The organism is Streptomyces sp. WMMC500 (assembly GCF_027497195.1).
Classification (GTDB): domain Bacteria; phylum Actinomycetota; class Actinomycetes; order Streptomycetales; family Streptomycetaceae; genus Streptomyces.
The window spans coordinates 2852052-2909598 of sequence record NZ_CP114905.1; the positions used below are offsets into that span (position 1 = coordinate 2852052).

At 73.9% G+C, this 57547-nt stretch carries 48 protein-coding genes; 24 read left to right on the forward strand and 24 right to left on the reverse strand.

The genetic code is table 11. The features are described from left to right. Nucleotides 1-6: 6 nt before the first annotated feature. Nucleotides 7-900, reverse strand: a complete 894-nt coding sequence (locus tag O7599_RS11695) for a zinc-binding dehydrogenase (protein ID WP_281622082.1) — start codon at nucleotides 898-900, stop codon at nucleotides 7-9. 121 nt (nucleotides 901-1021) lie between these two features. On the opposite strand from O7599_RS11695, the gene O7599_RS11700 reads away from it, so the two are divergent. Next, on the forward strand, nucleotides 1022-1441 hold the full coding sequence (locus O7599_RS11700) for a helix-turn-helix domain-containing protein (RefSeq protein ID WP_281622083.1): 420 nt from the start codon (nucleotides 1022-1024) through the stop codon (nucleotides 1439-1441). A 4-nt stretch (nucleotides 1442-1445) separates the two neighbouring features. Here O7599_RS11700 and O7599_RS11705 read toward each other — a convergent pair whose 3' ends face one another. Then, nucleotides 1446-2381 (reverse strand): LysR substrate-binding domain-containing protein, encoded by a 936-nt coding sequence (locus O7599_RS11705; RefSeq protein WP_281622084.1) that lies wholly within the window; start codon nucleotides 2379-2381, stop codon nucleotides 1446-1448. 127 nt (nucleotides 2382-2508) lie between these two features. Here O7599_RS11705 and O7599_RS11710 point away from each other — a divergent pair, with 127 nt between their 5' ends. The 10 genes from O7599_RS11710 to O7599_RS11755 all read left to right on the forward strand — a co-directional run bounded on the left by O7599_RS11710 (nucleotide 2509) and on the right by O7599_RS11755 (nucleotide 11757). Then, nucleotides 2509-3486 carry an SDR family NAD(P)-dependent oxidoreductase gene (locus O7599_RS11710; RefSeq protein ID WP_281622085.1) on the forward strand — a complete coding sequence of 326 codons (978 nt, stop codon included), beginning with the start codon at nucleotides 2509-2511 and terminating at the stop codon, nucleotides 3484-3486. A gap of 83 nt (nucleotides 3487-3569) precedes the next feature. After that, nucleotides 3570-3944, forward strand: a complete 375-nt coding sequence (locus O7599_RS11715) for a DUF6191 domain-containing protein (protein ID WP_281622086.1) — start codon at nucleotides 3570-3572, stop codon at nucleotides 3942-3944. A gap of 19 nt (nucleotides 3945-3963) precedes the next feature. Further along, nucleotides 3964-4668, forward strand: a complete 705-nt coding sequence (locus O7599_RS11720; RefSeq protein WP_281622087.1) for a type 1 glutamine amidotransferase — start codon at nucleotides 3964-3966, stop codon at nucleotides 4666-4668. 103 nt (nucleotides 4669-4771) lie between these two features. Next, on the forward strand, nucleotides 4772-6472 hold the full coding sequence (locus O7599_RS11725; protein ID WP_281622088.1) for an FtsW/RodA/SpoVE family cell cycle protein: 1701 nt from the start codon (nucleotides 4772-4774) through the stop codon (nucleotides 6470-6472). Further along, nucleotides 6469-7923: a penicillin-binding transpeptidase domain-containing protein gene (locus O7599_RS11730; RefSeq protein ID WP_281622089.1), complete on the forward strand. Its 1455-nt coding sequence runs from the start codon at nucleotides 6469-6471 to the stop codon at nucleotides 7921-7923. The genes O7599_RS11725 and O7599_RS11730 overlap by 4 nt, the downstream gene beginning before the upstream one ends. Nucleotides 7924-8015: 92 nt before the next feature. Next, nucleotides 8016-8180: a hypothetical protein gene (locus O7599_RS11735; protein ID WP_281623678.1), complete on the forward strand. Its 165-nt coding sequence runs from the start codon at nucleotides 8016-8018 to the stop codon at nucleotides 8178-8180. 141 nt (nucleotides 8181-8321) lie between these two features. Then, nucleotides 8322-9251 carry a diiron oxygenase gene (locus tag O7599_RS11740; RefSeq protein WP_281622090.1) on the forward strand — a complete coding sequence of 310 codons (930 nt, stop codon included), beginning with the start codon at nucleotides 8322-8324 and terminating at the stop codon, nucleotides 9249-9251. Between the two features lie 91 nt (nucleotides 9252-9342). Further along, entirely contained in the window at nucleotides 9343-10107 is a 765-nt protein-coding gene (locus tag O7599_RS11745; protein WP_281622091.1) for a TetR/AcrR family transcriptional regulator, read from the forward strand. A 5-nt stretch (nucleotides 10108-10112) separates the two neighbouring features. Beyond that, nucleotides 10113-10394, forward strand: coding sequence for a hypothetical protein (locus O7599_RS11750; RefSeq protein ID WP_281622092.1), 282 nt, complete (start codon nucleotides 10113-10115; stop codon nucleotides 10392-10394). 64 nt (nucleotides 10395-10458) lie between these two features. Next, a complete protein-coding gene (locus O7599_RS11755) occupies nucleotides 10459-11757 on the forward strand; it encodes a C40 family peptidase (RefSeq protein WP_281622093.1) in 1299 nt (432 codons plus the stop codon). A 24-nt stretch (nucleotides 11758-11781) separates the two neighbouring features. Here the strand turns inward: O7599_RS11755 and O7599_RS11760 are convergent, their stop codons facing one another. Further along, nucleotides 11782-12201, reverse strand: a complete 420-nt coding sequence (locus O7599_RS11760; RefSeq protein ID WP_281622094.1) for a roadblock/LC7 domain-containing protein — start codon at nucleotides 12199-12201, stop codon at nucleotides 11782-11784. After that, nucleotides 12198-14279: an ATP-binding protein gene (locus O7599_RS11765; protein WP_281622095.1), complete on the reverse strand. Its 2082-nt coding sequence runs from the start codon at nucleotides 14277-14279 to the stop codon at nucleotides 12198-12200. Before O7599_RS11765 ends, O7599_RS11760 begins: the two co-directional genes overlap by 4 nt. A 232-nt stretch (nucleotides 14280-14511) precedes the next feature. Between O7599_RS11765 and O7599_RS11770 the strand changes: the two genes are divergently transcribed. After that, complete coding sequence (locus O7599_RS11770) at nucleotides 14512-15279, forward strand: protein phosphatase 2C domain-containing protein (protein ID WP_281622096.1); 768 nt, start codon at nucleotides 14512-14514, stop codon at nucleotides 15277-15279. A gap of 116 nt (nucleotides 15280-15395) precedes the next feature. Here the strand turns inward: O7599_RS11770 and O7599_RS11775 are convergent, their stop codons facing one another. Continuing rightward, entirely contained in the window at nucleotides 15396-15848 is a 453-nt protein-coding gene (locus O7599_RS11775; RefSeq protein WP_281623352.1) for a MarR family transcriptional regulator, read from the reverse strand. Between the two features lie 455 nt (nucleotides 15849-16303). On the opposite strand from O7599_RS11775, the gene O7599_RS11780 reads away from it, so the two are divergent. Continuing rightward, on the forward strand, nucleotides 16304-17185 hold the full coding sequence (locus O7599_RS11780) for a lysozyme (RefSeq protein ID WP_281622097.1): 882 nt from the start codon (nucleotides 16304-16306) through the stop codon (nucleotides 17183-17185). 151 nt (nucleotides 17186-17336) lie between these two features. Here O7599_RS11780 and O7599_RS11785 read toward each other — a convergent pair whose 3' ends face one another. From O7599_RS11785 to lon, 3 genes are all read right to left on the reverse strand, one after another. Beyond that, entirely contained in the window at nucleotides 17337-18380 is a 1044-nt protein-coding gene (locus O7599_RS11785; protein ID WP_281622098.1) for a hypothetical protein, read from the reverse strand. Then, nucleotides 18377-19039, reverse strand: coding sequence for a hypothetical protein (locus O7599_RS11790; RefSeq protein WP_281622099.1), 663 nt, complete (start codon nucleotides 19037-19039; stop codon nucleotides 18377-18379). The genes O7599_RS11785 and O7599_RS11790 overlap by 4 nt, the downstream gene beginning before the upstream one ends. Before the next feature lie 189 nt (nucleotides 19040-19228). Further along, the gene (lon, locus tag O7599_RS11795; RefSeq protein WP_281622100.1) at nucleotides 19229-21661 is read right to left on the reverse strand and encodes an endopeptidase La; all 2433 of its coding nucleotides are present in this window, start codon (nucleotides 21659-21661) and stop codon (nucleotides 19229-19231) included. Nucleotides 21662-21768: 107 nt separating this feature from the next. On the opposite strand from lon, the gene O7599_RS11800 reads away from it, so the two are divergent. From O7599_RS11800 to O7599_RS11815, 4 genes are all read left to right on the forward strand, one after another. Beyond that, entirely contained in the window at nucleotides 21769-22620 is an 852-nt protein-coding gene (locus tag O7599_RS11800; RefSeq protein ID WP_281622101.1) for a spermidine synthase, read from the forward strand. Nucleotides 22621-22699: 79 nt separating this feature from the next. Then, the gene (locus tag O7599_RS11805; protein WP_281622102.1) at nucleotides 22700-23449 is read left to right on the forward strand and encodes a response regulator transcription factor; all 750 of its coding nucleotides are present in this window, start codon (nucleotides 22700-22702) and stop codon (nucleotides 23447-23449) included. Then, a complete protein-coding gene (locus O7599_RS11810) occupies nucleotides 23446-24576 on the forward strand; it encodes a HAMP domain-containing sensor histidine kinase (protein WP_281622103.1) in 1131 nt (376 codons plus the stop codon). The genes O7599_RS11805 and O7599_RS11810 overlap by 4 nt, the downstream gene beginning before the upstream one ends. A gap of 304 nt (nucleotides 24577-24880) precedes the next feature. After that, a complete protein-coding gene (locus tag O7599_RS11815; protein WP_281622104.1) occupies nucleotides 24881-28726 on the forward strand; it encodes a multifunctional oxoglutarate decarboxylase/oxoglutarate dehydrogenase thiamine pyrophosphate-binding subunit/dihydrolipoyllysine-residue succinyltransferase subunit in 3846 nt (1281 codons plus the stop codon). Nucleotides 28727-28847: 121 nt separating this feature from the next. On the opposite strand, the gene fxsT is transcribed toward O7599_RS11815, so the two are convergent. From fxsT to O7599_RS11850, 7 genes are all read right to left on the reverse strand, one after another. Further along, complete coding sequence (gene fxsT / locus O7599_RS11820; protein WP_281622105.1) at nucleotides 28848-31814, reverse strand: FxSxx-COOH system tetratricopeptide repeat protein; 2967 nt, start codon at nucleotides 31812-31814, stop codon at nucleotides 28848-28850. 67 nt (nucleotides 31815-31881) lie between these two features. Beyond that, nucleotides 31882-33123 carry an FxsB family cyclophane-forming radical SAM/SPASM peptide maturase gene (locus O7599_RS11825; protein ID WP_281622106.1) on the reverse strand — a complete coding sequence of 414 codons (1242 nt, stop codon included), beginning with the start codon at nucleotides 33121-33123 and terminating at the stop codon, nucleotides 31882-31884. A gap of 204 nt (nucleotides 33124-33327) precedes the next feature. Further along, complete coding sequence (locus O7599_RS11830) at nucleotides 33328-33549, reverse strand: hypothetical protein (protein ID WP_281622107.1); 222 nt, start codon at nucleotides 33547-33549, stop codon at nucleotides 33328-33330. A 66-nt stretch (nucleotides 33550-33615) separates the two neighbouring features. Beyond that, entirely contained in the window at nucleotides 33616-36912 is a 3297-nt protein-coding gene (locus tag O7599_RS11835; protein WP_281622108.1) for an SAV_2336 N-terminal domain-related protein, read from the reverse strand. A gap of 5 nt (nucleotides 36913-36917) precedes the next feature. Then, nucleotides 36918-37958, reverse strand: a complete 1041-nt coding sequence (locus tag O7599_RS11840) for a MoxR family ATPase (protein WP_281622109.1) — start codon at nucleotides 37956-37958, stop codon at nucleotides 36918-36920. Between the two features lie 264 nt (nucleotides 37959-38222). Further along, a complete protein-coding gene (locus O7599_RS11845) occupies nucleotides 38223-40469 on the reverse strand; it encodes a trypsin-like peptidase domain-containing protein (protein ID WP_281622110.1) in 2247 nt (748 codons plus the stop codon). Further along, the gene (locus O7599_RS11850; RefSeq protein WP_281622111.1) at nucleotides 40466-40987 is read right to left on the reverse strand and encodes a CU044_2847 family protein; all 522 of its coding nucleotides are present in this window, start codon (nucleotides 40985-40987) and stop codon (nucleotides 40466-40468) included. The genes O7599_RS11845 and O7599_RS11850 overlap by 4 nt, the downstream gene beginning before the upstream one ends. A 148-nt stretch (nucleotides 40988-41135) precedes the next feature. Between O7599_RS11850 and O7599_RS11855 the strand changes: the two genes are divergently transcribed. From O7599_RS11855 to O7599_RS11870, 4 genes are all read left to right on the forward strand, one after another. Continuing rightward, on the forward strand, nucleotides 41136-41321 hold the full coding sequence (locus tag O7599_RS11855) for a DUF6104 family protein (protein WP_281622112.1): 186 nt from the start codon (nucleotides 41136-41138) through the stop codon (nucleotides 41319-41321). 164 nt (nucleotides 41322-41485) lie between these two features. Beyond that, nucleotides 41486-42421 carry a DUF4097 family beta strand repeat-containing protein gene (locus O7599_RS11860; RefSeq protein ID WP_281622113.1) on the forward strand — a complete coding sequence of 312 codons (936 nt, stop codon included), beginning with the start codon at nucleotides 41486-41488 and terminating at the stop codon, nucleotides 42419-42421. Between the two features lies 1 nt (nucleotide 42422). Beyond that, nucleotides 42423-43670, forward strand: a complete 1248-nt coding sequence (locus O7599_RS11865) for a PadR family transcriptional regulator (protein ID WP_281622114.1) — start codon at nucleotides 42423-42425, stop codon at nucleotides 43668-43670. Nucleotides 43671-43759: 89 nt separating this feature from the next. Further along, complete coding sequence (locus O7599_RS11870; protein ID WP_281622115.1) at nucleotides 43760-44752, forward strand: fibronectin type III domain-containing protein; 993 nt, start codon at nucleotides 43760-43762, stop codon at nucleotides 44750-44752. A gap of 407 nt (nucleotides 44753-45159) precedes the next feature. On the opposite strand, the gene O7599_RS11875 is transcribed toward O7599_RS11870, so the two are convergent. Next, nucleotides 45160-45804 carry a response regulator transcription factor gene (locus tag O7599_RS11875; RefSeq protein WP_281622116.1) on the reverse strand — a complete coding sequence of 215 codons (645 nt, stop codon included), beginning with the start codon at nucleotides 45802-45804 and terminating at the stop codon, nucleotides 45160-45162. Then, on the reverse strand, nucleotides 45801-46988 hold the full coding sequence (locus O7599_RS11880; protein ID WP_281622117.1) for a histidine kinase: 1188 nt from the start codon (nucleotides 46986-46988) through the stop codon (nucleotides 45801-45803). The genes O7599_RS11875 and O7599_RS11880 overlap by 4 nt, the downstream gene beginning before the upstream one ends. 169 nt (nucleotides 46989-47157) lie before the next feature. Between O7599_RS11880 and O7599_RS11885 the strand changes: the two genes are divergently transcribed. Continuing rightward, nucleotides 47158-48156 (forward strand): SDR family oxidoreductase, encoded by a 999-nt coding sequence (locus tag O7599_RS11885; RefSeq protein ID WP_281622118.1) that lies wholly within the window; start codon nucleotides 47158-47160, stop codon nucleotides 48154-48156. 128 nt (nucleotides 48157-48284) lie between these two features. Here the strand turns inward: O7599_RS11885 and O7599_RS11890 are convergent, their stop codons facing one another. Then, nucleotides 48285-48839: a Clp protease N-terminal domain-containing protein gene (locus tag O7599_RS11890; protein ID WP_281622119.1), complete on the reverse strand. Its 555-nt coding sequence runs from the start codon at nucleotides 48837-48839 to the stop codon at nucleotides 48285-48287. Further along, nucleotides 48839-49048: a hypothetical protein gene (locus tag O7599_RS11895; protein ID WP_037751376.1), complete on the reverse strand. Its 210-nt coding sequence runs from the start codon at nucleotides 49046-49048 to the stop codon at nucleotides 48839-48841. Before O7599_RS11895 ends, O7599_RS11890 begins: the two co-directional genes overlap by 1 nt. 182 nt (nucleotides 49049-49230) lie before the next feature. Here O7599_RS11895 and O7599_RS11900 point away from each other — a divergent pair, with 182 nt between their 5' ends. Further along, nucleotides 49231-50739, forward strand: coding sequence for a DUF4246 domain-containing protein (locus O7599_RS11900; RefSeq protein ID WP_281622120.1), 1509 nt, complete (start codon nucleotides 49231-49233; stop codon nucleotides 50737-50739). A gap of 147 nt (nucleotides 50740-50886) precedes the next feature. On the opposite strand, the gene O7599_RS11905 is transcribed toward O7599_RS11900, so the two are convergent. From O7599_RS11905 to O7599_RS11920, 4 genes are all read right to left on the reverse strand, one after another. After that, a complete protein-coding gene (locus O7599_RS11905) occupies nucleotides 50887-51855 on the reverse strand; it encodes a zinc-binding dehydrogenase (RefSeq protein WP_281622121.1) in 969 nt (322 codons plus the stop codon). Nucleotides 51856-51948: 93 nt separating this feature from the next. Then, a complete protein-coding gene (locus O7599_RS11910; RefSeq protein WP_281623353.1) occupies nucleotides 51949-52701 on the reverse strand; it encodes an amino acid ABC transporter ATP-binding protein in 753 nt (250 codons plus the stop codon). Nucleotides 52702-52718: 17 nt separating this feature from the next. Beyond that, the gene (locus tag O7599_RS11915; RefSeq protein ID WP_281622122.1) at nucleotides 52719-53687 is read right to left on the reverse strand and encodes an amino acid ABC transporter permease; all 969 of its coding nucleotides are present in this window, start codon (nucleotides 53685-53687) and stop codon (nucleotides 52719-52721) included. Between the two features lie 36 nt (nucleotides 53688-53723). Beyond that, nucleotides 53724-54641 (reverse strand): ABC transporter substrate-binding protein, encoded by a 918-nt coding sequence (locus tag O7599_RS11920; protein WP_281622123.1) that lies wholly within the window; start codon nucleotides 54639-54641, stop codon nucleotides 53724-53726. Between the two features lie 492 nt (nucleotides 54642-55133). On the opposite strand from O7599_RS11920, the gene O7599_RS11925 reads away from it, so the two are divergent. Beyond that, nucleotides 55134-56348: an NADP-dependent malic enzyme gene (locus O7599_RS11925; RefSeq protein ID WP_281622124.1), complete on the forward strand. Its 1215-nt coding sequence runs from the start codon at nucleotides 55134-55136 to the stop codon at nucleotides 56346-56348. A 59-nt stretch (nucleotides 56349-56407) separates the two neighbouring features. On the opposite strand, the gene O7599_RS11930 is transcribed toward O7599_RS11925, so the two are convergent. Further along, nucleotides 56408-57436, reverse strand: coding sequence for an aldo/keto reductase (locus O7599_RS11930; RefSeq protein ID WP_281622125.1), 1029 nt, complete (start codon nucleotides 57434-57436; stop codon nucleotides 56408-56410). Nucleotides 57437-57547: the final 111 nt, after the last annotated feature.

Genomic DNA, 57547 nt, shown 5'->3' on the forward strand with positions numbered 1-57547 from the left:
CCCGCCCTACGGCACCAGTACCAGCCGCCCCCGTATCCCGCCCTCCGCCAGGCGGGCGTGGGCCTTCGGCGCGTCGGTCAGGGCGTACGTCTCGGCGACCCGGAGCGTCAGGGTGCCGGCGTCGACGAGCCGGGTCAGCTCCGCCAGCCGGGGGCCGTCGGCGCGTACGTCGAGGGCGGCCGTGCGGATGGCGCGGACCGGGGCCGGGGCCGTGTGCGGGATGACCGCGGCCAGTGCGCCGCCGTCGCGGGTCCAGCGCAGGGTCTGCGCGCCGCCGAGCACCGCCGCGTCGAGCACGGCGTCGTGGCCGGCCGGGGCCGGGGCGGTCGTGAACGCCGCGCCGAGGGAGCGGACCAGCTCCTCGTCGGACTCCCGGGCCAGCCCCGTCACCGAGACGCCGCGGTCGACGGCGAGCTGGACCGCGTACGCCCCCAGCGCCCCCGCGGCGCCCGTGACCAGCAGCGAGGAACCCGGCGCCGGGTCCAGCAGGCCCAGTGCCTGGTCGGCGGCGAGGGCGTTGAGCGGCAGCGTGGCGGCGTGCACGGCGTCCACCGTCGTCGGCGCCGGGGCCACCGCGGCGGCGTCCACCACCACGTACTCGGCGTGCGAGCCCAGCGGCTTCGCCACCCCGTGCACCAGCGCCACGACCGCGTCGCCCGCGGCGAAGCCCGCGCCCGCGCCCGCCGCGTCCACCGTCCCCGCGGCGTCCCAGCCGAGCCCCGTGTACGGGCCGCCCGCCGCGGCGCCGAAGACGCCGGCGCGCGTCCCGCCGTCCACGGGGTTGAGGGCCGCCGCGTCGACCTTGATCCGCACCTGCCCCGCGCCCGGCTCGGGCACCTCCGCGTCGGCGATCGTCACGGCCTCGGGGCCGCCGAACTCCGTCACCACTGCAGCACGCATGGTCAGTTCTCCCTGATCGGTCTCGGTACGGGTATCCGTTCCGCTGCTGCGACCCTAGGAAGAGTTGATATCTTCTGGTAAGTAGTTACCTGAGAGTGCCTAGGCCACCCGGAGGAGAGCCATGGCGACCACGACGGCGGCCCAGCGGCGCGAGCAGGCGCGCTTCGCGTACGACGCGTATCTGCGGGACTGCCCCACCAACCAGCTCCTCGGCCGCCTCAGCGACAAGTGGGTCAGCCTCGTCGTCGCCGCCCTGTCCGGCGGCCCGCGGCGCTACAGCGACCTGCGCCGGAAGATCGCCGGCGTGAGCCCGAAGATGCTCACCCAGACCCTGCGCACGCTGGAGCGGGACGGCATCCTCACCCGTGCCGTCACCCCCTCCGTCCCCGTCCGCGTCGACTACGAGCTGACGGACCTCGGCCGCAGCCTCGCCGGGCTCCTCACCGCCGTGAAGGACTGGGCGGAGGAGCACATCGAGGAGGTGCACGCCGCCCGCGAACGCTACGAGGCCCAGGCGGCGGAGGGGGCCCGCGCGGGCTGAGCGCTCACGCGTACGCCTCCGGATCGCGCACGCACTCCCGTACCGCCGCCAGGAAGTCCGCCACCGGCGGGCTCGTCCGCTCCCGCGGCCACGCCACCGCGATCCGCAGCGGCTCGATGTCGCGCACCGGCCGCCAGACCAGCTCCGGGTGCGTGTAGTACGTGGCCATCGACTCCGCGGCGAGACACACCGCCCCGCCCGCCGCCACGTGCTCCAGCATCTCCTCGACGTTGTCGTTCTCCGGCCCCCACAGCGGCTCCGAGCCGTCCGGACGGGGGTTGACCGCCCACCAGTCGACCCACTCCCTGGGCGCCCTGCGGGTCCACATCAGGCGTTCGCCGCCCAGATCCGCGATGCCCACGTCCGGCCGGTCCGCCAGCGGGTGTCTGCGCGGGAGCGCGACCCAGCGCCGTTCGGTCGCGACCGTACGCGCGTGCAGCCCCGTCAGGTCGGCGGGCAGCCACAGGAACGCCACGTCGGCCAGGCCCCGGCGCAGTCCCTCGGCCTCCCCGCCCCAGTCGAACCGGGTCAGCTCCAGCACCGCTTCGGGCCGCCGCGCGGCGAAGGCCGCCCGCACCCGCAGGCCCAGCGGACCCGCGCCGGTGGCCACGAAGCCGAGCCGGAGCACGTTGCGCTCCGCCGCCGCGGTCGTACGGACCTCGCGTACCGCCCGCGCCCAGTCGGCGGTGAGCCGCCGCGCCGCCGGCACCAGCGCCTCGCCGGCCGCTGTCAACCGCACCTCGCGCCCGGTGCGTGCGAACAGGTCGGCGCCCAGGTCCGCCTCCAGCCGGCGGATCTGCCGGCTCAGCGAGGGCTGGGTGACGTACAGCTCGCGCGCGGCGGCCGTGAAGCTCAACTGCTCGGCCACGGCGAGGAAGTAGCGCAGCACGCGGGTGTCCACGTCCGCCGCCGCGCCCTCGCTCACCGGCTGCCCGTCCATGCCCGAAGCGTATGGGTGCAGGCATTGGACCGCCCCGGAACTCCGGTGTTTCGGTGGTCCCGACCGGAACACGCGCCGGCACGGCCGGGCCACGCGGCCCCGCCCGCGCCGCGGAGAGGAGCCGACCATGACCGCACCCGAGACCGAAGCCGTCCGGCCCGCCGAGGACCGCCCCACGTCCGGCCGGCCCACGTCCGATCGGCCCGCCGACCGGCCCGCGTCCAGACGCGCCCTGCTCCGGACCGGCACCGCCGGCCTGGCCGCGGGGCTCGCCGCCGGGGCCGTCACGACCGGGACCGCGCGGGCCGCGTCCCCGGCCGCCGACGGCGGAAGGGCCGCCGCGGACGACGAGTTCGACGGCAAGGTGGTGCTCGTCACCGGCGCCACCTCCGGCATGGGCGCCGCCGCCGCCCGCGCGCTGGCCGGCCGCGGCGCCAGGGTCTTCTTCTGCGGGCGCCGGGCCCGCCTCGGCCGCGAGGTCGAGGCGGAGATCCGCGGCGCGGGCGGGGAGGCGACGTACATGCGCGCCGACGTGCGCCACGAGGACCAGGTGCGGGCCTTCGTGCGCGGTTGCGTGCGGCGGTACGGGCGTATCGACGTCGCGTACAACAACGCGGGCGTCGAGAGCCCGCGCGCCGCGCGCCTGCACGAGCAGACGCTCGCGGACGTGGAGGACGTGTGGCGCACCAACGCCGCCGGGACCTTCCTCTGCATGAAGTACGAGATCCCGCAGATGCTCGCGCAGGGCGGCGGGGTCGTCGTGAACACCGCGTCGATCTCCGCCGAGGTCGGCTTCGCGACCATCGCCCCGTACAACGCCAGCAAGCACGCGGTGGCGTCGCTGACCAAGGTGGCGGCGCTGGAGTACGCGGCGGAGGGCGTGCGCGTGACGGCGTTCGCACCGGGGGCGGTGGACACCCCGATGCTGCGGCGGGCGGCGGAGGCGTTCGGCGTCACGTACGAGGAGATCGCGCGCGACTACCCGATCCGGCGCATCGTACGGGCCGAGGAGATGGCCGCGGTGATGATGTGGCTGGGCTCGTCCGCCGCGGCACCGGTCGTGGGTACGGACGTGGACGCGTCGGGCGGCTGGCTGACGGGCTGATGCGCGCGGGCGGAGCCGGGGGGCGGGAACGGTTCTGCGGGGCCCGGCGTTAGGTAGGGAGCCGAGTCGCGGGAGGCGCGGGGATGAACATCGTTGCGGAGCTGTTCGCGCCCAGCCATGCCCACGCCCGGCGGGCGCGGGAGCGGATGGAGCTGGTGGTGGACGACGTCGGCACGGGTGATCCGCACCGCGGGCCGATAGACCTCACGTCGGGCAAGGTCGTCATCGCCCTCGGGGAGCCGGCGAAGCCGGCCGGGGAGCCGGAGGACGCGGTGCCGTCCGATGCCGTACGCAACGACGCGCCACCCGCCGACGCCGTACCCGAGGACGCCGTACCCGAGGACGCCGAGCCCGCGGACGCCGTACCCGCCGACGCCGAGCCCGCCGACGCGATCCCGCCCGGCCACGCCGTCCCGGCGCAGGCCACCCCCACCCCCGGCGTCACCCCGCGCCCGTAGCTGACCGAGAATCGCCCGCATGACGAAGGTTCTCGTGGTGCAGAACGGCCGCGGCGGCGGCCCCCGCCGCTTCGGCGCGTGGCTGGAGCAGAAGGGCGTCGCCCTCGACGTCGTCCACGCCTACGCCGGCGCGCCCCTCCCCCGCCGCCTCGACCACGCCGCGATCCTGCCGCTCGGCGGCGGGCCCATGCCCGACGACGACGCGGCGATGCCGTGGCTGGCGGCCGTGCGCGAGCTGGTCGCCGAGGCGCTGGCGCGGGACGTCCCGGTCTTCGGGATCTGCCAGGGCGGGCAGCTCCTCGCCCACGTCGCCGGCGGCCGGGTCACCGCCTCGCACGGCGCACCGGAGCTGGGCAGCACGCCGCTGACGCTGCGCCCGGAGGCGGCGGACGACCCGCTCTTCACCGGGCTGCCGCGGCGCGTGACCGCCGTCCAGCGGCACGTCGACGCCATCACCGCGCTGCCGCCGGGCGCGGTGTGGCTGGCGGAGAGCGAGCGCTGCCCGCACCAGGCGTTCCGCTGCGGCGACCGGGCGTGGGGCGTGCAGTTCCACCCGGAGGCCGGCGCCGACCGCGTACGCGCGTGGAGCGACGAGTCCATCCGCGCCCGCGGCTTCGACCCGGCCCGGGTGCGCGCCGAGGCGGACCGCGACGAGCAGGAGTCGGCGGTGGTCTGGGGCCAGGTGGCCCACCGCTTCGCGCGGGCCGTACGCGCCGAAGGCTGACCGCCGCCGGCCCGGCCCACCCCACCCGCGGGCCGGGCGGACCGCGACCCACCCCTTCCCGCGCATACCCGGCAAAACGGCCATCCCTTGCTACGTTGCCCGCATGACCACCGCCACCGACCCGGCCGAGGCACTCCGCCCGCCGGGCCGTGCCCGGCGGCTGGCCACGCCGCCGCCCCCCGTGCCCCGCCCCCGCCGCCGCGGCGCCGAACTCGCCCTCCTGGCCTGCGCCGTCGCCGTCATCGCCTACGGCTACGCCGCCGTCGGCTACGCCACCTCCGGCGCGCCGCCCGCCGGCCTGACCACCCACCTCGGCGGCCTCGCCGGGCTCGCCCTGCTGGCCCACCTCGTCGTCCGCTTCCGCGCCCCCTGCGCCGACCCCGTGCTGCTGCCCGTGGCGCTGCTGCTCAACGGCCTCGGCCTGGTCCTCATCCACCGCCTTGACCAGGACACCCCCGGCGACCGCGCCGCACCCACCCAACTCCTCTGGTCCACCGTCGGCGTGGCCCTCTTCGCCGCCGTCCTCGTCTTCCTGCGCGACCACCGCGACCTGCGCCCCCGCGCCGCGAAGTACGCGTTCACCGCCCTGTGCCTGATGGCCGCGCCGATCCTCTTCCCCGCCGTCAACGGCGCCCGGATCTGGATCCGGATCGGCGGTCTCTCCCTCCAGCCAAGCGAGTTCGCGAAGGTGCTGCTCGCCGTCTTCTTCGCCTCCTACCTGGCCGCCAACCGCCACGCGCTGACCTTCACCAGCGGCCCGCGCATCCGCCGTCTGCTGCTGCCGCCGTGGCGCGTGCTCGGGCCGATCGTCGCGGTCTGGGGCATCAGCCTGGTGCTGCTGATCCTGGAGCGGGACATCGGCGCCTCGCTGCTGTTCTTCAGCCTGTTCGTGGCCATGCTCTACGTGGCCACGGGGCGGGCCGGCTGGCTGGCCGTCGGGCTGCTGCTGGCCGCGGCGGGGGCGGCGGCGGTCGGGGCGCTGGAGCCGCACGTGCACACGCGGGTGGAGGACTGGCTGTCGCCGTTCCGCGCCATCGAGGAGGGGCACGGGCCGGGGCAGTTGGCGCAGTCGCTGTTCGCGTTCGCGGCCGGCGGGGTGCTGGGCGCGGGGCTCGGGCAGGGGCACTCGCTGCTCATCGGCTTCGCCGGCAAGTCGGACTTCATCCTGGCCACCGCGGGCGAGGAGCTGGGGATCGCGGGCCTGACCGCGCTGTTCCTGCTCTACGCCCTCCTCGTGGCCCGCGGCTACCGCACCGCGATCGCCATCGGCGAGCCGTTCGGCGCGCTGCTCGCCGCGGGCCTGGCGGCGATCATCACGCTGCAGGTGGTGGTGATCGCGGGCGGGGTGCTGGGGCTGATCCCGCTGACCGGGATGGTGACGCCGTTCCTGGCGCAGGGCGGTTCCTCCGTGGTGACGAACTGGGTGATCGTCGCGCTGCTCGTACGGCTCAGCGACGAGGCCCGTACGCCGCGGGAGGAGCCCCGCGCCGCCCCGGATGCCGCGGCGGCGAGGCCCGGGCCCCGCCCCGGGCCCGCGCCCGGCCCCGAACCCGCCGCCGCGCTGCTCGTGCGGCTCAGGGACGAGGCCCGTACGCCACGCGAGGAGCCCCGCCCCGAACCCGCCGCCGCGCTGCTCGCGCGGCTCAGCGACGAGGCCCGTACGCCACGCGAGGAGCCCCGCCCGGCCCCGGATCCCGCGGCGGCGCGGCCCGGACCCCGCCCCGCACCCGGCCCCGAACCCGCCGGCGCACCCGCCGTCTTCCCCACCGCCGACGAGACGCACCCCGCGGGCGGCACCCCGTGATCCGCAACACCCGCATCGCCGCCGCCGCCAGCCTCCTGCTCTTCCTCGGCCTCCTCCTCGGCGCCGCCCGCGTCCAGGTGCTCAGCGCCCCCGAGTACAACGCCAACCCCGCCAACCGCCGCGACGCCCTGGAGCGCTACGCCCAGCCCCGCGGCGACATCTACGCCGCCGGCCGCCGCCTCACCGGCTCCGCCGACACCCGCCAGGGCCTGCGCTACGAGCGCTCGTACCGAAACGGCCGCCTCTACGCCCCCGTCACCGGATTCGCCTCCCAGCTCTACGGCGCCACCCTCCTCGAAGACGCCGAGGACGGCGTCCTCGCCGGCACCGACGGCCGGCTCGCCCCGCTGCCGCTCTGGGGCGACCTCACCCGCAGCCGCCAGCCCGGCGGCCAGGTGCACACCACCGTCGTACCGGCCGTGCAGAAGGCCGCGTTCCGCGGGCTGCGCGGCCGCAGGGGCGCCGTCGTCGCCCTCGAACCCGCCACGGGCCGCGTCCTCGCCCTCGTCAGCAGCCCCGGCTACGACCCCGCGCTCCTCTCCGGCAACTCCGCCGCCACCACGCTCGCCTGGGACCGCCTCACCGCCGACCCCGCCCAGCCGCTCCTCAACCGGGCGATCCGGCAGACGTACCCGCCCGGCTCCACGTTCAAGGTGATCACGGCGGTGGCGGCGCTGGAATCCGGCATCGTCACCGACATCGACGCGCCGACCCGCACCCCGAGCCCGTACCGCCTCATCGGCAGCACCACCCTGCTGCGCAACGAGGCGAGAGGCTGCGCCGACGCGCCCCTGCGGGAGGCGTTCGCGGAGTCCTGCAACACGGTGTTCGCGAAGCTGGGCGCGACGGTCGGCACCGAGCGGATCGTGGAGACCGCGGAGGCGTTCGGCTTCAACGACGGCGGCCCCGCGATCCCCTCCCCCGTGCTGCCGAGCCACGTCACCACGCGGATGGACGCGGCGCAGGTCGCGCTGTCGGCCATCGGGCAGTACGACACCCGGGCGACGCCGCTGCAGATGGCGCGGGTCGCGGCGACGATCGCCAACGGCGGCCGGTCGATGCGCCCGTACCTGGTGGACCGGCTCGCGGACGCCAGAGGCGAGACGGTGGCGCGGACGCGGCCGGTGTACGAGGCGACGGCGATGAACCCGGGGACGGCGGCGCTGCTGCGCCAGATGATGATCGACGCGGTCAGCGACGGCACCGGAGGGCTCGCGGCGGTCGACGGGCTGACGGTCGGCGGCAAGACGGGCACGGCGCAGCACGGGGTGGACAACTCCGAGAAGCCGTACGCCTGGTTCATCTCCTGGGCGCAGAAGCCGGGGACCGCCCTGCCGGGCGTGGCGGTGGCGGTGGTCGTGGAGGACGCGGAGGCGGACCGCGCGGACATCAGCGGCGGCGGCAGCGCGGCCCCGGTCGCGCGCCGGGTGATGCGGGCGGCGCTGCGCTGAAGTGGGCGCGCGGCGTGGCGTCTTCCGCCCGCGGGCAGGCCGGTGGCCGAAGGCCGGGACCGCTCCCCGGACGCGCTTCTACGATGGCGCGCGTGAAGGACATCCTGATCGGCATCCTCATCGGCCTGTTCTTCCTGGTCGTCGGCGGAGCCGTCTTCTGGCTCCTGGCCTCCAGCAGCGACGCCGACCGGGAGGAGTGCGAGCGGCAGGCCGAGCGCTCCCACGGCCGGGTCACGTGCATCGTCACCGTCGAGTGACGCCCGCCGCCCTCCAGTTGCCCACCCTTGCCCACGCGGCCACGCGGCCACGCGCCGACCGAACGCGTCCGGGCCATTGACGGGCTTGCTGACAAGTTGTCTCATAAGAGGTGACCGCCGGTAACCCTCCCAGGAGACGCGATGACCACGACGACGGGGCACCTCGCGCTGACGGACGCCCTCGGCCCGCTCAAGGACCGCGAGAAGGTCGCGGAACGGCTCCTGGCGGCGTCCGAGAAACACTCCTTCGACCCGGACAAGGAGCTGGACTGGGACGCCCCCTTCGAAGACGGCAAGTGGTTCTGGCCGCCCGAGCTGGTCTCCCTCTACGACACCCCCCTGTGGCGGCGGATGCCTGAGGAGCAGCGGCACCGGCTGGCCCGGCTGGAGTCGGCGTCGCTGGCCTCGCTGGGCATCTGGTTCGAGATCATCCTCATGCAGTTGCTCGTCCGGCACATCTACGACAAGCCGGTCACGAGCAACCACGTGCGGTACGCCCTCACCGAGATAGCCGACGAGTGCCGGCACTCGATGATGTTCGCCCGGATGATCACCAAGGGCGGGGCGGAGCCGTACCCGGTCTCCCGGTTGCACCACAACCTCGCGCGCGTCCTCAAGACCGTCTCCACCACCCCCGGTTCCTTCACCGCGACCCTCCTCGGCGAGGAGATCCTCGACTGGATGCAGCGGCTGGTCTTCCCCGACGAGCGGGTCCAGACGCTGGTGCGCGGCGTGACCCGGATCCACGTCGTGGAGGAGGCGCGGCACGTCCGGTACGCGCGCGAGGAGCTGCGCCGGCAGATGCTCACCGCGCCGCGCTGGGAGCGGAACTTCACCCGGATCACCTCCGGCGAGGCGGCGCGGGTGTTCTCCGTCTCGTTCGTCAACCCGCAGGTGTACACGGACGCGGGCCTGGACCGGGCGGAGGCGCTGGCGCAGGTGAAGGCCAGCCCGCACCGGCGCGAGGTGATGCAGACGGGCGCGAAGCGGCTGACCGACTTCCTCGACGACATCGGCGTGCTGCGGGGCGTCGGGCGCAGGCTCTGGCGCAGCTCGGGCCTGCTGGCCTGAGCGGGTGCGGCCGCGGAGGTACGCGCAGGTCGTACGGGAGCCGGACGGCCCGGGGCCGCCGGTGTCGGTCCGGGGAGTTACGCTGCCTGACATGAGCAGCGCGTCCGACCGGGGAGCACGCGCCGCCGCGCCCCGGCCGGCGGTCGCGTACCGCAGGCTGAGCGTCTCCCAGCGCCGCAGCCAGTTGCTCGCCGCCGCGCTCGGCCTCTTCGCCCACCGCGCCCCGGAGGACGTCTCGCTGGACGACGTCGCCGCCGCCGCGAAGGTCTCCCGGCCGCTGGTCTACCGCTACTTCCCGGGTGGCAAGCAGCAGCTCTACGAGGCGGCCCTGCGCAGCGCGGCCGACGAGCTGGAGCTGTGCTTCCGCCAGCCCCAGCGGGGCCCGCTCACCCTGCGCCTCACCCGCGCGCTGGACAGCTACCTCGGGTTCGTCGACGAGCACGACGCCGGCTTCAAGGCGCTGCTGCAGGGCGGCAGCGTCGTCCAGACCAGCCGCACCACCGCCATCGTGGACGAGGTCCGCCGCTCCGCCGCCGAGCAGATCCTGCTGCACCTCCAGGTGCCCGCGCCCGGCCACCGGCTGCTGACCATGATCCGCACGTGGATCACGGCCGTCGAGGGCGCCTCGCTGATCTGGCTGGACGAGGGCAAGCGGCCGCCGCTGCCCGAGCTGCGCGGCTGGCTCGTGGACCACTTCATCGCGCTGCTGGTCGCCACGGCCGCGGGCGACGAGGAGTGCGGCCGCGTGCTGCGGCGGGCGCTGCACCTGGAGACGGCGGACGGGCCGGCGGGCGACCTCGTCCGCCGCATCACGCCGTTCCTGCCCGACGCCGCCCACCTGCTCGGCGAGGGCTGACCGCCGTGCGCACGGAGGACACCGCCTTCGTCGGCGGCCCGCTGGACGGCCGCAGGCTCGCCGTGCACGTCGGCGCGACGGGCCGGCCGCCGAAGGTGTACGAGGTGCCGGTCCCCGACCCCGCGGGCGGCCCGCCCACGGTGCACGTCTACCGGCTGGAGCCGGCGGACCTCAGCCCGCGGCTGAAGCTCCCGCGGGGGTGGGTGTACACGTACGACCCGGAAGGGGTGCCGGAGCGGCACAGGTGGCCGTGGTCCCGCAGACGGGGCGTCAATCCTCACGGGTGACGGTGTTACGCGGTTTCGCCCAGTGCCGACGGGAACGCGCGACCGCGGGGGAAGCCTTGCGTACATGCCGCGCACCCCCCGCTCCGCCCTCACCGCCGCGTCCGCCGTCCTCCTCGCCGCGGTGCTGGCCCTGCCCGCCGACGCGGCGCCCGCGCCGGACGTCCCGGACGCGGGCGACTCCGCCGACCCCGCCGAGCCCGCCGGTATGCCGGGCACCGCCGGGTCCGCCGGCACTCCTGACGTGGCCTCAGGCGCCGCGGAACCGGCGGCCGACGGCCCGCTCGGCGGGTTGCTCGCCCGGCTCCAGGCCGTCCACGGACAGGCGGAGCGCGCGACCGAGGCGTACCACGCGACAGCCGAGGACCTGAAGGACGTACGCGCCGAGACCGCCAGGCTCGCCGGCGACCTCGCCGACACCCGCGCCGAACTCGCCGCCGCGCGCCGCCGGGCCGGACTGCTCGCCCGCGCGCAGTACCGGGGTCCCGGGCTCGCCCCGTACCTGCAACTCCTCCTCGCGCGCGACACGGAGACCGCGCTCGACCGGAAGCAGGTCATCAGCCGCGCCATCGGCAACCAGGCCGCCGTCGTGAAGCGGCTGGAGGCGGGCGCCAAGCGGCTCGACGCGCTGACGGGCTCGTCGCGGGAGGCGCTGGCGCGGCAGCGGAAGCTGACGGGTGAGCGGAAGCGGCGCCGGGACCGGGTGGACGACCGGCTCGCCGACGTGGCGGACGCGCTGGCGGAGCTGACACCGGCGAAGCGGGCGGCGCTGGACCGCATGGAGGTGCGGGGGGCGGAGGCGGAGCGGCGGGAGCTGATGGCGCCGGGCGACGGGGACGGCGGCGGCCCGGGCGCGGCGGAGGACGGCAAGCCCGGCGGGAGGCGCCCGGGGTCTGCCGGCGGCTCCTCCGGCGGCTCCCCCGACGGCACGTCCGGCGGTGCGTCCGGCGGTGCGTCCGGCGATACGGAGCGGGCCCGGGAGCCGGGTGCGCGGGGGCCGGCGGAGCGGGAGCCGTCGGGCGCCGGGCGGCGGGCCGTCTCGTACGCGCTGGACCAGGTCGGCAAGCCGTACCGCGCGGGCGCCGGCGGGCCGGGCGCCTTCGACTCCTCCGGGCTCACGCAGCGGGCGTGGCGGCACGCGGGCATCCGCATCCCGCGTACCGCCCGGGGCCAGTGGCGGGAGCTGCGCCGGGTGCCGCGGGACCGGATGCGGCCGGGGGACATCGTGGTGTACCACCGCGACGCCTCGCACGTGGCGCTGTACCTGGGGCACGGCCGGGTGGTGGAGGCGCCCCGCACGGGCCAGCGGGTACGGGTCGTACCCGTCACCATCCGGCCGGCGCGCGGCGCCGTACGCGCCGGCTGAGCCGCCGCGCCCGGCCACCGCGGCTCAGCCGGTCAGCTCGCCGCGCAGGCCCGGGGTGAGGACGTGGCCGACGCGCCCGACGAACAGCTCCATGTGGTACGCGGCGACGCTCAGGTCGCAGTCCGGCTCGGTGAGGACGCCGAGCAGCGAGCCGTCCCCCGCCTGCATGACCACCAGGCAGCCGTCCTCCATCGCCACCATCGTCTGCTTGACCCTGCCGCCGTCCATGACGTCCGCGGCCCCGTTGGTGAGCCCGCCGATGCCCGAGACGACGGTGGCCAGTTGCTCGCCGGCCGACGCGGACTGCGGCGGGGCGGCGAGGAGGGGGAGCCCGTCGACGGAGACGACGACCACGGACCGTACGCCCGGGACTTCCGCGGTGAAGTTGTCGAGCATCCAGCGCAGGCTGCTGAGGGCGTCCCGGTGTTCCTGTGTGCTGTTCACGTGCTGGCTCCCTGCTCTGTCGGTTCCCATGTCGCGGCCTCCGCGGCGGCGGCGCGCCGCCCGTCCCGGGACCCCTGCTGCAATCCGCCGAGCAACCGCCGCACCTCGCGCGCGTCGACCCCCGGCCGGGCCTGCGCGGGCACGGCGGCCACGGAGCCGACGGCCGGCACCCGGGCGGCGGACGGACCGCCGGCGGGCTCGGTGCCGCGCTGGGCGGCGCCGGCGCGGGCGCGGGGCAGGCTGCCGACGGCGGCCAGGCCGCCGGTCGCGGCGGGGGCGAGCGCGGGGTGACCGGCCGCGGGATGGAGGATAGGCGCGCGGCCGGCGGCGGCGTGGTCGGACGCCGGATGGCCCGATACCGGATGACCGTCCAGCACCGGATGGTCCAGCACCGGATGGTCGAAGGCCGGGTGACCGGGTGTCGCGTGCGCGGACGCCGCACCGTGCACCGCCGCACCGTCCCGGGTCCCGCCGCCGGATGGCGCGGGTACGCCCCCCGCCGTACGGGGCCGCGCCGCCCCCGCGCCGCCGGCGACCGTTCCGCCGGGCTCCCGGCGCGGCAGCATCCCCGCCTCGGCGCGCACCCATCCCCCGGGGCGCGGTGCGACCACCGGCCGCGCCGACGCGAACGGCGGTGGCGACGGCCGCGCGCCGCCGTCGTCGGGCGGCGCGGAGCGCTGCGGCCCGACCCGTACGGGCACCGCCGCCCCCACGTGCCGTACGCCCGAGGTGTCCGCGCCCGGGCCCGTTCCGGGACCCGGCTCCGCGCCCCGCTCCCCGGCCCCGCTCCCCCGTTCGCCGCCGTCCGCTCCCCCCGCCCGGGGCGACCGCGCGACGGGACCCGCGCCCCCGCCGGCACCCGCCGCCGCGACCGCACTGCCGGCCCCCGCGACGCCGGCGCCGGCGGCCTCGTTCCCCCCGCCCCCGGGCTCCGCCACCAGCAGCCGCGCCGGCAGCCGGACCTCCGCGTCCAGCCCGCCGTCGCGCTGCCGCAGTTCCACGCCCACCCCGTGCCGCGCGGCCAGCCGCGCGACCACGTACAGCCCCAGCCCCAGCGCCTCCCGCGGCGCGGGCCCCGGGTCGGCGTCGGCGAGCCGGGCGTTGAGGTCGTCGACCCGGCTCGCCGGGCTGATGCCGATGCCCTCGTCGCGTACGACGAGCAGCAGGTCGCCGGTCCCCAGCAGCCGCCCGGTCAGCAGCACTTCGGACTCCGGCGGCGAGCACGCCGTCGCGTTCTCCAGCAGCTCCGCCAGCAGGTGGCTCGCGTCGCCGGAGGCGAAGCCCGTGACGTGCACCTGCGGCACGTCACGCGAGAGCACCACCCGCCGGTACGACTCGATCTCGCCGACCGCCGCGCGCAGCACGTCGATCAGCGGGACGTGGGCGCGCCGCGTCCCGCGGTGGTCGGCGCCGGCGAGCACGAGCAGGTTCTCGCTGTGCCGGCGCATGCAGGCCGCGAGGTGGTCGAGCCGGAACAGGGTCTCCAGCGTGCCGGGTTCCTGCTCGTGTGCCTCCAGTTCGTCGATGAAGGACAGTTGGCGCTCGACGAGCCCCAGCGTGCGGCGCGCCAGCCCGACGAACGTGCCCTGCACGCTCGCCTGGAGCCCGCCGATGCGCTCGGCGAGCGCCGCCCGCTCGCGCAGCAGCGAGTCGCGCTCGACGACATGGCTCTCCTGCGCCTCCGCCAGCTCCGTGCGTACGGCGGCGAGTTCGGCCACCGCGCTCGACGCGCCGCCGTCCGCCGTACCGAAGCCGTCGGCACCCTCGGCGCCGCGCCCGCCGCGCGCCGCGTAGACGACGACTCCCACGGCCAGCACCGCGCACAACACCAGCAGCGCGCCCTGCAGTTGCAGCGCGCTCGCCGCCTGCGCCCGCCCCCCGGGGCCGGCCCCGCGGGCGGCGCGGAGCGCACCGACCAGGCCGGGTGCCCCGGCCGCGAGCACCGCGGCGCCGACGACGAGGTACGCCGCCCTGACGCGCGGCGACATGCGCGGCGCGGGGCGCGCGCCACGGCGGCGCCGGGCGCCCCTGCCGGCGTGTCTGCCCTCCTGCCGATCCGGCTGCACCGGGGTCCGCAATCGCCCTCCTTCGACTCTTTGTCCGGCGGCGCCATGTCCTTGCATTTCGGACTGTTTGTGACTGAGTCCGGTAGCGCCCTGGTCCCGCTGGTTGACCTTGGCAGCAGGCGTCGCAGGCATGCGGGCTTTGCCCCGGCGCTCACCCGAACGAGCGAAGATTGTTTGCCAGAGGGCCGCCGGGCCGTCCGCTCGGCGTCGGGGCCCGCGCGGCCCGTACGGGCAGACTGGGATCATGCGCATCGAACTGGCCAGCGACCCCGCCGCACCACCCGCCCCGAACGAGGACTACGCCGCCGTGGCCCTGCCCGCCTCCGGCACCGGCGGGGCCGTGGTGGTGCTGGACGGCGTGACGCCGCCGCGGGACGGGGACACCGGCTGCGTGCACGGGGTGCCGTGGTTCGTGGCGCGGCTGGGCGGCGCGTTCCTGGAACTGGCCGGCGCCCGCGAAGCCACCCTCGCGGACTGCCTGGCGGACGCCATCCGCCGCACCGCCGCGGCCCACGGCCCGGCCTGCGACCTGACCCACCGGCGGACGCCGCAGGCCACGGTGGCGGCGGCGCGCTGGGACGGCGAGACGGTGGAGCACCTGGTGCTGTGCGACGCGGCACTGCTGCTGGAGGGGCCGGACGGCGCGGTGCGGCCGGTGCTCGACCTGCGGCTGTCGCGGTTGCCGCGGGACCGGCCGGCGGAGGAGTGGCGCAACCGCGAGGGCGGCTTCTTCACCGCCGCCGCCGACCCGGAGGTCGCGGCACGCGCGGTGACGGGCGGCGTGCCGCGTACGGAGGTGGCGGCGCTGGCGGCGCTGACGGACGGCGTGACGCGCTGGACGGAGGTGTTCGGCTTCGGCGACTGGACGGCGCTGCTGCAGCGGGTGCGGAAGGCGGGGCCGCAGGGTGTGGTGGAGGAGGTACGGGCGGCGGAGGCGGCGGACGCGGACCGCAGCCGGTACCGCAGGGGGAAGGTGCACGACGACGCGTCGGCGGTGCTGGTCGAGTTGTAGCGGGCAGGGCGACCCGCTCCTCGCTCACCGGGCCCGGGCCCCGATCCCGCCGGCTACCCGGCTGGGGGCGACCGGCCCGGCGAAGCGCAGGCGCCGCGCGCCGCCGCGCCCGCCGCTCAGCCGCCCTGGCGCCGGCCGCCCCCGCCCGCGTTCAGTTCGTTGAACCGCGCGAGCAGCCGGGCCAGTTCGGCGACCTCGCCCCGGTCCCACCCGGCGAGCTGCTGCACGTACTCCGCGTGCCGCGCTCCCCGTACGCTCAGCACCCGCCGCCGCCCCTCCTCCGTCAGCCGGACGAGCGCCGCCCGGCCGTCGGCGGGGTCGGGCTCGCGGTCGACGAGGCCCAGCTCTTCGAGGGCGTGCAGTTGCCGGCTGACGGTCGCCTTGCCGATGTTGAAGTAGCAGGCGAGCTCGGTGGCGCGCCGCCCGCCGTCCTCCAGCCGGACCAGCAGCGCGTACGCGCCGGGTTCGAGTCCGGGAGCGACCTGGCGGGCCATGTCCGCCGCGATGCCGCGGGCCCGGCGGTAGAAGACCGCGAGCTCCCGCTCCAGATCGAGGAAGACGTGGTCCACACCATTTCCCTCGTTCTCCTGCTCGCCTCCGGGGGTTTCGGCCTTGTGCACGTCAGGGGCCCTTCCGGCTTTCCGCGGGCTGAAAGTTTTCTTCAGAAGCGGCAGAAGCCGCAGCTCCCCCAGTATTTCGCAGGCGTAGACCAAAGGCACCTGCCGGACCCTCTTTCGCTCCCGCGCACACTGCGCTTACCTTCGGCGCTAGAGATCGTGACATGGCCACACCAAGGGCCGGGGCCGAGACCCCCGCAGGCGTACGAGGACGGGCCACCGCCGCCCCGCCGCTCCCGCCGCCCAGCCGCTCCCGCCGCACCCGAGCCGGCCGCACCACACCACCGGCGCCTCCGCACCCTCCGCCTACCGGCACCACCGGAACCACGGACCACCGGACAGCACGGCACCACGGCACCGCCGGCACCACCGGCACCACCGAGGAACCCCCACACCCGGAGGAACGCATGTCATCCCGAGTCCGCACCCGCCCGCGCATCGGGCGCCGCTCCCTCGCCGCCGCCATCGCCACCGCGGCCACCTCGCTCTCCCTCGTCGCCGGCCTGACCAGCCCCGCCGCCGCGGCGGGCCACCGGCTCAACCCCGACCCCCGCACCCTGGAGCGCGGCGAGGCGTACATGGGCGCCGGGATCCGCCTCCACGAAGGCACCGGCGCCCCCGCGGGGTCGGCCGGCGCGGCAGGCGGGGAGGCCGGCCCGCTCGCGACCGTCGAGGGTGTGGACGTCTCCAGCCACCAGGGCAACGTCAACTGGTCCACGCTCTGGAACGCCGGCAACCGCTTCGCGTACGTCAAGGCCACCGAGGGCACGGGCTACAAGAACCCGTACTTCACCCAGCAGTACAACGGCTCGTACAACATCGGGATGATCCGCGGCGCGTACCACTTCGCCCTCCCGAACGGCGCCAGCGGCGCCGCCCAGGCCGACTACTTCGCGAGCAACGGCGGCGGCTGGTCCCGCGACGGCAAGACGCTGCCGGGCGTGCTGGACATCGAGTTCAACCCCTACGGCTCCACGTGCTACGGACTCAGCCAGGCCTCGATGCGGAGCTGGATCAGCTCGTTCCTGACCCGCTACCGGGAGCGGACCGGCCGCTACGCGGTGATCTACACGAACACCAACTGGTGGATCCAGTGCACCGGCAACTACGGCGGCTTCGCGAACAACCACCCGCTGTGGATCGCCCGCTACGCCTCCTCGCCCGGCACGCTGCCGGCGGGCTGGGGCTTCTACACCTTCTGGCAGTACACCTCGACGGGCCCCACGGTCGGCGACCACAACAAGTTCAACGGCGCCTACGACCGCCTCCAGGCCCTCGCCAACGGCTGACCCCGCCGCCGCCCCCAACCCCCGCCGGTCTCCCCGGAGCTGCTCCTCCGGAGAGACCGGCGGTCACCTGACGTCCTCGACGGGCAGGGGAAACCAGAGCAGGGTACCGGTAGGTGATCAAACCGACCTTCGGACTGACTGTAGGCGGCGCCTAGCGCACGACCGTCTGGATCTCCTGCACCGTCACGTCGTAGGTCGTCTCGAAGACGCCGTCCGGCAGGTCGCCGCCCGTGTTGCCCGAGCCCGTCCAGTCGACCTCCCACGTGATCGACGCCTTCAGCCCGTACGCACCGCCCGCGGCCTCGCTGGACCGGTGGTACGTGATCCCGCACGGCGGCACGCTCTCGGCGTCGCCCCTGCGGTACTGCCTGCCGACGCCGCCGTCATCGCCGATCGCACAGGCCCCGCCCTCCGGATGGACCACGGCGTCGTCCGCCCCGGGGTCGAGCCGCAGGCTCACGGGTGTGGCGGTGGTCTCGGCCCACAGCCCGGTGCCGGGCAACTCCGCCCGCACCGCGACCTCGTCGAAGGCGGCGGGCTCCTGCCAGATCCAGGTGGGCAGGTTCACCTTGAGCCGGTCGTCCGCGGGCTGCATCTCGATCTCGGTACGGGGCACCCTGACGGAGTCGTAGGCGTACTCGGCGAGCATCTCGGGGGTGAGGGCGGTGGGGACGTCGGGGGCGGCGTTGTCGTCGGCCCAGAACATCAGTTGCTGGTCGCAGTCGTCCGCCTCGGTGTCGTCCTCCCGGTGGGGGTTGCGCACGGCACGCCACCACATGCCCTCGCCCTGCTGGTCGAGGTTGTAGTTCTCGGGATTCCCGTCGCCGCCGTCGCGGTAGTACTCGTGCATGAGGTCGACGCCCCACTGCAGGCGGCTGTTGACGGGCACGAGGTTGCCGTTCTCGATGGCGTTCACGGCCCGCTCAAGCTCCTGCGGAGTGGCAACGGGCTCGTGCCAGCACGCGGGCGGCGTCCAGTCCGTGTCCACCGCCGAGATCGGCTGCCCGCCTTCCCCGCCTCCCCCTGTCTGCCGCACGACGACCTGGGTGGCGGTGGCACTGAGGGTGCCGCTGTTCGGGTCGGTGTCGCCTTCCAGGCCGATGCCCGACCCGTTCTGGGCCAGCACGACCCCGGCGCACGGTAAGAGCAGCAGTGCCGCGACCACCCCGGGGGTGGCCAGCCTGCGGGGGTTCATGGCGATAGTCCTCCTGCGTCGCACGCGTCCCGGTTGTTGGCGACGTCGGCCGTCTGCCAGGCACCGGCGTCGTTCTTCTGGAGCGTGGTGCTGTACTCGACGTACTCGTACGGATCCGGCTGCGTCAGCACCTCACCGCTCTCGCGGTCCTTCTGGTCCACCTCGCGTTCGTCGGAGCAGAAGCGCAGGGTGGCCGTGAGGCCGTTGTCGCTGAGCCGGACCTCCGGGTCGAAGAAGCGGAAGGTGCCCGCCACCGTGGCCCCGGCGTCCTTGAACTCGCCGATCCACTCCTGCAGGGACGTCCAGGCTCCCGTGCCCTTCATGTTGTAGAGGGCGATGAACTCCGTGTTCGGATTCGGCGGGTTCCGGGTGATGGCCTCGTACGTCGCCCGCTGGCGCTGCGCGCCCGAGTCCAGGACCGCCTGCTCCTCCGGGTCCTCCGACTCCCAGTCCTCGAAGACCAGTTCCACACTCGACGGCAGCTCGATCTCCGGACCCTCCGCGGCCGGTGCCGACGGCGACTCCGCCGGGCTGCTCTTCTTCGCACCCTCGATCTTGTCGTCCGACGACCCGGAGTCGTCGCCCCCGCACCCGGTGGCCAGCAGGGTCGCGGCGGCGAACGCCGCAAGCGCGGGGGCTGAGCGGTAAACACGGACCACGATCGACTCCAGTGACGATTCGGTAGCGTTGAGTGACAGGACGCTACCAACGGCCGACCGGTTCCGGCACCCGTTGCCCGTACAAGCACGGACGCACGCCGAACGGCCCCTCCCGGGTGGGTGGTCGGGAGGGGCCGTGCCCGTGGGGACGGGGGCGGGAGGGCGGCGGGCCGGAGGGCCCGGCGGTGGTCAGGCCGCCACCGGGACCTCCGGGTCCGCGGCCGGCGTCGCCGCCCCGGCCGGGGTCAGGGCCAGGTCGAGGACGTGGCGGACGTCGGAGACCGGGTGGACCTCCAGTTTCTCCAGGACCTCCGCCGGCACGTCGTCCAGGTCCGGCTCGTTCCGCTTCGGGATGATCACCGTGGTGACCCCCGCCCGGTGCGCCGCCAGCAGCTTCTGCTTGACGCCGCCGATCGGCAGCACCCGGCCCGTCAGCGAGACCTCACCGGTCATCGCGACGTCCGTACGCACCTGCCGGCCGCTGAGCAGCGACGCCAGCGCCGTCGTCATCGTGATGCCCGCGCTCGGCCCGTCCTTCGGGACCGCGCCCGCCGGAACGTGCAGGTGGATGCCCCGGTCCTTCAGGTCACCCACCGGCAGCTCCAGCTCCGCGCCGCGCGAGCGGAGGAAGGAGAGCGCGATGTGCGCCGACTCCTTCATCACGTCGCCGAGCTGCCCCGTCAGGGTCAGCCCGGAGGCGCCCGACTCGGGGTCGGCCAGCGACGCCTCGATGTACAGCACGTCGCCGCCGGCGCCCGTCACCGCCAGGCCCGTCGCCACGCCCGGGACCGCCGTGCGGCGCTCCGCGGGGTCGGTGGCCGACTCCGGGGTGTGGTGCGGACGGCCGATCAGCGGGCGGAGCTGGTCGACGCCGACCTCGTACGGCAGCTTCGCGTCGCCCAGTTCGTGCTGCGCCGCGATCTTGCGGAGCAGCCGGGCGAGGGCGCGCTCCAGGTTCCGTACGCCCGCCTCGCGGGTGTACTCGCCCGCCAGCTTGCGCAGCGCGTCGTCCTCGATGGCGACCTCGCCGGCCTCCAGGCCCGCGCGCTCCAACTGCCGGGGCAGCAGGTGGTCACGGGCGATGGTGACCTTCTCGTCCTCGGTGTAGCCGTCGAGGCGGACCAGCTCCATGCGGTCCAGCAGCGCCTCGGGGATGGCTTCGAGGACGTTCGCGGTGGCGAGGAAGACCACGTCGGACAGGTCCAGCTCGACTTCCAGGTAGTGGTCGCGGAACGTGTGGTTCTGCGCCGGGTCCAGGACCTCCAGCAGGGCCGCGGCCGGGTCGCCGCGGAAGTCGGAGCCGACCTTGTCGATCTCGTCCAGCAGGACGACCGGGTTCATCGAACCGGCCTCCTTGATGGCCCGGACGACACGGCCGGGCAGCGCCCCGACGTACGTACGCCGGTGGCCGCGGATCTCCGCCTCGTCCCGGACGCCGCCGAGGGCGACCCGGACGAACTTGCGGCCCATGGCGCGCGCCACGGACTCGCCCAGCGACGTCTTGCCGACGCCGGGCGGGCCGACGAGCGCGAGCACCGCGCCGCCGCGCCGGCCGCCGACGAGGCCCAGGCCCCGGTCCGCGCGGCGCTTGCGCACCGCCAGGTACTCGGTGATGCGCTCCTTGACGTCCTCCAGGCCCGCGTGGTCGGCGTCGAGGATCTCCTTGGCGCCGGTGATGTCGTACGCGTCCTCCGTACGCTCGCTCCACGGCATCTCCAGGACCGTGTCGAGCCACGTCCTGATCCAGCCGCCCTCGGGCGAGGCGTCGGAGGAGCGCTCCAGCTTGTCGACCTCCTTCAGGGCCGCCTCGCGGACCTTCTCGGGCAGGTCGGCGGCCTCGACCCGGGCGCGGTAGTCGTCGGACTCCTCGCCGTCGGGCTCGCCGTTCAGCTCGCGCAGCTCCTTGCGCACGGCCTCCAACTGGCGCCGCAGCAGGAACTCGCGCTGCTGCTTGTCGACGCCCTCCTGGACGTCCTTGGCGATGGACTCGGCGACGTCCTGCTCGGCCAGGTGCTCCTTCAGCCACTGCGTGGCCAGCTTCAGCCGGGCCACCGGGTCGGTGGTCTCCAGCAGCTCGATGCGCTGTTCGGTGCTGAGGAAGGGCGAGTAGCCGGCGTTGTCGGCGAGCTGGCCGACGTCGTCGATCTGCTGGACGCGGTCCACGACCTGCCAGGCGCCGCGCTTGCGCAGCCAGTCGGTCGCGACGGCCTTGTACTCCTTCATCAGCTCCGTGACGGCGCCGGGGACGGGGTCGGGTACCGACTCCTCGGTCTCCGTGCCCTCCACCCACAGTGCGGCCCCCGGGCCCGTCGTGCCGGCGCCGATGCGGATCCGGGCTATGCCGCGGATCAGCGCGCCGGGGTCGCCGTCGGCCAGCCGGCCGACCTGCTCGACACGGCCGAGGACACCGGTGCCCACGTACGTGCCGTCGACCCGCGGGACGAGCAGCACCCTGGGTTTGTGTCCGCTGCCGCGCGCCGCGGCCTGCGCGGCCTCGACCGCGGCCCGCACCTCGCGGTCCGAGAGGTCGAGTGGCACGACCATGCCGGGGAGCACGACCTCGTCATCGAGCGGCAGGACGGGCAGGGCCAGCGGCGCGTTCGAGCTGGACTCAGTAGCCATTGATCTCCCCTTCGGCATGCAAGTTGAGTTACGTGGGCTCAACCCCGGGGGGCGCCATGATGTTCCCGGCCGTCTGTTCGCTGTCAGCGATCGGGCAGGATGGGGCCATGAGCAGCGAGAACGACGCGGCGCCCGCCGTGACGGTGGACCGCAGGTCCGGCCCGTACGGAGAGGTCGTGCTGCGCCGGCGCGGCACGCACCACGAGATCATCGCGAACGGCGTCTTCCTCATGGACACCTCCGACGGCCGCTCCGAGCGGCTGCTGATCCGGGCCGCGGCGCAGGCAGTCCGCAGCGGCTCCCCGTCCCCCGCGCTGCTGATCGGCGGGCTCGGCGTGGGCTTCTCGCTCGCCGAGGCGGCGGCGGACCCGCGCTGGGGGCGGATCACGGTGGTCGAGCGCGAGCCTGCGGTCCTCGCGTGGCACACCGGACCGGCACCGGGAACACCCCGCGCGGCGGCGGTCACCACCGGCGCGGCGGCGGGCACGACCGGCACGACCTGTGCCGCGGCCGGCACCGCCGGCCGCCCCGCGACGGGAGACCCACCTCTCGCCCACCTCAGCGGCGACGCCCTCGCCGACCCCCGCGTCGCACTCGTCGAGGCCGACCTTCTCGACCACCTCGCCACCGCCCCCCAGCGCTGCCGACACGCCTACGACGCCGTCTGCCTCGACATCGACAACGGCCCCGACTGGACCGTCACCGAGGGCAACACCGGCCTCTACGCCCCGGCCGGACTCGCCGCATGCCGCGACCGCCTCACCCCCGGCGGCGTCCTCGCCGTCTGGTCCGCCCGCCCCTCCCCCGCGTTCGAGGCCGCCCTCCGCGCCGCCGGCTTCACGGACGTACGCACCGAGGAGATCCCCGTGCGCCGCGGCGCACCCGACGCCGTCCACCTCGCCGTCCGGCCCGCGGACACCGCGCGCGGAACGCGGCCGGGGGCTGTCCGTTCCCCGTAGCCGAGGCGTGTCACCTCCCCATACGCTGCTAGCAGAACCGGAGGGCCTACGGGGAAGAGACGGCGAGGGCCACGAACACATGGCAGACAGACAAGCCCTGAACGGCCGCGCTGACCACGCGGCCGCAGTGACACCCGGCGCCCAGCGAAGAGTGCTGGTCGTCGAGGACGACCCGACCATCGGCCAGGCGATATCGGCGCGGCTGCGCGCCGAGGGCTTCCAGGTACGCACGGCAGGCGACGGCCCGGCCGCGGTGGCGACCGCGGCGGAGTGGGGGCCCGACCTGCTCGTGCTCGACGTGATGCTGCCCGGCTTCGACGGGCTGGAGGTGTGCCGCCGGGTGCAGGCCCAGCGGCTCGTGCCGGTGCTGATGCTGACCGCGCGGGACGACGAGACGGACATGCTCGTCGGCCTCGGCGTCGGCGCCGACGACTACATGACCAAACCCTTCTCCATGCGCGAGCTGGCCGCGCGGGTGCACGTGCTGCTGCGCCGCGTGGAGCGCGCCACGCAGGCGGCGGGCGCCGTCCGGGACGACACGCTGCGCCTGGGCGAGCTGGAGATCGACCACACCGAGCGGCGGGTACGGGTCGGCGGGGACGACGTCCATCTGACGCCGACGGAGTTCGAGCTGCTGGCGTGTCTGGCCAACCAGCCGCGGGCGGTGCTCTCCCGCGAGCAGCTCCTGGTGGAGGTCTGGGAGTGGGAGGACGCCTCGGGGACGCGCACCGTGGACAGCCACATCAAGGCGCTGCGCCGCAAGATCGGCGCGGAGCGGATCCGTACGGTCCACGGCGTGGGGTACGCGCTGGAGACCCCCGTCACATGACCGTGCCGGACAGCGGAACGGAGCCCGGCTTCTGGCGCCGGGTGTGGGACGCGCTGCGCCCGCTGGACCCGGTGCGGTCGGTGAACGCCGCGCTGGGCGCCCTGGTCATCGGCTCGGTGGTGATCGCGACCGGCCTGGTCTGGGTGGCGATCCGCTCCTCCACCGAGGTCCGGCTCATCACGGTCTTCTCGCTCATCGCCTCGCTGCTGATCACCCAGTTCGTTGGCCAGCGGCTGACGTCGCCGCTCGTGCAGATGACCGCGGTCACCCGCGCCATGGCGCACGGCGACTACACCGCCCGGCTGGCCACCCGCCGCCGGGACGAGTTCGGCGAGCTGGCGCAGACGTTCAACCGCATGGCGGCCGACCTGCAGTCCGTCGACCGGCACCGCAAGGAGCTGGTCGCCAACGTCTCGCACGAGCTGCGCACCCCGATCGCCGCCCTGCGCGCCGTGCTGGAGAACGTGGTCGACGGCGTCTCCGACGCCGACCCCGACACGATGCGTACCGCGCTGCGCCAGACCGAGCGGCTGGGCCGGCTGGTGGAGCAGTTGCTCGACCTGTCGCGGATCGACAGCGGGGTGGTGCCGCTGCGGCTGCGGCACGTCTCGGTGGAGCCGTACCTCGCGGGCGTGCTGAAGGAGGCGCACTTCGGCAGCGGCGCCCACGACGCGGCCGGCGCCCTGGGCGTCGACGCCGGCGTCCCCGGCCCCCGCGGGCGCGGCGACGTGCGGCTGCACCTGGACGTCTGGCCGCCCGAGCTGGTCGTACGGGCCGATCCCGAGCGGCTGCACCAGGTGATGGCGAACCTGATCGACAACGCCGTGAAGCACAGCCCGCCCGGCGGCCGGGTCACCGTGCGCGCCCGCGCCGGCGCGCAGCCCGACGGGCTGGAGGTGGAGGTGCTCGACGAGGGCCCCGGCATCCCCGCCGCCGAGCGGCACCGGGTCTTCGAGCGCTTCAACCGGGGCCGGGAGACCGGGGTGCTCGCCGACCACGGGGCGGACGGCGGCGGCACCGGGCTGGGGCTGGCCATCGCGCGCTGGGCGGTGGATCTGCACGGCGGGCGCATCGGGGTGGCCGAATCACCCCGTGGCTGCCGGATCAAGCTCACCCTTCCGGGTTAACGCTCGTTCGAGCGCTTGACCTACACTTGACCTCGGCCGGGCGTGGGAACGGACCTGCAACGGCGGCAGAGCGGCCGGTGAACGGCCCGGTACGAGGACGGGACGCGGCGCCACCACTCCGATGCCCCCATGCCGCACGCGGGCAAACCTTGTTGATTTCCCGCCAGATCGGGGACCCAAACCACGTTCGCATTGTGACTTACGCGACCTCAGGCGGGTGCGGCCTGCACGTTCCAGCTCCGGGGGCGTAGCCTTGTTTTCCGCTGTCCATCACCTTGTGAAGCGGAAGAGGGCGGTTGCCGCCGTGTCGTCACAGTCCCCTAAGAGCAGCTCGTCGAGCGTCCGTACCGAAGAGCCCAGCCAGGGCCGGGACCCTGCTGCCGCCTTCGGTCCCAACGAGTGGCTCGTCGACGAGATCTACCAGCAGTACCTCCAGGACCCCAACTCGGTGGACCGGGCCTGGTGGGACTTCTTCGCCGACTACAAGCCGGGCACCGCCGGCGAGAAGCGGGGACCGGCGACGCAGGAGGCGCAGCCGGCTCCCGCCGCGCCGCCGCCCCCCGCGGCCCAGGCCCCGGCCGCGCCGCCGCAGCAGGCACCCGCGCCCGCCGCGCCGCCCGCCGTCGACGGCCGGCCCGTGGCCCAGCCGCCGGCCCGGCCGGCGGCGCAGCCCGCGGCCACGCCGGCCGCCAAGCCCGCCGCCGCCGCGCCCGCCAAGCCCGCCGCGAAGCCCGCCGCCGGCAAGCCGGCCGCCGCGGAGCCCGCCGCCGCGCCCGAGGGCCCCGAGCTGGTCACCCTCCGGGGACCCGCCGCCGCCGTCGCCAAGAACATGAACGCCTCGCTGGAGCTGCCGACGGCCACCTCCGTCCGCGCCGTCCCGGTGAAGCTCCTCTTCGACAACCGCATCGTCATCAACAACCACCTGAAGCGCGCCCGCGGCGGGAAGGTCTCCTTCACGCACCTCATCGGGTACGCGATGGTCCAGGCGATGAAGCTGATGCCGTCGATGAACCACTCCTTCGCCCAGAAGGACGGCAAGCCCACCCTGGTCAAGCCCGAGCACGTCAACCTGGGCCTGGCCATCGACCTGGTCAAGCCCAACGGCGACCGCCAGCTCGTCGTCGCGGCCATCAGGAAGGCCGAGACGCTCAACTTCTTCGAGTTCTGGCAGGCGTACGAGGACATCGTCCGCCGCGCCCGGGCCAACAAGCTCACCATGGACGACTTCACCGGGGTGACGTGCTCGCTCACCAACCCCGGCGGCATCGGCACCGTCCACTCCGTGCCGCGGCTGATGCCCGGCCAGTCGATGATCCTCGGGGTCGGCGCGATGGACTACCCCGCCGAGTTCCAGGGCACCTCCCAGGACACCCTGAACAAGCTGGGCGTCTCGAAGGTCATGACGCTCACGTCGACGTACGACCACCGCGTCATCCAGGGCGCCGCCTCCGGCGAGTTCCTGCGGATCATGCACCAGTTGCTGCTCGGCGAGAACGACTTCTTCGACGAGGTCTTCAAGTCCCTGCGCATCCCGTACGAGCCGGTCCGCTGGCTCCGCGACATCGATGCCAGCCACGACGACGACGTCACCAAGGCCGCCCGGGTCTTCGACCTGATCCACTCCTACCGGGTCCGCGGCCACGTGATGGCCGACACCGACCCGCTGGAGTACAAGCAGCGCAAGCACCCCGACCTCGACGTCACCGAGCACGGCCTGACGCTCTGGGACCTGGAGCGGGAGTTCGCCGTCGGCGGGTTCGCCGGCAAGGCGATGATGAAGCTGCGCGACATCCTCGGCGTGCTGCGCGACTCGTACTGCCGCACCACCGGCATCGAGTACATGCACATCCAGGATCCGAAGGAGCGCAAGTGGATCCAGGAGCGGGTGGAGCGCCCGCATGACACGCCGGAGCGCGAGGAGCAACTGCGCATCCTGCGCCGGCTGAACGCCGCGGAGGCGTTCGAGACGTTCCTGCAGACGAAGTACGTCGGCCAGAAGCGCTTCTCGCTGGAGGGCGGCGAGTCCGTCATCCCGCTGCTGGACGCGGTCATCGACGCCGCCGCCGAGTCCCGCCTCGACGAGGTCGTCATCGGCATGGCGCACCGCGGCCGGCTCAACGTGCTGGCGAACATCGTCGGCAAGTCGTACGCGCAGATCTTCCGCGAGTTCGAGGGCAACCTCGACCCGAAGTCGATGCACGGCTCCGGCGACGTGAAGTACCACCTGGGCACGGAGGGCACCTTCACCGGCCTGGACGGCGAGCAGATCAAGGTCTCGCTCACCGCCAACCCCTCCCACCTGGAGGCCGTCGACCCGGTGCTGGAGGGCGTGGTCCGCGCCAAGCAGGACATCATCGGCAAGGGCGGCACGGACTTCACCGTGCTGCCGCTGGCGCTGCACGGCGACGCCGCCTTCGCCGGCCAGGGCGTGGTGGCCGAGACGCTCAACATGTCGCAGTTGCGCGGCTACCGCTGCGGCGGCACCGTGCACGTCGTCATCAACAACCAGGTCGGCTTCACCGCCCCGCCGGAGTCCGCGCGTTCCTCGATGTACGCCACGGACGTGGCCCGCATGATCGAGGCGCCGATCTTCCACGTCAACGGCGACGACCCCGAGGCCGTCGTGCGCGTCGCGCGGCTGGCCTTCGAGTACCGCCAGGCGTTCAACAAGGACGTGGTCATCGACCTCATCTGCTACCGCCGCCGCGGGCACAACGAGGGCGACAACCCGCAGTTCACCAACCCGCAGATGGTCGAGCTGATCGACAAGAAGCGCTCGGTACGCAAGCTCTACACCGAGTCGCTGATCGGCCGCGGCGACATCACCATGGAAGAGGCCGAACAGGCGCTCCAGGACTTCCAGGGCCAGTTGGAGAAGGTCTTCACCGAGGTACGGGACGCCACCGAGACGCCCGCGCCGGCCGAGGTGCCGCCGCACGCGCTGCCCGGCTTCCCGGTGGCCGTGGAGACGGCCGTCTCCGAGGAGGTTGTCAAGCGGATCGCCGACTCCCAGGTCAGCCTGCCCGACCAGGTCTCGGTGCACCCGCGGCTGCTGCCGCAGTTGCAGCGCCGGGTGTCGATGGTCGAGGACGACGCCATCGACTGGGGCATGGGCGAGACGCTGGCGTTCGGCTCGCTGCTCATGGAGGGCACCCCGGTCCGGCTCGCCGGCCAGGACTCCCGCCGCGGCACGTTCGGCCAGCGGCACGCGGTGCTCGTCGACCAGAAGACCGGCGAGGACTACACCCCGCTGAACTACCTGGCCCCGGACCAGGCCCGCTACAACGTCTACGACTCGCTCCTCAGCGAGTACGCGGCGATGGGCTTCGAGTACGGCTACTCGCTGGCCCGCCCGGACTCGCTGGTGCTGTGGGAGGCGCAGTTCGGCGACTTCGTCAACGGCGCGCAGACCGTCGTCGACGAGTTCATCTCCTCCGCCGAGCAGAAGTGGGGCCAGTCCTCCGGCGTCGTGCTGCTGCTGCCGCACGGCTACGAGGGCCAGGGCCCCGACCACTCCTCGGCCCGGATCGAGCGGTTCCTGCAGCTCTCCGCGCAGAACAACATGACCGTCGCGATGCCCTCCCTGCCGTCGAGCTACTTCCACCTGCTGCGCTGGCAGGTCCACAACCCGCACCACAAGCCGCTCGTGGTCTTCACCCCGAAGTCCATGCTGCGGATGAAGGCGGCGGCGTCGCGGACGGACGAGTTCACCTCGGGCGGCTTCCGGCCGGTCATCGGCGACGACTCCGTCGACCCGGCGGCGGTCCGCAAGGTCGTCTTCTGCTCCGGCAAGGTCTACTACGACCTCGACGCCGAGCGGCAGAAGCGCGGCGCGCAGGACACGGCGATCATCCGGCTGGAGCGGCTCTACCCGCTGCCCGGCGCGGAGATCCAGGCGGAGCTGGAGCGCTACAGCGGCGCCGCGACGTTCGTCTGGGCCCAGGAGGAGCCGGCCAACCAGGGCGCGTGGCCGTTCATCGCGCTCAACCTGGTCGACCACCTGGACCTGATCATCGGCTCCGGGCCGGTGCCGAACGCCGACCGGCTGCGCCGGGTCTCGCGCCCGTCGTCGTCCTCCCCGGCGGTCGGCTCCGCCAAGCGCCACCAGGCGGAGCACGCCCAGTTGATGGCCGAGGTCTTCGACCTCTGAGTCCCCGCGGGGGTACGGACCGGGCCGCCCGGTCCGTACCCCCGCGCAGAAGGGCCCCGCGCGATGCGCGGGGCCCTTCTCGTCTGCGCGGCCCGGCTGTGCCTCCCGGCTGCCCGGAGCCCTAGACGGGCTGCGGCTCGAAGTCCCAGTACGGGCGCTCCCGGCGCCGCGAGGCCAGGGTGTGCGGGTGGTCGGCGCCCAGCGTCTCGCTGAGGTTCTGCATCGCCTCCCGCTCGACCTTCTTCGCCTCCTGCGAACGGCGCAGCGACCGCAGGTCGTCCGCGAGCGCCATCATCGCCGACAGCGTCATGGGGTGCCGGGGGCCGAGGACCTCCTTGACGGTGTCGGCCGTCTGCCGGCTCAGCTCCTCGGCGTGGTCCGGGGAGTCCAGCCGGTTGCGGGCGGCGGCCGCGTTCAGCGCGCAGCCCAGCGTCCAGGGGTGCGTGGGACCGACGGCCGCGGTCATCCGGGTGAGCGCCAGCTCGGCGATCTCGGACGCCTCCTGCCATTCGCCGGTGGGCCAGAGGGCGAGCGCGACGTTGCCGAGGGTGCCGGCGGTGTACGGGTGCTGCTCGCCGAGCATGGCCTCGTACCGCCGGTGGACCGACTTGGCCAGCTCCCGGGCGCGGTGCAGGTCGCGGTGCTCGCGCAGGAAGGTGGAGTAGTCGGCCTCGACCATCAGGGTCTCGGGGTGCCTGGGGCCCTGCACCTGGGTGAACCGCTCCACCACGGACTCCATGGCGCGGTCCGCCTCGGCGAGCTTGCCCAGCCGGCGCATGCACAGCGCGAGGTTGTGCTCGGCCCGCAGCGTCTGCGGGTTGTGCTCGCCCATGATCTGCCGGTGCAGCGCGACGCTCCGCAGTTGCCGGGAGTGGGCCTCCTCGTAGCGGCCGAGGAGGCGGAGGATCCAGGCGTAGCGCGTACCGGTGGCCATGGTCTGGTGGTGTCGTGTGCGCAGTCGCCGCTCCCGCTCGACGAGCACGGCGCGGTGGATCTCCAGCGCGTCCTCGTACCGGCCGAGCAGTGCGAGGGCGGAGGCGACGTTGCTGCGCAGCGACATGGTGCGGGGATGCTCGGCGCCGAGGAGGTCGGCGTACTTCTGCCGGACGTCGTCGAAGATCTCACGCGCCGTCTGGTACTCACCCAGGCCCAGCAGTGCACCACCGAGACCGTTCCTGGCGGACAGCAGGTCGGGGTCCTCCTCGTCGCGCACCGGGCTCAGCACGTCCACCAGCCGCCTGCCGACGGCCTCGGACTCGCGGTAGCGCCCGAGGTTGCGCAGCGCCTCGGCGTGCGAGTGCACGAGCGTGATCATCGAGCGGTGCGTGGGTTCGAGCCGGATGGTCCACGGAGCGAGCGTCAGCTCGCACATCTTCAGGGCGGCGCGGTACTCGCCGCGCTGGAGCAGATAGTTGATGCAGTTCAGGACGAGTTCCTGCACTGCGGGGTCGGCGCTCTCCAGCGCGCCGGCCGGCTCCAGATGCGGCAGCAGCTCGGCGTACCTCGCCCACTCCCGCGTGTCCGTGGGACGGCGGGGGTCGGCTGCCGCGAGGATCCGGCAGGCGGTCGCCGACATCGCCTCCCGCTCGTCCTCAGGGAGATCACCCCGCAGGAAGCGGTGATACAGACGGTGCATTTGAACCTTTTCGACCTCGGTCTCCGGCGAAGGGTCGGTGAGGTAGTCGATCGTCACCGCGGTGGATTCCGACAGACGGCGCAGGGCGGAGTGCCAACTGATGGGATCGCCGGCCAGCTCCGCCAGATGCCTCGGCAACTGGTCGCTGCGCTCGACGATGCGGGAGACCGGAATACTGTCCGGGGAGAAGAGCGCGAACAGGTTGAGCATCGAGGCAGCCGCCGGGGTCTTCTCCCGCATCCCGTTCAGCGTTATCGACCAGCTCGTCAGGAAGCCCATCGGATAGTCGGAGCCGATGCTGATGCCGACCTTGCCGGGCTCCTTCTCGCGCAGCAGCTCGATGTAGTCCGCCGGCGCCATCGTGCTGGAGTCGAGCCACGCAGCGGTCTGGCTGAGCACCAGCGGCAGGTCCTGCACCGCCTCGGCGAGCCCGTCCGCCTCGGTCTCGGTCAGCCGGGGCGCGCGGCGGAGCGCGAAGGCGGTGGACTCCGCGCGGGTGAAGTGCGGGACCTCGATCTCGTCGGCGCCGCCGCTGACGGCCCAGTCGCGGGTGCGGGTGGTGATGAGCACGTGCCCGTCGCCCTCGGGGACGATGTCGTCGAGCAGCTCCATCTCGTCGGCGCTGTCGAAGACCAGCAGCCAGCGGCGGTACGGGCGGCCGGTGCGCAGCGCCTCGCGGACCCGGCGGACCCGGTCGCCGATGTTGTTGCCGACGGGGAGGTTGAGCCGTAGGGAAAGGTCGGCGAGCTGCTCGCGGGCCGTCATGCGGTAGGTGGCGTTGACGAACCAGACGACGTCGTAGTCGCTGCCGAACCGGTGGGTGTACTCGATGGCGATCTGGCTCTTGCCGACGCCGGAGATCCCCGAGAGCGCGATCCGGGCGCCCTGGCCGTCACCGGCGGACCCGCTGGCCAGAGCGCCGTGCAGGCGCTCCAGGATGGCGTCGCGGCCGGTGAAGCGGTAGTTGCGGCGGGGGGCGTTGAAGACGACCGACGGGTCGTTGGGGAAGCGCGGGGCGCGCTCGGGCTCGCGGTCCGGGCGGACCGGGGTGTCCGGGTTGATGCCCAGCCGGGTGAGGATACGGCGTCTGGCCTCGCCGGTGCCCAGGTCACGCAGGTCGACGGGCGCCAGGGCCGCCGCCGCGGTCGGCATTGCGGTGGCCACCGTGGCGGCGGCGAACCGGTGCGCGTGCTGCGGGATGACCGTGCGCAGCGCGTCGTTCCACTCGTCCTCGCTGCGGGGGCCCAGACCGAAGTACCAGTCGTCGAGGACGAGCAGGATGCGGTCGGGCGCCTCCAATAACCCCGTCAGCTCGTCGACCAGCGGCCGGTCGCGCGCCGGGTTCCAGCGCAGCATCGCGGTGGGGTGTCCGAGCAGTTCGAGCTGATGGGCGATCCAGGCCGCCCACGGGCGGTTGAACCCCGCGTAACTGATGCTGATGGGTTCGGCCATGCGACCGTCTCCCTCCCACAGTCCCGGCAGGCCGTATCTCTCGCACAGTATCCCATCTGGCGGCCCGTCAGCTCACGCACGGCGGTCCCGCGGGCACTCTTCGCTCATCCGCCACCGCGGCGTCCAGCCGGTGGGCGACGTGCCGGATGAGCCGTTCCAGATCGGCGCAGTACACGGACGGGTTGCGGAACCCCTCGCCGGCCCGGAAGCGGTGCGCGTAGTTGCCGCCGCCGCAGACCCGGACCACCGGGCAGCGCCGGCACTGCTCGGCCAGCGCCCACAGGCCCAGTTGCCGGGCGGCGACGCCGGGGTGGTTCAGCGCCTCGTCGAAGGAGTTGCGGAAGACGTCGAGCCCCGTGCCCGCCGCACCCTCGTAGACGGACTTGAGCGAGTCGATCTGCTCGATGGCGCCGTCGGTCTCCACCACGACCGCCGTGACCGGCGAGAGGCCCACGGCCTCCGTGCCGCTCGGCCGGCCCAGCAGCAGCCCGAGGATCTCGGTGAACAGCCGCACCCGCGGCGACGGCCTGGGCAGGTCCCACCACAGGTCGAACAACTCGCAGAGCCAGTCGCCGTACGGGGCGGGGCCGCGGCTCGGCACGGGGGCCGGCGGCGCCGACCAGTTGGCGTGCGGCAGCAGGAAGTTGACGACCGGCGGCCCCAGCGAGCACAGCGAGTCCAGCACCGCGGCCGGCGAGGCGGTGACGTCGACCGTGCACAGGATGCCGCCATAGCTCCCCGGATGCCGCCGCAGCAGCCGCGCCGCGCGCTCCAGAGCGGGCCAGGCGGGTCGCCCGGCGTGGTCGACGCGGTGGCGGTTCAGCTCGGGCGTGCCGCCGTCGGCGCTCAGGCCGACCCCGATGCCGTCGGCGGCGAGCGTCGCCAGCGCGGACTCGGTGAGCAGCGTGCCGTTGGTCTGCACGACGGCGGTGACGGTGCAGTCGACCGGCAGCGCCGCGCGCACCATCGCCGTCTGCCGGACCAGCGACGCGGCGCCGGCGAGCAGCGGCTCGCCGCCGTGCAGCACGAGGCTGATCCGGCGCAGCCCGTGGGCGCGTACGTGCTCGGCGATGCGCTGGGCGGTGCGGCGGGTGACGGCCTCCGGCATCCGGCCGGGACGCTCGCGCCAGCTACTGTCGGCGCCGTGGTAGACGTAGCAGTAGGTGCACGAGAGGTTGCACCGGCTGTGCACCTTCAGGATGAACTGCCGGAACGGCACCGCCGGAACCCCGGTGGCGCGCAGCCGGCCGACGTCCAGCAGCCGACCGGGCCAGGGCACCTCCTCCGCGCCTGTGTCTCCGTAGTCCATGCGGCTCCCCGGCTCCCCCGAGTCCGGGCGGTGACGAACCACCGCCCCTGAATGCATGGCGCACAAGTCACACGGGTGAAACCAGACAGAAGCCCAACTGACTGTTTCTGTACGGAATCTGCCGCGATCCGGCCGCCCGGCTTCGTCGGCGGGCTTGAGGTGGCGTCGGCCGGAGCGTGCGCCCTGACGTTCTCGACCGGCGGGTCAATTGCCGCCGGGCTTGGGGGGCTCGTTGTCGAAATAGGCCCCGGCATCGTCGTCGGAAGGCCAGTTGCGGAGCAGGTGAGCGACGGTTCCCGCGAGTACCGGCGGCTCGCCCCGGGCGGCCACCGCGTACACGTCGACGTCGCTGAAGTCGGGCAGACGGACCGCCGAGCCTGCGGCTGACAGTGTCCCGTCCGGCTTCGCCGACAGGGGGTTCTCCACGCTGTTCTCCTCCGGAAGGGTGTGAGAGTCCTTCCCCGAACAGTCGTGCAACAAAACGGACCCGCGTCAGTCGCCCGCTTCGAGCGTACGGATCTGCTCGCGGGTCAGCGCCGCCCCCGCGCTCTGGGTCTGCTCCGCCCGGCTCCACTGCTCCCAGGCGTCCCGGTACGCCCTGAGCGCCACCTGGCGCCCCGCCGTCGGCTCCAGCATCTGCCCGCGCCGGTGGTGGGCGCGTGCGGCGTCCGCGGGGTCGCCGGCCTGCTCCGCCAGGAGCGCCGCGCGCCGGTAGCAGTCGGCCGCCCGCTCCTGCCGCTGCCGGAACTCGGTCCGTATGTCGAGGAGCAGTTGCACGTCCCCCAGCTCCAGCCAGGCCTGCGCGCGCACGCGCGCGGGCGCGTCGTCCTCGCGGGCGGCCCGGTCGAGCACCCACTCGGCCTCGTACAGGTCGGTGCGGGTGCCGGACGCCTCGTAGCGCAGCCGCAGGGCCCTGCCGAAGAGCAACTGCCGCCGCGGCAGGTCCGGATGCCGCTGCGGCGTCTCCGCCAGCACCTCGCGCAGCACGGGCACCGCCCGGCCGCGCAGCCCGGTGTCGTCCGGGGTCAGCCGGGCGCGGCGCAGCAGCAGCTCGCCGTGCTCGGTCAGCACCTCGCCGTACAGCGCCGCGCCCGGCGGCAGCAGCCGCAGCGCGTCCGCCAGCCACTCGTCGGCCTCGACCAGGAGCCCGTCGGCCCCGCCGCGGCCGAACTCCGCGACGCGCACCTGGGCCTTGCGGCGCAGGCTCTCGGCCTGCAGCCGGTAGTCGTCGAGGGTGACGGCCAGCCGCCCGGCCCGGTCGAGCGCGGCCAGCGCGAGACCCGCGCCGGCGTCGCCGGCCGCGGTCGTGTGAGCCTCCGCCAGGTCGAGCAGCGCCTCGCACTCCAGCCGGCGCAGCTCCGGCCCGCCCTCCATGCGCAGCAGGTCGACACCGGTACGCAGATCGGCCGCCGCGCGCAGCCCGTAGGCCCGGGTCTCGTCCACCGTGTGCTCCGCCTGCGCGCGGCCCAGAGTGACCCGGCCGCGGGCGAGGAACAGCCGCGCGGGCACCAGCTCCTCGTCGGGCCAGCCGGCCAGCAGCTCGTCTATCGTCTCCTCGGCCTCGTGCAGCGCCGCGTCGTCGCCGGTCAGAGAGTGCAGCCGGCGCAGCACCTCGGCGAGCAGGCCGCCGCGCTCGCGCCGGGCGGCGTGCGTGGTGACCAGGGCGCGGCTGCGGCGCAGTTGGGTGGCGGAGGCGCGCAGCGCCGCGACGGCCTGCTCGTGCTCGCCGTCGGCGACGCGCTCGCGGGCCACCTCCCACATCACCTCGGCGTAGGTGAGCCGTTCGCGCAGCGACGGGGCATCCGCCGGCGGCCCGCCACCGGCCGCGGGCGTCCCCGAGCCGTCCGCGGCCAGGGCGCTCCGGGCCCACTGCTCGGCCTCCGCCAGCGCGTCCGGCTCGCGCAGCCGCTGCCAGTGCAGGAGCAGCGCCCGCGCGAGCAGCCCCTGCTGCGCGGTGTCCCGCTCCTCGACGACGGCGCGGCGCAGGGCTCGTACGGCGTCCAGGAGGTCGCGGACGCTGCGGGTGTCCTCGTACTGCCGCAGCAGCTCCGGGCCGCCCGCCGTGGCCGGCCCGCGGAAGGCGGGCTGGAAGGCGCGCAGCACCTGCTCGGAGACGCGCGCGAACTGGTCGGGGACCTTGCCCCCGCCGAGTTCGGGCTCGCGGTCCTCGCCGGAGAGGTACGCGACCGCGACGGCCGGGAAGTTGCGCGCGCCGTGCCCGAAGGTCCGCTCGATGTAGAGCGAGCAGTGCTTGAGCACGAGCGCCGCCTCGCCGTGGCTGAGCCGGCGCAGCAGCAGCTCCCGCACGCCCGGGCGGAAGTCGAACCAGGGGTCGTCGCCGACGGGTTCGCGCGCCGGGTCGCGCGCGGTTCCGGGCACCGGCTCGCGCGCCACGACCAGCTCGCTGAGCAGGATCTCGGCGGTCTCCGCGGGCCCGGTGTCGGGGAACAGCGCGCGCTGCACCAGCCGGATGACGGGCAGCACCAGCGGCACGGCCGCCAGGTGGATGGCCAGCAGCCGGGCCGCCGGCGAGGCCGTCGCGTCGAACGCGGCGAGCGTGGCCGCCGGGTCGGGGCGCACGTCGGCGGGCCGGACCGCCGCGGCCGGGACGGCCGCCGCTTCCGTGGCGGACCGGCGCACCCAGCCGGCGGCGCCGGGCAGCGACAGACCCTCGCCGGCGGACAGCAGCCGGGCCCACGTGCCGACGGCGCCGGGCTCGGGCGCGAGCACGGGCAGCGGGCGGGCCCCGGCCGGGGGCACGTCGCCGCGGGTGCCGGGGCGGAAGTCGAGCGTCGGGTACGGGCCGGGGTGCCGGACGAGCAGCCCCGGCAGCGCGGCGAACGGCATCTCGCGCCACCGCCGGTGCGGCAGCGGCTGGACGACGGCGACGGGGGCGGTACCGAGCCAGCCGTGCAGCATCCGCTGCATCCGGCCGTCGCGCCACATCGGGCCCGCGCAGTCGCTGAGCACGAGTGTCAGCCGCTGCCCGCCGGGGTCGTGCAACTGGCCGGCGTCCTGCAGCATCGACGGCCGCCCCGGCTCGCCGGTGCAGCCGACGCCGCCGTCCGGGAGCGGGTGCAGGCGGTGCACGGTGACGTCGCGGAACGCGCCGGAGCGCTCGGCGACCGTACGCAGGTCCTCCAGCAGCCGTCCCCACACCTCCATGGCGGGCGAGGCGTCCATGAGCAGTTGGAGCGTGGCGCGCCGCCGGGGCGTCCGCAGCACGGGGATGACCAGGTCGGCCCGTGCGCTGACCTCCGCGGTCTCCTCCTCGTCCAGCTCGCCGGGCGCCACGGCCGCGACCCGCGGCTGGTAGCGCCGCAGGGGGCGCAGCGCGCGCTGCAGCGGCACGAGGGCGGGCAGCGCGGCCGGCTCCGGCACGCCGACGCGGCCGACCTGCCGGTACGCCGGGGTGTCCACGGCATCGCGCACCGGCGTACGCGGGGAGAGTCCCGGGCCCGCCGCGAGCCCCACGCGCCGCTCGGGCGCGGCGTGCGCCCCCGCACCTGTCGCGTCGGCGGCGTTTGCGCCCTCGGCCGGCGCGGGACCGGGGCCTTCGGGAGCGTCGGCGGCGTCGGGAAAAGTGGCTGATTTCGTGCGGCTCGCCGATCTCGCCCCGCCGGCGCGCGGGTCCCCGCCACCCGTCGCCTCGGCGCTGCGCGCCAGCTCCTCCGCGAGCCAGAGGACGTCGGCGAGGCCGCGCGCGTCCGGCGGCAGCCCAGCCGCGAGGAGCCGGCCCACCAACTCCTCGGCCTTCTCCTGCCCGCCGTCGCCCCCGCGCGCCGCCATCGCGCTCACCGCGGCCTGTTGATGGGCCGCATCAGCTCCTCGGTGACGCGCCGGGCGGAGCCGTCCGCCTGATCCCAATCGGCCTGCCGGGTCAGCTCGATGGCGTTGAGCAGTTGATCCACGGCCCGTACGTCGCCGGGTCCCGCGGCCAGGAAGCGGTCGATCAGCTCCGTGAACCGCTCGTCGTCGCCCTCGGGGAAGTGCGCCCGCACCATGCCCGTCAGCCGCGCCCGGTCCGGCACCGGCAGTTGCAGCTCGATACAGCGGCGGCGCAGCGGCGCCGGGAACTCGCGCTCGCCGTTGCTCGTGAGCACGATGAACGGGAAGGCGCCGCAGCGCACCCGGCCGCCGCGCACGGGCACTTTCGTACCGTCGTCGCTGAGCACCTCGACCACCGGCGCGCGGTCGGCGATCCGCTCCAGCTCGGGGATCGTGAACTCGCCCTCCTCCAGCACGTGGAGGAGATCGTTGGGCAGGTCGATGTCGCTCTTGTCCAGCTCGTCGACGAGCAGCACGCGCGGGCGCGCGGAGGGCAGCAGCGCGGTGCCCAGCGGGCCGAGGCGGACGTAGCGCCCGATGCCGCCGCCGGGCTCCTCGGCGGCGCCCGCCGCGTCCGCGGCGCCGGCCCGGCCGGCGGCCCGTTCGAGCTGGGCGTCCTGGAGGCGGCCGATGGCGTCGTAGGCGTACAGGCCGTCGCGCAGGGTGCTGCGGCTGACGATCGGCCAGGTCAGGACCCGGCCGAGGCCCAGCTCGTACGCCACGGAGTGCGCGAGCGTGCTCTTGCCGCTGCCGGCCTGCCCGGTGACGAGCAGCGGGCGGCGCAGATAGAGCGCGGCGTTGACCATCTCGCACTCGCGGGTGCTGGGCCGGTGGTGGCTGGCCTCGCGGCGGCGCTGGCCGAGCCTCCGCTCGGAGGAGGGCTCCAGCGCGACCGGCGGTGGGACCGTTGGACCGCCGTCGAATTCTCGCCAGGGTGGCGGTGCCGGCAGTCTGTCCATGCCGTCGTGGGGGGCGCCGGTGCCTCGGTAGATGAGCCACTCGCTCACGTCGTAACCCCTTTGTCGCCGACCGGGCAGCAGGCTTGCCCCACTGTCTGCCCGGCGACGGACGAGGGCAACCCTCACGGGGGTAAGAGGCTAGCCGGGTGCGCTGACGTCGGGTGCCGAATCGGCCAATCCGCGTGGTGGCGGGCCGGTTTCGTCCAACCGCACACATGGTGCGCGACGTTCGCCCCCGGCGCGTGCCGACGCCCGCGCGCCGTTCACCCGTTCACCGCCCGGCTCACCCGTTCAGCGCCACCCGTACGCCGTTCAACCGCCCGCCCCGATCGCGTCGTCCGCGTCGTCGTAGAGCAGGATCACGTCCGCCGCGCACCCCCGTCCGGCCTCGAGCGCCTCCCGGCGCACCTCGTGCAGCCGCTCCGGCAGATCCCGCACGACCGTTCCTGCGCCGTCCGTCAGCAGCGCCGCGAGCTCCTCGTGGTACGCCGCGCACTCCGCGCCGCACTCGTCGCCCTCGTGGCCCCCCGCACGCCACAGCGCCACCGCCGTGCCCTCGTCGAGCAACTGCCCCACGACCGCCGCCCGCCCGCCGCCCAGCGCGTGGCAGAACACCGGCACCCCGCCGTCGCCGGCCTCGCGCCCCCAGCCCGGCGGTTCGGCCCGTACCAGCCGCTGCCGCGGCGCCCGGCTCATCCGGCGCCACCGGTCGCGCCACAGCGGCTCCGGCTCCGGCCCGGCGCGCGCGGCGTCCCGGTGCACCACGGGCCGTACCGTGCCGGCCGGCGGGCGGGCCGCGGTCGCCCGGCCGGACACCGGCAGCTCCCAGCGGTACGTGGGCTGCGCCTGCCGCTCCTCCGGCAGCGCCACCTCCAGCCGCACCCGCGTCTGCGCCTCCGCGTCGGCGCCGAGCAACTGCGGCGCCAGCGCCGCGAGCACCTGCTCCTCCGCCTCCTCGAACGACCCGCCGGCGTACGACTGGTCGAGCGCGACGTGCTCCCACTCCCCCTTGCCGTAGCCGCGCCGCACGGTCCAGTTGTAGCGGGGCACGGACGGCGCGGCGGGGTCGAGGAACGGCAGTTTGTCGAAGGTGACGAGGACGCTCACGGGCGCGCGCCGCACCGCGCGGATCTCCCGCCGCTGGCGCGGCGTCAGCTCACCCGAGCGCTCGGCGACCCACGCTTCGAGGGACTCGACGGCGGTACGCGCCGCCGCGCCGTCCCCCGCGGCGGAGCCGGCGCCGGGGCCGGCTCCGATGTCCGCGGCGGCCTCGCGGGCCACGAGCTTGAGGTACAGCAGCATGTCGCGCAGCGCGCGCTCCGGCGCGGCCTGCCGGTGCAGCAGCCCGTGCCCGTCGCGCCAGTCGCGCAGCCGCCGGGCGCCCAGGGGGCGGCCCTGGATGTCGAGCACGTGGTGCACCAGCCGCTCGACGACCTCCGGGTCGCGCGGCGCGGGCAGGTCGGCGAGCCGATACAGCGCGCTGAGCCGGTCGAGCGCGCCCCAGGCGCCGTACCGCGGCGGGCCCAGCGCGCGCTGGAGGTCGGTCCAGGAGGTGCGTTCGTCGTCGATGCCGTGGTGGCGGTGCCAGTGCCAGGCGTCGTGCAGCCGCATCAGCTCGCGGTACGGCTCGGGGCCCAGCCCCTCCGCGCCGGGCAGCAGGTGCTCGGGCGAGAGCGCCCGCAGCTCGTCGAGGGACACGGCGGTGCCGCCGCCGGTGCCGCTGCGGTAGCGGGCCTTGACGACGCCGACGACCTCGCCGCGGCCGAGGTGCAGCACGGGCCCGCCGGAGGCGCCCTTCCGGATCGGGGTGGGGGTGCCGAGCAGGATCTGCTGCCCGTTGCGGCCCGCGAACTCGGCGCTCAGCAGGGCCGCTTCGACCTCGTCGCCGTTGCCGGCGGCGGCGCGCCCGTGGGCGCTGAGGAGTACGGCCTGGTCGAGGAAGTCGTCGTAGCGGTCGCCGAGCCAGACGGGTTCGCTGCCGGCCGGCGGCCGGGCGGGGGTCCCCCGCTCGGGGCCGGACGGAGCACCGGGGCGGGCGTCGGCCCGGGCGCCGGGCTGGACACCGATCTGAGCGGCGTGGAGAGCGGCGTACGGGAACCCGTACTGCGCCTCGCCCCGCGGGCTCTCACTCGCCCCCGCAGCCGCACGCGTCGCGTCGGCCCGCGCCGGCAACAGCCGTACCAGGGCGAGATCCGGCCCTACCTGCATCACCGCCTCGGCGAACGTCTCGTCCCGCACCTCGGGATCGCGGCCCATCCGCGCGGCCGTGCCGTCGGGCGAGGGCATGCTGTACTCCACCCGGCCCGGCACCGTACGCCCGCCCACGACCACGCCGATCAGCTCGCCCGGCGCCGTACCGCGCCGCCAGCCGTCGGGGTGGACGAAGACGTGCGCGCAGGTCAGCACCCACTCCGGCGCGACGAGGAACCCGCTGCCCCACAGGGACCCGTCGTCGGAGCCGGGCGCCGCCCGGATGTCGACGGTCGCCGCTGCGGCGAGTTTGCAGAGCTGGTAACGCGCGTAGTCCGCGCCCTCACTGCTCTCGATCGGAACCCTCATACCGGTGCGGACGCCGTGGCAGACGCGCCGGATGCACCAGATGCAGCCGTATCGGGCGCGGTGGCCGAGGCGGCGTGGGACGCGTCCCCGGAGGGCTCGGCCGACCGCGAACCGGGCTGCCAGGTGAGGGTGACCGACAGTTGCGCCGCGGTGTTCGCGTCGGCGAGCAGCGCGATCGCCTTCCCCGTCCCCGCGGAGATCTCCACGCCGAACGTCACGCTCACCTCGTGCGGCGCGGCGGCCGCGGTCGCCGCCCGTACGGAGGCGGCCACTCCGCCGACCAGCGGCGCGAAGCCGGCGAGCCGGGCGGTCAGCCGGCCCCAGTCGGCGACGTCCTGGGGTTCGTCGTCGGCGTCCGGGTCCCACGCGGCCGCGGGGTCGGCGTCCTCGGGGGCACCCACGGGCGCCGGGACCCCCGCCCGCGTCTCCGCCGCGACCCGCTCGTCGAGCGGGGTCGCCCGGACCCAGACCTCGGTGCCGTCCGGCAGAGTCACGCGCTGCGGCAGATTACTGCTCATCCGATTCCCCCGACTACGCTGGGTGCCCGATGGACCGACATTAGTCCGCCGACCGCCGCCCCGCGACGGTGCCCGCCGCTGTGCGCCGGTCGTCCTCGGTGGTGAGCGATACTGAACCGGTCACTTTCCCCCTTCCGGAGCACCCACCATGTACTTCACCGACCGCGGCATCGAGGAGCTGGAGAAGCGGCGCGGCGAGGAGGAGGTCACCTTCGAGTGGCTTGCCGAGCAGTTGCGTACGTTCGTCGACCTGAACCCGGAGTTCGAGGTTCCGGTCGAGCGGCTGGCCACCTGGCTCGCCCGCCTCGACGACGAGGACGAGGACGACGACTGACGACGACTGACGACGGCCAGGGCGCGCGGCGGCGAGCGGTGGCGGGCGGATCGGCAAGGCCTGTACTTGACTTCCCGGCACCGCGATATATCGTGTCTTGACAGAGACGCGATATGTTGCGTTGGGTGTGAGCGCTCGCCAGAGCCCGAGTCAGGAGGCCGTGGATGCCGGTGCAGCTTGTGGCCGATCCCCAGACCCTCGCTTTCGAGGAGCCGGTCACGGCCCTGAAGGTGCGGATCGTCAACGGAGCCGTGCACGTCGTCGGCACCCACGACGACGCCGGCCGGCCGGGTGTGGCGCGCCTGGAGGTCAGCGAGATCGAGGGCCCGCCGCTGCGCGTGAGCCTGGAGGACGGCGAGCTGACGGTCGCGTACGAGGACCTGCCCTGGCGCGGCTTCCTGAAGTGGCTCGACCGCAAGGGCTGGCGCCGACGCGTCGTCGTCTCCCTCGCCGTGCCCGCCGCCGCGCGCGTCGAGGTGGGCGTCGTCGGCGCCGACGCCGTCGTCTCGGGGATCGCGGGCCGTACGGACGTACGCGGGGTGAGCGGCGGAGCCACCCTCGTCGGCCTCTCCGGCGCGGTCCGCGCCGACACCGTCTCGGGGGAGCTGGAGGCCCAGGCCCTCGAAGGCGACCTGCGCTACAACTCCGTCTCCGGCCCGCTCACCCTCATCGACGGCGCCGGCGGCAGCGTCCAGGCCGACACCGTCAGCGGCGACATGATCATCGACCTCTCCCCCGCCGCCCGCGCCGCGGACGTCCGCGTCAACACGGTCTCCGGCGAGATCGCCATACGGCTGCCCGAGGAGCCGGACGTCGAGGTGCACGCGAGCACGACGAGCGGAGCCGTCTCCAACGCCTTCGCGGCGCTGGACGTCGGCGGCCAGTGGGGCGCGAAGTCCGTCGACGGCCGCCTGGGCGCGGGCAAGGGCTCGCTGCGCGCGACCACCGTCTCCGGCGCCCTCGCCCTGCTCCGCCGCCCGGCGGAGGCGGACGACGAACCGGAGGACGCACCGCCGGGCGACGGCCCGGCGAGCGACGGTCCGACGGGCGACGGCCCGGCGGACAGGACCGCGGGCCCGGCAGACAAGAAGGTGCTCTGACATGCCCCCCGTCTTCGCCCACGGCCGCCTCCGCCTCTACCTGCTGAAGCTGCTCGACGAGGCCCCCCGCCACGGCTACGAGGTGATCCGCCTCCTCGAAGAGCGCTTCCAGGGCCTGTACGCCCCCTCCGCCGGCACCGTCTACCCCCGGCTCGCCAAGCTGGAGACCGAGGGCCTGGTCACGCACACCTCCGAGGGCGGCAGGAAGGTCTACGCGATCACCGAAGCGGGCCGCGCCGAACTCGCCGCCCGCCAGGCGGAGCTGGCCGAACTGGAACTGGAGATCCGCGAGTCCGTCGCCGAACTGGCCGCCGAGATACAGGCCGATGTCAGCGGCACGGCCAGCGACCTGCGCCGGGAGATGCGCCAGGCCGCCAAGGAGGCCCGGACGTCGGGCGGCGCCCGCGGCGCGAGCGCCGGGGAGAAGGAGTCGTGGCGGCAGGCGAAGGAGGAGTTCAAGCGGGCGAAGCAGGAGTTCAAGGAGCAGGCGAGGCGCGCGAAGGACGAGACGCGGCGGGCGCGGCAGGACGCGGAGCAGGCGCGCAGGTACGCGCGTGAGACGCAGGAGCGGGTACGCAGCGAGGCGGAGCGGATCGCGCGGCAGGTGCAGGACCAGATGCTGACGCGGGTCCGTACGGGCGACTGGCAGGGCGGGGTGATGGACGGCCTGGCGGAGCTGACGCGGGAGTTGGGGCACCTGGGCGGCTTCGGGGGCCGCGGCACGGGGACGGAACCCGGCACGGAAACGGAGCCCGGCAAGGGGACGGAACCGGGCAAGGGAACGGAACCCGGGGCAGAGGCGGGACCCGGCGCAGGGACGGTGCCCGGCACCGGAACGGCGCCCGGCGCGGGGACGGAGGCCGCCTCCGCGGCCGACAGGATCGCGGACGCGGCGACTCCGACCACGCCCACCACTCCCGCCACACCGACACCGGCACCGGGACCGGCACCCACGCCCACCGGCATGGGCGGCGTGTCGACACAGTGGCCGTCGTACGTCAAGCCGGACGCCGCCGACACGCCCGAGTGGGCGGAGGACGACACCCCGCAGGACGCCACCCCCACCGAGCTGGCCCGCGAACTGGAGCGCCTGCTCGACCGGTTCCGCGACGACGTCCGCGACGCCGCCCGCGACCACGGCGTCTCGCCGGACCAGCTCCGCGAGGCCCGCCGCCACCTGTCCACGGCGGCGGCCCACCTCACGGCGCTGCTGCGCGTGGGAGGCAAGCGGGGCGGCAGGACGGGGTGAACCGCGGGTTATTGCCGACGTCTTGAAATGTACGCGGTGGGTGTGCGAAAAAGGTCTGGACCTTTGCTCGCACGATGAGAGGCGTCCCAGTGAGGCCCACCCCCACGCTCGCCGCGCTGAGCACCACCGCCGCCTGCCTCGTGGCCCTGACCGCCACCTCCTGCGGCTCGGACAGCGGTGCCGCCGCCGAACCGCCGGAGACGCCCACCGTCCCGACCGGCGTCACCGTCTACACGAGCACCTCCACATCGGTGCACGTGATGTGGAACAAGGCGGCGGCGGCAGAGAACGTACGGCGGTACGAGGTGTACAGCAACGGGAAGAGAATCCAGAACGTACCGGCCGCCAAGCATATGATCGACATCACCGGCCTCGAGCCGTCGACCCGGTACGCCTTCGCCGTACGCGCCAGGGACGCCGACGGCAAGCTCTCGGGCGCCGGGAGGGCCGAACCGGTCACCACCCCGTCCGCCGACGCCGACGACAACAAGCCCCCGACGCAGCCGGCCACGCTCAAGGCGCGTGCGGACGGCCCCCGTTCGGCGACGCTGACCTGGACGAAGGCAGAGGACAACAAGGGCGTCACGGCGTACGACATCTACCAGGAAGGCACCAAGATCCACAGCGCGGGCGGCAACGAGACCTCCGCGTCGGTGACCACCCTCCGCCCCGACACCCGCTACACCTTCACGGTCAAGGCCCGCGACGCCGCCGACAACTCCGGCCCGGAGAGCCCGTCGGCCACCGTCACGACGGAGTCGGAACCCGAGGGCAAGGCGGGCGCCGAGGTCGCCACGGACCTCCAGGGCACGGCCCGCGAGCAGGGGGGTGCCTGGAGCCTCGAACTCGTCTGGAACGCACCGAAGGCGGGCGGGGACATCACGGAGTACGAGGTGTACGTGGACGGGAAGTTCGGCTCGAAGCTGGTGCTGGGTGAATCGGCGCCGAAGGACACGGGCCGCATCAGCCTGCCGCTGGAGAAGACGGAGAAGGCCACGTACGCGGTGAAGGTGCGGGCGAAGCTCCCGGACGGGAAGTGGGGCCCGTTCACCAAGGAGATCGAGGTCACGGCGGGCGGCTAGCACGCCCGCGGCGGTCGCCCGAGACCGCCGTGCGCTGCCGCGATGCGGATACGACGGGGGCCCTCATCGCGCTCACCGCTGCCGCCACTACTCCTGGCGGCCGGGCAGGCCGGTTTCGGGGGTTAGATGCCGGGGGCGTCGCGGACACCGCGGGCGCCGCGCCCCCGGCGTCGAAACGCCCGATCCTCCGATCCCCTCACCCTCCGATCCCCGCCCCTATCCTCCGATTCCCCGCCCCCCCTCACCCCCCGGTGCCCACGTCCCCAGGCTCGGGCTGCGCCACCGACCGCCGTCCGCCCGCCATCGGTCCTCCCCCGAACCCCGGGCTGCGCCACCGACCGCCCCCCGTACCGCCGCCCCACCCCGGGCCCGCTCCGCGACACCGCCCCCCACCGGCGCCCCGCCCCTCACCCCGTCAGATCCCGTGCCACGATCGCCGCCTGCACCCTGTTCGCCACCCCCAGCTCCGCCAGGATGCGGCTCACATGCGCCTTCACCGTCGACTCCCGCAGCCGCAGCAGCGCCCCGATCTCCGCGTTCGTCATCCCGTCCGCCACCGCCGACAGCACCTGCCGCTCCCGTGGCGTGAGCCGGGCCGCCGCCTCCCTCGCCGCCTGGCTGCGGCCCGCCTCCGGGTGGTGGAAGCGGCTGATGACCGTGCGGGTGACCGTCGGGGAGAGCATCGCGGCGCCCGCGGCGACCACGTGGATCGCCTGGAGGATCGCGTCCGGCGGGGTGTCCTTCAGCAGGAAGCCCGCGGCGCCCGCCGCCAGCGCGCCGTAGACGTACTCGTCGAGGTCGAACGTGGTGAGCACGACGACCGCCGGCGGGTCCGGCAGCCGGCTCAGGGCGGCGGTGGCGGCTATGCCGTCCATGCCCGGCATGCGGATGTCCACCAGGGCGACGTCGACCCGCCGGTCGCGGGCCGCCGCCACCGCGGCCCGGCCGTCCGCCGCTTCCCCGACCAGGTCGAGCCCCTCGTCCGTGGCGACCAGGTCCCGCAGTCCCGCGCGCACGAAGGCGTCGTCGTCGACGACCAGGACGCGGATCACCGTACCGCAGCCCCGCTCAGCAGCGGCGGTTCCTCCACCGGGTGTACGGGCACGGGCAGTTCGGCGGTGAGCACGAACCGGCCCTCGGCATCGCGCCCCGTGGTGAGTTCGCCCTGGAGGGCGGCCACCCGCTCGGCTATGCCCACCAGGCCGTAGCCGCGCGCTGGACCGGCCTGCGACCCCGGTGCGACGACGGCGCACCCGTTCTCAGCCCGGATCGCCACCCGCGTCCTCGTCACCGTCACCGTAAGGTCGACGGCCATGCCGGGAGCGTGCTTGCGGGCGTTCGTCAGGGCCTCCTGCACGATGCGGTGGGCGGCGAGGCGGACTGCGGCGGGCAGGCCGGCGAGGTCGTCGGTGCGGGCGCGGACCCGGGTGCCGGCGCGTTCGGACTCGGCGACGAGGGCCGGCAGGTCGTCGGCGGTGGGGGCGAGCGGGACCGGGCCCTCGTGGTCGCGCAGGGCGCCCAGCAGGTCCCGCAGGTCGTCCAGGGCGTGCGCGCTCGTCGTACGGAGGAGGTCGAGGCGTTCGCGTACGGGCTCGGGGACGGTGTCACCGCGGCGCTGGAGCACGCCGGTGTGCAGGACGAGCAGGCTGAGCCGGTGGGCGAGCACGTCGTGCATCTCGCGGGCGATGCGCGCCCGTTCGGCCATCCGCACCTGCTCGTCGCGCAGCCGGTTCGCCGCCTCCAGGTGCTCCAACTGCCGCGCGAGCGAGCCGGTCAGGTCCCGCTGGCTGCGCGCGGCCAGCCCCACGGCCAGCGGCACGGCGAGCACCGCGCAGGGGAACAGCATGACCTGCGGCATGTTCACCAGCTCGCGGAACGGGCCGAAGGCCGCCGGTACGAAGACGGCGCCGGTCAGCGCGGCGGCGACGATCCGCGACCGCCACACCGTGACCGCGTAGAGCGCGACGAACACCGGCCAGAGCTGGCTCTCCAGCAGAAACCCGGCGCCGGTCACCGCCGCCACCGGCACGGGCATCCGGCGGCACAGCGGCAGCGCGGCGCACAGCGCGACGGCGACGACGGTGCTCGCCGCCGGGGACGTGACGAGACCCGCCTGCTCGGTGAGCGCCGCACGCACCGACTTGACGACGACGAAGACGAACCCTGCCGCCAGCAGCAGCCGGAGCTGGAGCGGCGTCAGCAGGGCTCGGCGCGCGGACCGTTCTGCGGTGGACATACCGGCATCGTAAACAGCCCGGCTGACACGCACATTCGACGAAAGTCGGGGGTCGGCGCGGCCCGCCACCGCCGTTGGTCGGTGCGCGGGGCCTCCGGGCGGCGGATGCGGCGCGGGGTGTACGGGCCGGAGGGTGGAGCCGTACCGCAGGTCGAGGAGGGACGGCAACATGCAGGACGGCGACATGCAGGACCGCGACATGCAGCACGGCCACGGGCAGGACGGCACCGTGCAGCACGGCGACATGCAGGACGGCAACCGCGGGTCGGTGGGGCGACGCCGCGTACTGGGCGGAGCGGCAGCGGCGATGGCCGCCGCCGGGGTGGGCCTCGGCGCCGGTGCCGGGTCGGCGTCGGCGCGGGAGCGCGGACAGCGCGCGGAGGGCGGCAGGTACGCGGGGAAGACGGTCATCGTCACCGGCGCCACCTCCGGCATCGGGCGGGCGGCGGCGATCGCGTTCGCCGCGGAGGGGGCGCGGGTCGGGTTCTGCGGGCGGCGCCGGAATCTCGGCCAGGACGTCGAGCGGCTGATCCGGAAGGCGGGCGGGGAGGCCACCTACCTCAGGGCCGACGTACGGCGGCCGGAGGAGGTGCGGGGGTTTGTCGACGCGGTGGCGCAGAAGTACGGCGGCATCGACATCGCGCTCAACAACGCGGGGATCCAGAAGCCGTTCACGGACCTGCACGAGGTCTCGGTGGCGGACTGGGACGACGTGACGCTCACCAACACCCGCGGCGTCTTCCTGGCGATGAAGTACGAGATCCCGCACCTGCGGGCGCGCGGCGGCGGCGTCATCCTCGTCACCGGCTCGTCCAACCAGTACGCGACGCGCCCCGGCCTCGGCTCGTACACGGCGAGCAAGAACAGCGTGTCGGGCCTGGTCCAGGCGGCGGCGATCGAGAACGGCGCGCACGGCATCCGCGTGGCGGCACTGGCACCGGGGATGACGGACACGCCGATGCTGGACGTGCACCGGCCGCCGGGCGACACCGACGAGCAGTGGGCGGCGCGGAAGGCGGAGTTCGGCCGGCAGGGGATCGACGCCTTCAAGAGGATGGCGACGCCGGAGGAGATGGCGTCGGCGGCGCTGGCGCTGGCGTCGGACGACATGAGGTTCCAGACCGGTACGACGGTGGTGGTCGACGGCGGCCAGTTGGCGGGCCTGTGACGCCGGCCGCCCCGTGACGGCGGCGGGGCGGTCGGCGCCACGTGCGAACGGATTCGGCACCGGATTCGGCGAGGAGGGCGGCCCCGCACAGCCGCCCGTCTCACCCGGCCCCGCTCACCCGCCCCCGCTCACCCCGCGCGCTGTACCGCGGGCAGGGCGGCCTCGATGGCCGCGTACGTGGCCCCGTGGTCGGCCAGCACCTCCGCGGGGATGCCGGGGCCGGCCGCGAGCGCGAGCAGGATGTGCTCGTCGCCGACGTACTTGTCCCCGCGTCCCAGCGCGATCCTGAGGGACCGTTCCAGCACGGCCTTGGCGTCGGCGGCGAACCGGGCGCGGCGCCGCCGCCCCGCCCGGCGCCGGGCGAGGGCGCCGGGGCCGTGGGTGGACTCGACGCGGTCGACGACCGCGTCGACGTCGATGCCGATCCCGGCGAGCGCCTCGGCGTCGGACCGGGTGAGTCCGCCCCGCCGCCGCGCCTCGTCCAGCCCTCGCAGGACCCCGGCCCGGCGTGCCTCGCTGTCGACCCCGGCCGCGGCCAGCGCGACGGCCCCGGGGGTACCGGATCCGGCGAGGAGTTGCCGCAGCAGGTGCTCGGCGGTGACGTGTGCGTCGCCGCCCTGTTCCGCGCGGGCCGCCGCACCGCGGACGAGGTCCTTGGCGGCCCCGGTGAACCGTTCGAACATCAGCGCCTCCCGTGCTTCTTGTGTACCGCCTGCCGACTGACCCCCAGCTCGGCCGCGACGTCCTGCCACGACCAGCCCTGATTCCGCGCGCTGCGCACCTGCACGGCCTCCAGTTGCTCCAGCAGCCGCCGCAGCGCGGCCACGGCCCGGAGGCCTTCCCGGGGGTCGGCACCCCCGGCGCGCTCGGCAAGCTCGGTTGCGTCACTCATGCCGTCAACCTACGTTGACGCCGCACGGGATGTCAACCACAGTTGACGCCGACGTCCCTCGACGGGCAGGCGCGCCGCTCCGGTGAGGCCCGGGTCCGGCGGCGACGGGAACCACGACTGTCGTGTCAGTGGGCTGAAGTAGCCTTCCGGCCATCGCAGTTCGTCCGGGAGGACCAAGAAAATTGACTGACCTGTCCGCTTTTCCGCTGCCTTTCGACGCGTCCCCTTTGCCGGCCTTCGCGCCTCCCAGAACGCTGCGGGAACTTCAGATAATGGAGTGCAGCGCCCACATTCGGGCGAAGCCGGAGTGGTTCGACAAGAGGAACGACGCCGGCATCGTCGCCAGGTGGACACGAGAAGCGCTCGCCCAGGGCCTCACCGAAGCGCAGGTCGCCTACGTCCTCGCCGAACTCGCGCACTACGCCGCCCTCCGGGACGCGAACACCGGCATCGAGGTTTCCGCCGTCGACGGGGTGTGGCAGTCCGACACCCTCATAGACGACGCACTCAGGTCCCGGCTGCGCGCGGCGGTCCGGATTCTGGAAGAGGTCCCCGAAGCCGAACGCGACTGGCACCCCGGATCCGGTGGCCAGGTCCTGGACCTCGTCCATCCCTCACTGTTCTGTCTGGTGAAAGAGACAAGCGGCGCACCCGAGCGCGCCTGGCAACACATCGGGAGCCGCGCTTCGGCCTACGAGTTCTCCCAGAAGTTCCAGTGGCTGCCCACCGACGTGGACGTCAGTGACGACGGCGAGGTCACCTTCCGCTCGTACGTCAACAACCTCCACCCCGAGACCCACCGCGAACTGCTGGCGGTCCTGCCCGAGGTGTTCGCGCGCATGCGCCCGATGCTGGAGAACGTGCTCACCGACCTGCGCCATCCGCGGCCCCTGCGGATCGAGGCCGACCCCTTCGGCTGGTACGAGCCCACGCCGGAATACCCGGAGAAGGACTCCTACACCGACGACGACGCCTATCAGGAAGCCGTCCGAGCATGGGACAGGGCCTACGACGATCACTGGGTGAACCGGACTCCGATCATCCCCGACGCCCCCGCCTTCGCCCCGCCCGAGCCGCCCGACGACTCCGCCCGGGTCGACCTGCGCGGCCGGCGCCTCCAGGTCATCGTCAAGCTCGCCACCATCCACCTCACCCCGGACCGGCCGGAGTACGCCGGCGGTTCCTGGCATGTCGAGGGAATGCTGAACGAACGCATCGTCTCGACCGCCATCTACTACTGGGACAGCGAGAACATCACCGAAAGCCGACTGGGCTTCCGGGCGGCGGTCGACGACCCCGACTACGAGCAGAACGACAACGAAGGCATCAGCGAGGTCTACGGCCTGGAGAACGAAGAAGCGCTGAACCAGACGCTGGGTTCGGCATCCACCCCGGCCGGCCGCTGCCTGGCGTTTCCGAACGTCCTGCAACACCGCGTCGACTCGTTCCGCCTCACGGACCCGGCCCGCCCGGGGCATCGCAAGATACTCGTGTTCTTCCTCGTCGACCCGTCGCAAACGATCGTCTCGACCTCCGACGTGCCGCCCCAACAGCCGTGGTCCGACACCTCGACCATGACACTCGAACAAGCCAGGAACTACCGCGAACAACTCATGCAGGAGCGCAAGTTCTTCATCGACGAACACAACGAGCAGCTCTACGAACGCGAATTCTCCCTCTGCGAACACTGAGAAACGCGCCGGACGGCCGGACCCCGTCGTGCGGGACCCGGCCGCCCGGGGCAGTCACCCCTGCCTCGGCACCACCGCGTTGCTGGGGCAGGGCTCCGGGCCGTCGTCGGCGCTGATCCTGAACTTGTACTCCCACCGGTCAGGGCGTCAGCGCGTCAGGACGACCTTGCCGAACAAGTCACCCGCCGCCATCCTCTCGAAGCCCTCCCGCGCCCGGTCCAGCGGCAGCACCGTGTCGATCACCGGCCGGACCCCCTTCACCGCGCAGAAGTTCAGCAGCCCCGCCAGCTCCTCCTTGCTGCCCATCGTCGAGCCGACGATCTTCAGCTCCAGGAAGAAGATCCGCTGCAGCTCCACCGACGACGGGTTCGGCCCGCTCGTCGAGCCCGAGATGACCAGCGTGCCGCCGGGGCGCAGCGACTTCACCGAGTGGGACCACGTCGCCGCGCCCACCGTCTCCAGGACCGCGTCCATCCGGTGCGGCAGGCGGGTGCCCGGTGCCACCGCGGCCTCCGCGCCGAGCTCCTCCGCGCGCTTGCGCTTCGCCTCGTCGCGGCTCGTTGCGTACATCCGCAGCCCGGCCGCCGCGCCCAGCACGATCGCCGCCGTGGCGACGCCGCCGCCCGCGCCCTGGACCAGGACGGAGTCGCCGGGGCGCACGCCCGCGTTGGTGAAGAGCATGCGGTACGCCGTGAGCCAGGCCGTCGGCAGGCACGCGGCCTCCTCGAAGGTCAGCTCCTTCGGCTTCGGCAGCACGTTCCAGGCGGGGACGGCGACCTGCTCCGCGAACGTGCCCTGGTACCGCTCCGTCAGCAGCGACCGCGGCTCGTTCGGGCCCACCCCGTGGCCGGTCTGGCCGATGACGGAGTGGAGGACCACCTCGTTGCCGTCGGCGTCGACGCCCGCCGCGTCGCAGCCGAGGATCATCGGCAGGGCGTCCTCGCCGAGTCCGACGCCGCGCAGCGACCACAGGTCATGGTGGTTGAGGGAGGCGGCTCTGACGTCGACGACGGCCCATCCGGGCGGGGCCTGCGGCGCGGGCCGCTCCCCCAACTCCAGGCCGTTCAGCGGGTCGTCGCGGTCGATGCGGGCGGCGTAGGCGGCATACATGACCATGAAGCTACGCGCCGGGGCGGGGGCGTGCCAGCCCCCGCCCCGCCGAGCGAAATTTCTCACCCGGGCCCGGTGTGACCGGGGACCCGGACGGGCTCACAGCACCTTGGACAAGAACGCCTTCGTCCGCTGGTGCTGCGGGTTCGTCAGGACCTCCCGCGGGTGGCCGGACTCCACCACCACACCGTCGTCCATGAACACCAGCGCGTCCCCGACCTCCCGCGCGAACCCCATCTCGTGCGTGACGACGATCATCGTCATGCCGGACTCCGCGAGGTCGCGCATCACGTCGAGCACCTCGCCGACCAGCTCCGGGTCGAGCGCGGAGGTGGGCTCGTCGAAGAGCATCAGCTTCGGCTCCATCGCCAGTGCCCGCGCGATGGCGACGCGCTGCTGCTGGCCGCCGGAGAGCTGCGTCGGGTAGCCCGCCGCCTTGTCCGCCAGGCCCACGCGGTCCAGCAGCCGCATCGCGCGCTCCCGGGCCGTCGCCTTGGACTCCCCCTTGACCTGGACCGGCGCCTCCATGACGTTCTCCAGCGCGGTCATGTGCGGGAAGAGGTTGAAGCGCTGGAACACCATGCCGATGTCCTTGCGCTGCGCGGCGACCTCCTTGTCCTTCAGCTCGTAGAGCTTGTTGCCCTGCTGCCGGTAGCCGACGAGGTGGCCGTCGACGTACAGCCGGCCGGCGTTGATCTTCTCCAGGTGGTTGATGCACCGCAGGAAGGTCGACTTACCGGAGCCCGAGGGGCCGACGAGGCAGAAGACCTCGCGCGGCGCGACCTCCAGGTCGATGCCCTTGAGCACGTGGGTGAGCCCGAAGGACTTGTGTACGCCCTCGGCCCTGACCATTGCCGTCATGGCGGCGCTCACCTCGTTCCCATCAGCCGCGGCCCGGAGAAAATGTTGCGCCGGAGCTTCTGCAGCGGTGTCAGCGGCAACTGGCGTACGGAGCCCTTGGCGTAGTGCCGCTCGATGTAGTACTGGATCACGCTGAACACGCTGGTCATCGCCAGATACCAGACGGCGACGACGATGTACATCTCCATCGGGTTCAGGTTGGTCGCGGAGATCTCGTTCGCCACGAACGTCAGCTCGGTGTATTGGATGACCATCGCCAGCGACGAGGTCTTGAGCATGTTGATGAACTCGTTCCCCGTCGGCGGCACGATCACCCGCATCGCCTGGGGCAGCACGATGCGCCGCATCGTCTTCCCCTGGCTCATGCCGAGCGCGTGCGACGCCTCCGTCTGGCCCTCGTCGACCGACTGGATGCCGGCGCGGACGATTTCGGCCATGTACGCGGCCTCGTTGAGGCCGAGGCCGAGGAGCGCCGCCACGAACGGGGTCATGACGTCGGTCATCTCGTTCTTGTAGAGCGGACCCAGGTTGAGGGTCTGGAAGACGAGGCCGAGGTTGTACCAGAGCAGCAGTTGCAGCAGCACCGGGGTGCCGCGGAAGAACCAGATGTAGAGGTTGGCGAACGCCGAGGTCACCGGGTTGTCCGAGAGCCGCATGATCGCGAGGACGATGCCGAGGACCACGCCGAGCAGCATGGCGAGCACGGTGATCAGCAGCGTGTTCCCGGCGGCTTCGACGACCCGGCCGGAGAACAGGTACTCGGGGACGTCGCCCCACTCGATCTTGGCGTTGGCGAAGGCGTAGACGAGCAGCCCGAGGAGCGCGAGGACGACCGCGGCGCTCACCCAGCGCCAGGGGTGGCGCACGGGGATCGCCCTGATCGCCTCGGGCGGCACCGCGGTGGCGGCACCGGTCTTCGAGGGCCCGGGCCCGGCCGGTTGCTTGTCGGCCGGGCCCGGTGAGGTCGGGTCGGTCACGGGAGGACTTCTCTCTGAACGGCTTACGGGCGGTGGTTACTCGTTGCCTCCGTTGACGGTGGCCTTGTCGACGCCGCCCTTCTCGACGTTCCACTTCTCCAGCACCTTCTGGTACTCGCCGTTCTCGATGATCGCGTCGAGCGCCTTGGCGAGCGCGTCCCGCAGCTCGGGGTTGTCCTTGGAGACCGCGATGCCGTACGGGGCGGCGTCGATCTGCTCGCCGACGACCTCGAAGTCCTCGCCGCCGCCCGACTCCCGGGCGTTGTAGGCGGCGACCGGGAAGTCGTTCAGGTCGGCGACGGCCCGGCCCTGCTTGACCTGCTGCAGCGCCTCGGTGTCCTTGGTGAAGGGCAGCGTCTTGATCGGCTTGTCGCACTTCTCGTTCTGCGCCTTGGCGATGTCCGCGCTGACCGTGCCCCGCTGGAAGGCGACGGTCTTGCCGCACAGGTCGTCGAGGGTGGAGACGCCCTCGGGGTTGCCCTTCTGGACCAGGATGGAGACGCCGGCGGAGAAGTAGTCGACGAAGTCGACCTCGGCCTGGCGCTCCTTGTTGTCGGTCATCGACGACATGATGATGTCGAAGCGGCCGGAGTCGAGCGACGGGATCAGGTTGTCGAAGACGTTGTTCTGGAACTGGAACTCGACGCCCAGCTCCTCGCCGAGCGCGTTGGCGATGTCGATGTCGACGCCGGCGGGCTGGCCGCCCTGGTCGAATTCCATCGGGGCGTACGCGATGTCCGAGCCGACCTTGATCACGCCGGCGTCCTCGATGGCCTTGGGCAGTGCGCCGGGCGCCGCGTTCGCCTTGGTCTCACCGCCGTCGCCGCCGTCGCCCCCGTCGTCGGTCTGGTCGCCGCAGGACGAGAGCACGAGTGCCCCCGCGGCGGCGAGTGCCCCGATGGCCACCAGTCGTGACTTGGCTGCTCCGGTGCGCCGGGTGGTGCGAGGGGTCATTGCGGGATCCTCCTGCGGGGGGTGAACGGGGGTCAGAAGTTCACGGCCCCGGACGCGGCAGTTGGTGCGCCTGGGGCGGATGTCGACGATTGCCGACGACGGCATCTTTGCATCCGGAAGACACGGCTCAGGAATCCTGCGGGGTCAAAATCCGATAACAGGTTCGGTAGTGAGACGTAACTCACGTTTATACGTAACCCTCATCCTACGCAATTCGCCATTTTTCGCAGTATGCAGGTGCGCGCATGGCTATACGGAGCACCACTGCTCACTCTCGCAAAGTGGCTCGCACGGGGCGCTCTGCTTCCTGTACAACGGACACTTACACCCCAAATCCGGGGCCCAGGGCGCGAGTGCGGCGCGCCCGGTGTCCGGACCTCACCACGGCTGTGGCGCTCACTCCGCGGCCAGGTGGCCGGACACGTGCCCGCCCACCCCTCGACCGAGAGGGGTGGTTCCTCTTTCTATGACTGTGACTAAGGGGTCAACAACGTGGCAGCGGAGATCGTCAACCCTCCGAGCGGGACGGATACGTCCGACAGCCCAGACGACGACTACTTCGATCCGGCCTTCGCCCTCCACCGGGGCGGCAAGATGGCCGTCCAGGCGACCGTCCCGGTCGACGACAGGGACGACCTGTCGCTCGCCTACACACCGGGCGTCGCGAAGGTGTGCACCGCAATCGCAGAACAGCCCGAACTCGTCCACGACTACACCTGGAAGTCCCAGGTGGTCGCCGTCGTCACGGACGGCAGCGCGGTCCTCGGCCTCGGCGACATCGGCCCGGAGGCGTCCCTTCCGGTGATGGAGGGCAAGGCCATCCTCTTCAAGCAGTTCGGCGGCGTGGACGCGGTCCCCGTCGCGCTGGACTGCCGCGAGGTGGACGACATCGTCGAGACCGTGGCGCGGCTCGCGCCCTCCTTCGGCGGGGTGAACCTGGAGGACATCTCCGCGCCCCGCTGCTTCGAGATCGAGCGCAGGCTGCAGGAGCGCCTGGACATCCCGATCTTCCACGACGACCAGCACGGCACCGCCGTCGTCACCCTCGCCGCGCTGCGCAACGCCGCGAAGCTCAGCGGCCGGGCGCTCGGCGAGCTGCGCGCGGTGATCTCCGGGGCCGGCGCGGCCGGTGCGGCGATCGCGAAGATCCTCGTCGAGGCCGGCATCGGAGACGTGGTCGTCGCCGACCGCAAGGGCATCGTCTCCGCGGACCGCGAGGACCTGACCGACGCCAAGCGGGAGCTGGCGGAGCTGACGAACCACGAGGGGCGCACGGGCTCGCTGGAGTCGGCGCTCGCGGGCGCGGACGTCTTCATCGGCGTCTCCGGCGGCACGGTGCCGGAGCGGGCGGTGGCGACGATGGCGAAGGGCGCGTTCGTCTTCGCCATGGCCAACCCCAATCCGGAAATCCACCCGGACGTGGCGCACAAGTATGCGGCCGTCGTCGCCACCGGCCGCAGCGACTACCCGAACCAGATCAACAACGTGCTCGCGTTCCCCGGCATCTTCGCCGGGGCGCTGCAGGTGCGTGCCTCCCGGATCACCGAGGGCATGAAGCTCGCGGCGGCGGAGGCGCTGGCGGACGTGGTCGCGGGCGAGCTGAGCCCGCATTGCGTGATCCCGTCGCCGTTCGACGAGCGGGTGGCGCCGGCCATCACGCGCGCGGTCGCCGCGGCGGCGCGCGCGGAGGGCGTGGCGCGGCGGTAGCCGGCTGAGCGGGCCGTACGGCGCACGCCCGGCGGGCGGCGCCGTACGGCCCGTGTCCCTCAGGCCGCCACGCGCTCCTCCGGCGCCCGGCGCCGCAGCCCGGCGCGCAGGATCGCCGGCGGGTCGTACGCCATGTCCAGCCGCCCGACCTCCGTGCCCGGCGGCACGAGGGCGTCGATCTCGTCCAGCACGTCGTCGCCGAGCGTCGTCCCGGCACCCGCCAGCAGGTCGTCCAACTGCTCCATGGTGCGCGGCCCGATGATCGCGGACGTGACGCCGGGGTGGGAGATCACGAAGGCCAGCGCCAGGTGCGTCAGCGACATGCCCGCCTTCTCCGCGAGCGGCAGCAGTTGCTCCACGGCGTCCAGCCGGCGCTCGTCACCGAGGTGGCGGAAGCCGAAGCTCCCGCGGTGGGTGTCGGGCACCTGGCCCTTGCGGTAGCGGCCGGTGAGCATCCCGCCGGCCAGCGGGCTCCACACCAGCGTGCCCATCCCGTAGCGCTCGCAGACGGGCAGCACCTCGCGCTCGATGCCGCGGTCGAGGAGCGAGTAGTTCGGCTGCTCGGTGCGGAACCGCGCCAGCCCGCGCCGCTCCGCGACCCACTGCGCCTCGACCAGGTCGGAGGCGGGGAAGGCGGAGGTGCCGATCGCCCGTACCTTGCCGGCGCGCACCAGGTCGGTGAGCGCGGACAGGGTCTCCTCGATGTCGGTGTCCGGCGCGGGCCGGTGGATCTGGTAGAGGTCGACGTGGTCGGTCCCGAGCCGGCGCAGCGAGTCCTCCAGGGCGCGGACGAGCCAGCGGCGGGAGTTGCCCTGCCGGTTGGGGTCGTCGCCCATGGGCAGGTGCGCCTTGGTGGCGAGCACGACGTCGTCGCGGCGGCCCTTGAGCGCCTTGCCGACGATCTCCTCGGACTCGCCGTGGCCGTAGATGTCCGCGGTGTCGACGAAGTTGACGCCCGCGTCCAGCGCCTTGTGGATGATGCGGACGGAGTCGTCGTGGTCGGGGTTGCCGTGGGCGCCGAACATCATCGCGCCCAGGCAGTAGGGGCTGACCTTGATCCCGGTCCGGCCCAGCGTGCGGTACTGCATGGCTCTCCTCCTGCGTGGACTACGGTCGGACGCCCCGGTAGACTCAAATACGGAACGCCGTTCAGTTCCGAGAATACGGAACACTGTTCCGGTTTTGCAAGGGGTCCCCGC

Bases quoted from the DNA above. Each gene is read 5' to 3' on its own strand.
- O7599_RS11720 (WP_281622087.1), top strand. From the start codon at position 3,964: ATGACGAAGGTTCTCGTGGTGCAGAACGGCCGCGGCGGCGGCCCCCGC.
- O7599_RS11810 (WP_281622103.1), top strand. From the start codon at position 23,446: ATGACCGTGCCGGACAGCGGAACGGAGCCCGGCTTCTGGCGCCGGGTG.
- O7599_RS11770 (WP_281622096.1), top strand. From the start codon at position 14,512: ATGCGCATCGAACTGGCCAGCGACCCCGCCGCACCACCCGCCCCGAAC.
- O7599_RS11780 (WP_281622097.1), top strand. From the start codon at position 16,304: ATGTCATCCCGAGTCCGCACCCGCCCGCGCATCGGGCGCCGCTCCCTC.
- O7599_RS11710 (WP_281622085.1), top strand. From the start codon at position 2,509: ATGACCGCACCCGAGACCGAAGCCGTCCGGCCCGCCGAGGACCGCCCC.
- O7599_RS11865 (WP_281622114.1), top strand. From the start codon at position 42,423: ATGCCCCCCGTCTTCGCCCACGGCCGCCTCCGCCTCTACCTGCTGAAG.
- O7599_RS11755 (WP_281622093.1), top strand. From the start codon at position 10,459: ATGCCGCGCACCCCCCGCTCCGCCCTCACCGCCGCGTCCGCCGTCCTC.
- O7599_RS11745 (WP_281622091.1), top strand. From the start codon at position 9,343: ATGAGCAGCGCGTCCGACCGGGGAGCACGCGCCGCCGCGCCCCGGCCG.
- O7599_RS11905 (WP_281622121.1), bottom strand. From the start codon at position 51,855: ATGGTCATGTATGCCGCCTACGCCGCCCGCATCGACCGCGACGACCCG.
- O7599_RS11835 (WP_281622108.1), bottom strand. From the start codon at position 36,912: ATGGCGGCGCGCGGGGGCGACGGCGGGCAGGAGAAGGCCGAGGAGTTG.
- O7599_RS11860 (WP_281622113.1), top strand. From the start codon at position 41,486: ATGCCGGTGCAGCTTGTGGCCGATCCCCAGACCCTCGCTTTCGAGGAG.
- O7599_RS11740 (WP_281622090.1), top strand. From the start codon at position 8,322: ATGACCACGACGACGGGGCACCTCGCGCTGACGGACGCCCTCGGCCCG.
- O7599_RS11695 (WP_281622082.1), bottom strand. From the start codon at position 900: ATGCGTGCTGCAGTGGTGACGGAGTTCGGCGGCCCCGAGGCCGTGACG.
- O7599_RS11785 (WP_281622098.1), bottom strand. From the start codon at position 18,380: ATGAACCCCCGCAGGCTGGCCACCCCCGGGGTGGTCGCGGCACTGCTG.
- O7599_RS11845 (WP_281622110.1), bottom strand. From the start codon at position 40,469: ATGAGGGTTCCGATCGAGAGCAGTGAGGGCGCGGACTACGCGCGTTAC.
- fxsT (WP_281622105.1), bottom strand. From the start codon at position 31,814: ATGGCCGAACCCATCAGCATCAGTTACGCGGGGTTCAACCGCCCGTGG.
- O7599_RS11850 (WP_281622111.1), bottom strand. From the start codon at position 40,987: ATGAGCAGTAATCTGCCGCAGCGCGTGACTCTGCCGGACGGCACCGAG.
- O7599_RS11700 (WP_281622083.1), top strand. From the start codon at position 1,022: ATGGCGACCACGACGGCGGCCCAGCGGCGCGAGCAGGCGCGCTTCGCG.
- O7599_RS11920 (WP_281622123.1), bottom strand. From the start codon at position 54,641: ATGACCCCTCGCACCACCCGGCGCACCGGAGCAGCCAAGTCACGACTG.
- O7599_RS11910 (WP_281623353.1), bottom strand. From the start codon at position 52,701: ATGGTCAGGGCCGAGGGCGTACACAAGTCCTTCGGGCTCACCCACGTG.
- O7599_RS11930 (WP_281622125.1), bottom strand. From the start codon at position 57,436: ATGCAGTACCGCACGCTGGGCCGGACCGGGATCAAGGTCAGCCCCTAC.
- O7599_RS11885 (WP_281622118.1), top strand. From the start codon at position 47,158: ATGCAGGACGGCGACATGCAGGACCGCGACATGCAGCACGGCCACGGG.
- O7599_RS11825 (WP_281622106.1), bottom strand. From the start codon at position 33,123: ATGGACTACGGAGACACAGGCGCGGAGGAGGTGCCCTGGCCCGGTCGG.
- O7599_RS11800 (WP_281622101.1), top strand. From the start codon at position 21,769: ATGAGCAGCGAGAACGACGCGGCGCCCGCCGTGACGGTGGACCGCAGG.
- O7599_RS11715 (WP_281622086.1), top strand. From the start codon at position 3,570: ATGAACATCGTTGCGGAGCTGTTCGCGCCCAGCCATGCCCACGCCCGG.
- O7599_RS11725 (WP_281622088.1), top strand. From the start codon at position 4,772: ATGACCACCGCCACCGACCCGGCCGAGGCACTCCGCCCGCCGGGCCGT.
- O7599_RS11880 (WP_281622117.1), bottom strand. From the start codon at position 46,988: ATGTCCACCGCAGAACGGTCCGCGCGCCGAGCCCTGCTGACGCCGCTC.
- O7599_RS11705 (WP_281622084.1), bottom strand. From the start codon at position 2,381: ATGGACGGGCAGCCGGTGAGCGAGGGCGCGGCGGCGGACGTGGACACC.
- O7599_RS11895 (WP_037751376.1), bottom strand. From the start codon at position 49,048: ATGAGTGACGCAACCGAGCTTGCCGAGCGCGCCGGGGGTGCCGACCCC.
- lon (WP_281622100.1), bottom strand. From the start codon at position 21,661: ATGGCTACTGAGTCCAGCTCGAACGCGCCGCTGGCCCTGCCCGTCCTG.
- O7599_RS11805 (WP_281622102.1), top strand. From the start codon at position 22,700: ATGGCAGACAGACAAGCCCTGAACGGCCGCGCTGACCACGCGGCCGCA.
- O7599_RS11890 (WP_281622119.1), bottom strand. From the start codon at position 48,839: ATGTTCGAACGGTTCACCGGGGCCGCCAAGGACCTCGTCCGCGGTGCG.
- O7599_RS11855 (WP_281622112.1), top strand. From the start codon at position 41,136: ATGTACTTCACCGACCGCGGCATCGAGGAGCTGGAGAAGCGGCGCGGC.